We start from the raw sequence: 56,087 nt of genomic DNA on the forward strand, positions 1-56,087 counted from the left end.
GCACCCCAGACCCTTCATCTGGACCAAGACCGCCGACGAGATCCTCGACAAAGTCGCCGCCTACTGCCGACGAATCTCCGACTCAGGTCACTAGGACCTCTCGTCCGGGGCAGGCCGGATCCCGGACGAAGCCCCCTGGATCCACTCCCGCGGTACCGTCGCCCGGATCCGGTCGAGCCACTCCACGCCCATCCGGCGCCCGTCGGGCAGCTCGTCGTCCCGGTCCCAGCGCCAGGTCGTGACGATCGCCAGCACGAGGAGACGGCAGGCACGGAGCAACTCCTCATCGACGCCGGGGTAATGCCCGGCCACCTCCTCGGGCGCATGGGCGAGGTCGAACTCGACCGGCCCGCGGCAACAGGTCTCCAGGTCGATGAACAGCAGTCCGTCCCGCGTGCTGAGCAGGTTGCCCGGATGCGGCTCGCCGTGCAGCAGCTGATCGCTCCGGCCGCGGAGCCCGGCGATGACCTGGGCCGCGCCGCGCAGCACGGAGTTGAGCAACTCCCGGTCCGCATCCGAGAGTTCGGGCGTGCGCTCGCGGTCGGCCAGCAGCCGCCCGGCCTGCGCGATCCGCTCGGTGACGTGCGGCGCCGGCACGTCGAGGGTGCGCATGCCGGCGTGCATGCGGGTAAGCGCGTCGGCGTAGTCGGCCGGGGCGGCCTCCCGGGACGGCACGGATGCGTAGTAGGTCCACAGCGTGACGACGAAGCCGTCCCGCTCGTGGACACGTCGCTCCCCGCGGGGATCGAGTGCGGCCACCGGACACCCGGCCGCGACGAGCCGCTCGGCCAGCCCGACCTCGAACTCCGCGACCTGTTGCGCCACCGGGGCCACCCGCGCCAGGACATCGCACGGCAGCAGCCGCAGGGTGAGCTTGTTCGAGTTCTGCACGACGGTCGCGTCGTCCACCGGCAGACCGAGGGACGACACGACCCACCTGGCCGCGGCCGTCGCCCGCCGCACCTGAGGTGCCTGCATCGTCGTCGGTTCCCCTCACTCGCCGCGAGGTGCCGACCCTATCCTGCGGCCGACGTGCGGGCGCAGCTGTTTTCCGGGGGCCCGGACCCCCGCTGCGGGGCCACCCGCCCCGAGTACCGCGGAAGTTGCAGACACCGCACTCCTACCCCGACGGTTTACTCCCGTCTTCAACCGACCGGCGGACGCGGCCGCCCGGGCCCGCCGCGTACCGTCTCCCCGACTGCACCACACGCGGCGCGGGGGGAGGCGCCGCAGGGGGCCGGCCGGCGGAGCCGCGGCGGCCTCCGGTGGATCCGCGGCAGGCGCGAGAAGGAGCAGCCGTGGAACCCGGCCGGGCGGCTCCCGAGCGGCAGTTGAGGCGGTGGGATCGCGGAACGGGGGACGCGATCCCACCGCAGCCGCCCTCACCCGCACGGGACGTGGGGCCTGCGACGCGTCTCCGCCCTGCCCGCGCTGCGTGCCGGCCGGGGCACCCCGCGCCCACCCTTACGATGATCGGGGCTGATCGTTTCCACAGCCCGAAAGACATCCGTACCACCGGGGGAGCACCATCCACATGCGCAGGGCAAGGACCATCATCGCGATCGCCGCGGCAGCCGGGCTGCTGGCCGCGTGCGGCGGCAGCGGCGACGACGACAAGAAGCCGGCCGCCGACCAGGGAGCAGCCGCGTCGTCCGCGCCGGCCGCCGGCGGTCAGGACAAGGAGAAGGACGACGAGAAGGGGACGGACGGCGGCGACCGGGCCGACAAGACCTACGAAGTGACCCTGGAGGTCGGCGGCAGCGGCAGCACCAGCGTCTACTACGTCCTCGGCACGAACCGCACCGAGCAGGTCTCCCTGCCGTGGAAGAAGTCGGACAGCATCACCCTGAACAGCACCCAGCGCAAGGTCGGCACCATCGTGTCCGTCGTGCCGGGACCGGTCACCCAGTCCGACGGCCGGCTCGCCGCCGCGCCCTGCTCGATCACCGTGGACGGCAAGAAGGTCGTGGACGACCCGGGCGGCGCCGAGGGCAACCACATCTGCCAGTACACCCTGCACTGACCCGCACCGACGGGGGCGAGCGCGCCGCCACCGGTCCGCCGCAGGCGCCGCGCTCGCCGCCGGGCCGTCACGGTGCGTCCCGCCACCGGTCCGCCGGAGGCGCCGCGCCCGCCGCCGGGCCGTCACGGCCCGGCCGTCGCCCCCGTCCCCCGAGGTCTGCACTACCGTGGGCACATGACGCAGCCGCTCGACGTGCTGGTGGTGGGCGCGGGCCCGACGGGACTCGCGCTCGCCGCACAACTGAGGGCCTACGGCGTCGCGTTCAGGATCGTCGACCGGTCCCCCGAGCGGGTCCGGGACTCCCGCGCGCTGGTCGTCCAGCCGCGCACCCTGGAAATGCTGGCCGCTCTGGGGGCGACCGACGCACTCGTGGCCCGGGGCAACCCGGCCATGCGCCTGCGCCTGCACACGCCCGGCCGGGTCGTGGAGCTCCGGCTGTTCGACACCGGGCTGGACGACACCGCGTACCCGTTCCTGCTGTTCCTGTCGCAGGCGGAGACGGAGCGGGTCCTCTCCGACCGGCTGGCCGCGCAGGACGTGACCGTCGAGCGCGGCACCGAACTCCTCGCGCTGGAGGCGACGGGCCCGTCCGTCACCTGCCGGCTGCGGCACGCCGACGGCGCGCGGGAGACCGTCACGGCGCGCTACGTGGCCGGCTGCGACGGCGCCCACAGCACGGTGCGCGAGCAGAGCGGCATCCCCTTCGAGGGGCACGCGTACCCGCAGACGTTCCTGCTCGCCGACCTGGAGGTGGACGGGCTGGAGCCAGGCTCCGTGCACTCGTACATGACGGGGGAGGGCATGGTGTTCTTCTTCCCCCTCGGTTCCCCGGCCGGCTGGCGCCTGCTCGCCGTACGGCCGCCGGACCGCCCCGGCACGGACGTGGACCTGCCGCTGCTCCAGGAGACCGCCGACCGCGGCACCGGCGGGCAGCCCCTGGCGCTGCGGGACCCGGTCTGGATGACGACCTTCCGCCTCCACAACCGCGGCGCCGCCCGCTACCGCTCCGGTCGCTGCTTTCTCGCCGGCGACGCGGCCCACATCCACAGCCCCGCCGGCGGCCAGGGCATGAACACCGGCATCCAGGACGCGCTGAACCTGGGCTGGAAACTCGCCCTCGTCCTGCGGGGAGCGGCGCCCGGGGACCTCCTGGACACCTACGAGGCCGAGCGCGCCCCCGTGGGCCGCGGCGTGCGCGCGCTCACCGACCGCGCGTTCATCGCCGCCACCGGCACCCACCCCGTCCTGCGCTTCGGCCGCACCCGGGTGGCCCCGCTCCTCGCACCGATGCTGCTGCGCCCGCCCGCGGTCCGCCGCCGCCTCTTCCGCACCGTCTCGGAACTGGGCATCCACTACCGGAACAGCCCCGTCTCCACGGCGGGCTCCCCCCCCGCCCAGGGTCGGCCCGGAAGCCGGGGACCGGCTGCCCGACCGCCCCCTGGGACTGCACACGCGCACGGCGGCGCCGGGCTGGCACCTCCTGCTCACCGGCCCGCCCCGCCTCTGGCCCGACGCACGGCTCGCCGCCGCCCTCGACGGCAGGCACGCCCCGCTGTCCGTCCACCACCTCGGCGGCCGCAGCCCATGGCGGGGCGTCTCCCACGCCCTCGTCCGCCCCGACGGTCATGTCGGCTACGTCGCCCGGGGCACCGACCTGACCGGCCTGCTGTCCTACCTCGACCGGTGGGCGCCCACCGGACACGGCTGAGCCGGAGGGAAGCGGCGTACGGAGGGCCTCCGCCCCCGTCGTCCCCCGGTCAAAACCGCTGGCCAGTGGGGGTCCTGCTGTGGCAGGGTCCCGACGCTGACCGACCATGACAGCATCGTGATCACCCCGCTGGACGAGCGCCCGGCGCTGCTCCCCCGCCTCTACGAGATCGCCGACACCTGGCCGGCCTTCATCCCGCACGATCCGGTCGGCGAGGCCCTGCTGGGCCGGGTGGCCGAGGACTTCCTCCACTACTGCGTGGTCGCCACGGACGGCGACCGCGTCGTCGCCCGCGGACTGAGCGTGCCCTTCGACAGCCGCGCCGAAGGCCGGGAGGAGATGCCGGACAAGGGCTGGGACCAGGTGCTCGGGTGGGCGTACCGCGACCGGCACCAGGGCCACCGGCCCACGGCGGTCAGCGCGCTGGAGATCGCGGTGGACACCGCGTACCTCGGCCGTGGCCTGTCCTACCGGGTGCTGGCCGTGCTGCGGGACGCCGTCGGGCGGCAGGGCCACGAGGCGCTGCCGGCCCCGGTCCGCCCGACGGCCAAGCACCTCGAACCGCGCGTCACCATGACCGACTACGTCCGGCGACGGGGCGACGACGGCTTCCCGGCCGATCCCTGGCTTCGCGTGCACGTCAAGGCCGGCGGCAGCATCCAGCGCATCGCTCCGGCGTCGATGACGGTCAGCGGCTCACTGGAGCAGTGGCGGCAATGGACCGGCCTGCCCTTCGACCGCGACGGTGACACCGACGTGCCGGGCGCCCTCGTCCCGGTGCACTGCGACACCGCGCGGGACCGGGCCGACTACGTCGAGCCCAATGTGTGGGTCCGGCACCGGGTCGGCTGAGGCGCGGGCTCCGCCTACCGCTGCCGGGCGGCCCAGTCGGCGATCCGCGTCCCGCCGGGCCGCGCGCCCGGACCGGGCAGCAGGGTGGCCCGCCCGAGCCGGGCACCGAAGTACGGGGCCTCGGGGTCGGCCACGACCCGGCGCGGATCCCCTTCGGCGGCCAGGGAGTCACGGACCAGTTCGTCCAGCTGGAAGGACTCCGGCCCCGTCACCTCCACCACCCCGTCGACGGGCGGGCCGAGGGCCGTACGGCACACGGCGGCGGCCACGTCGTCGGAATGCACGGGGCGGATGCCGACAGGGGCCAGGCGCACGGTGTCTCCGTCGGTCGCGGCGTCCGTGATGCCCTTCATGAACTCGAAGAACTGCGTCGCGTGGACGATGGAGAACGGCATCCCGGACGCCCTGACGAGTTCCTCCTGCGCCTGCTTGGCGCGGAAGTAGCCGCTCTCCTGGAGCCGTTCGGTGCCGACGACGGACAGCACGACGTGGTGGGCGACGCCCGCCTCGGCCCCGGCTCGCAGGAGGTGGGTGGTCGAGGTGCGGAAGAAGCGCATGACGTCGTCGTCGGCGAACGAGGGGGAGTTCGAGACGTCGACGACGACGGACGCGTCCTTGAGGACCTCGGCGAGCCCCTCACCGGTCAGGGTGTCGACACCGGTCTCCGGCGCCGCCGGTACCGCCTCGTGCCCCTGCTCGGCCAGCTTCGTGACCAGCTTCGAGCCGATCAGACCGGTACCGCCGATGACTACGACCTTCATGGTGGGATCCTTTCCGGTTGGTCTTCCGGCGGTGACACGGTGCCGTGGCACCGCCCGGAGGGGTGGCCCCCGGCCGCTTGAGCCGGCCAGGGGTCCGGCGGGCTACTCCACCAGCTTCCCGACGGTCGACACGTCCTCCATGAGCGCGGAGATCTCGTCCGGGATGGGACCGATCTCCTCACGGGTGACGCCCGTCGCCGGGGACCAGACCAGGTTGACCTGGAGCGCGGGGTCGGTCTCCGGGTGGTCGCTGCGGTTGTGGCAGCCGCGCGTCTCCCGGCGTTCCAGGGCCGCCTCCAGCGTGGCCCGCGCGGCGAGGGCGGCGGACCTGAGATCGAAGGCGTGCGCGAGGTCCTGGAAGCCGGCGATGTCGGGATGGACACCGACGTCCTCCATCCGCTTCTCGGTGTCGGCCAGTTCCGCCAGGCCGGCACGCAGCCCGCGCTCGTCGCGCACCACGCCCGCGTGTTCGGTCATGGTGTTGCGCAGCGCCCGCTGCAGCGACCGCACGTTCTCCGGGCCGTCGGCCGAGAGCAGGCGGTCCACCTCGGCCCGGGCCTCGGCCACCGCTGCCGTCGACCGCTTCCGGGTCTCCAGTCCCAGCGCGTACGCCGCGGCGGCCAGACCCGTGACGCGGCCGTGGACGAGCAGCTCGATGAGACTGTTGCCGCCCAGCCGGTTGGCGCCGTGCAGGCCGCTCGCCGCTTCGCCGATGGCGTACAGGCCCCGCACGTCCGTGCTGTGGTCGTCGGGCCGGACCCACACCCCGCCCATCGAGTAGTGCGCCGTGGGCGCTATCTCGACCGGCTCCCGGGTGATGTCCAGCATCTGCAGGTCCAGCAGCGTCTGGTAGACCCGGGGAAGCCTGGTCATGATCGTCTGCCGGGGGAGGTGCGAGACGTCGAGCCAGACGCCGCCGCGGGGTGTGCCGCGGCCCTCCTTGATCTCGGTGTAGGACGCCAGGGCCACCCGGTCCCGCGTGGACAGTTCCATGCGGGCGGGGTCGTAGCGCTTCATGAACCGCTCGCCGAGGGCGTTGCGCAGGATGCCGCCCTCCCCGCGGGCCGCCTCACTGACCAGCGTGCCGGCCGCGTTCTCCGGCTCGATGATCCCGGAGGGGTGGAACTGGACCAGCTCGGGGTCCCGCAGCCGGGCACCGGCCTCCACCGCGAGCCGGAAGGAGTCGCCGGTGTTCTCGTCCCGCCGCGACGACGTGCGCCGCCAGATGCGGGTGTGGCCGCCCGCGGCGAGGATCACGGCGTCCGCGTGGATGACGTAGCGCCGTCCGTCGGTGAGGTCGAAACCGTAGGCGCCGAACACGGCGCCGTCGTGCACCAGAAGCCGGGTGATGTACACGCTGTCGAGCACCGGGATGCCGAGCTGGGTCGCCCGCCGGACCAGCGTGCGCTGGATCTCCAGGCCGGTGTAGTCGCCGGCGAAGGCGGTGCGGCGGAACGTGTGCGCGCCGAAGAAGCGCTGGGAGATGCGGCCGTCGTCCTCCCGGGCGAACTCCATGCCGTAGCGCTCCAGGTCGTCGATGCCCCGGGCCGCCCCGCGGGTGACGATCTCGACGGTGCGCGGATCGGCGAGGAGATAGCTCTCCTTGAGCGTGTCCGCGGCGTGCTGCTGCCAGCTGTCCTCGGGGTCCGTCGTGGCCAGCGCCGCGTTGATGCCCCCGGCGGCCAGGGCCGTGTGCGCGTCCTCCTTGGGGCGTTTGCCGACGGCGAGGACGTCCACTCCCGCCTCGGCGAGTTCGATGGCCGCCCGCAGGCCCGCGCCGCCGGTGCCGATCACCAGGACGAGGGTGGCGAGGCGTTGTTCGTGGATAGCCACGGTGGCTCCGATCTCTTGGGCCGTCACTGAGTACGACCGGTCGGCCGGGGCTTTTGTGACAGAGGCCGGGTCAGGGCACCTCACCGGCGCGATGCGACGAGGGGTGGCGTGGCGGGGGAGCGGGGGCGTCGGGACGGTGCCGTGCCGCCGGCTGCAGGGAGGATTCAGGCCGCGACGGACGCGGCGAAGGGTGCCAGCTTCGCCGGGTTCAGCACCCACATGACCCGGTCGATCCCCTCGGCCGAGACGTCGACCGACAGCAGCGCCACGGCGTCCTCACCGGACCGGACCAGGACGGCCGGCCGGCCGTTGGCCTCGACCCACTGGGTCCGGGTCCGCGGCCAGAATCGCGGGGCGAACGCGACCACGTAGCGGGCGACACGCGTCCGCCCGACGACCGGGATCCGCGACGCGCCGCGTGCGCCCCCGCCGTCGGCGTAGCTGACGACGTCCGCGGCGAGGACGTCCTCCAGGGCACGCAGATCACCGGTGCGCGCCGCGGTGAGGAACACCTCCAGCAGGCGCTGGTGCGCGGACCGGCTGACCCGCTCACGCCGCTCCGCGGCCAGATGCCGGCGGGCCCGGCTGACCAGCTGCCGGGCGTTCGCCTGACTCGTCTCCAGGATCTCCGCGATCCGCCCGTAGGGGTAGTCGAACGCCTCTCGCAGGACATATGCGGCCCGCTCCGTGGGGGTGAGCCGCTCCAGCAGGTGCAGCACGGCCAGTTCGACGGCCTCCGCCCGTTCCGCGCCCAGTTGGGGGTCCGCACTCGTGTCGACGGGCTCGGGCAGCCAGGGCCCCACGTACTTCTCCCGCCGGACCCGTGCGGACCGGGCCGTGTTGAGCGCGAGCCGGGTGGTCATCGTGGTGAGGTAGGCCGCGGGTTCGATCACCTCGGCCCGGTTGCCCTGCTGCCACTTCACCCAGGCTTCCTGCAGGATGTCCTCGGCCTCCGCGGCACTGCCCAGCACCCGGTAGGCGATGCCGAAGAGCTGCGGGCGCGCGGCCACGAAATCACGCGTCGCCTTCTCGAGTGAGTCCGCATCGTCGCTTTTGTGCATCGATGCCCCTTCCGGCCCGCAGTCGTGTTCATGCTACGTCCGGCCTGGACGGGAGGCCGCGCGGGCGCCACCGGCCACCCTGGCGACCGCGCCCCGTGACCGGCGTCGTCCGTCGGTCCGGCCGCCGTCGGCCGGGGCGACCACGCGGGCCGCACGCCGGGCGGGGCGCGCGCCGGGGCCGGCCCTCCTCGGGCTTCAGCCGAACTGGCCGGGACGGTAGCTGCCGGCGGGCTGGCGGTTGATCACGTTGATGCGGTTGTAGGCGTTGATGAGCGCGATGAGCGACAGCAGCGCGATGAGCTGGTCGTCGTCGTAGTGCTTGGCCGCCGTCCGCCAGGCCTCGTCGGTGACACCGCCCGCGGCGTCCGCGATGCGGGTGCCCTGTTCGGACAGTTCGAGCGCGGCCCGCTCCGCCTCGGTGAACACGGTGGCCTCCCGCCAGGCGGCCACCAGGTTGAGCCGCTGCAGGCTCTCGCCCGCGGCGGCCGCGTCCTTGGTGTGCATGTCCGTGCAGAAACCGCAGCCGTTGATCTGGCTGGCGCGGATCTTCACGAGTTCCTGGGTCGCCGGTGGCACACCCGATTCCGAGGCGATCCTCGTCGCCGAGTTGATGTGCCGCAGCACCTTGCCCGCGAGGGGGTTGCCGAAGAAGTTGACGCGCGGTTCCATGACGCTCTCCTGAGGGTGGGGTGGTTCGGGTTCACCCCTGCTGACCGGGCAGGGGGCCGATGTGTGACACCCGTCGGCGGGCGGAGTAGCGGTCCCGGCCCGGACGCACTGTCTCCTTCTGCGTGCCGGGCGGGCGGGCACCCGGCGAGCGTCCGGTCGTCATCGGGGCCAGGGTGGGAAGCATGGCCGGCGAGAGCGTCCTGGTGACCAGCTGCCCGTCCGAGGCGACGGCGCCGGGCCACCGGACCGCCGACAGGGCCATGACCGCCCCGCGGACCTCGCCCGGATCCACACCGCCGCGGCCCTCCACACGCGTCGCGCCGCGGCTCGTCTCCTCACCGGGTGCGTCACGCACCGGCTCCCGGCCCGGTCTTCTGTGCAGAAGGCCGTGACATCCCTTCCCCGTGCACCACGTCGAAAGGAAGAACCGTGAGTGACATCGTTCTCGAACCCGCCGCACAGGAATTCGCCGACGCCACCGCCAAGCCGCCGTTGCTGTACGAGCTGGGCGTCGAGGGGGCCCGCAAACTGCTCGACGACGTACAGGCCCAGCCCGTCCCGAAGCCGGACGTCGACGACCGGTGGATCACCGTCCCCGCACAGGCCGGCGACGTGCAGGTCCGCATCGTCAAGCCGGCCGGGAGCACCGGCACCCTGCCCGTGATCCTCTACGTGCACGGCGGCGGCTGGATCCTCGGCAACGCCGGGACCCACGACCGCCTGGTGTGCGAGCTGGCCGTCGGCACCGGGGCGGCCGTGGTCTTCGTCGAGTACGACCGTTCGCCCGAGGCCAAGTACCCCGTCGCCATCGAGCAGGCGTACGCCACCGCCCAGTGGATCACCACGCGGGGCGCGGAGGAGGGCCTCGACGGCTCCCGCATGGTCGTCGCGGGCGACTCGGTCGGCGGCAACATGAGCGCCGCCCTGACCCACATGGCGAAGCGGCGCGGCGATGTGACCTTCCACCACCAGTCGCTGTACTACCCCGTCACCGACGCGGCCCAGGACACCGGGAGCTACCGCACCTTCGCCAACGGTCCGCACCTGACCGCGAAGGCCATGGAGTGGTTCTGGGACGCCTACACCACCGACCCGGCCGAGCGCGCCGAGATCACCGCCTCCCCGCTGCGGGCAACGCTCGACGACCTGCGGGACCTGCCGCCGGCGTTCGTCGTCGTCGACGAGAACGACGTCCTGCGCGACGAGGGCGAGGCGTACGCGCGCAAGCTGATCCAGGCCGGCGTACCGACCACCCACCTGCGCTACAACGCCACCCTGCACGACTTCATGATGCTGAACCCGGTGCGGGAGACCCAGGCGTCGACCGCCGCGATCGAGCAGGCCGTCCACGTGCTGCGCAAGGCGCTGGGAACCGCCTGACGGACGACGCCCGCCGGGCGTCACCGAACCCTGCGGGCCGGCGCGTCCCCGGATCGACGCGCACAGGGCCGCGCCGGGCCTCCGCTCACGCGTGCCGAAGAACAGCCTCGAAAGGAAAGTCCCATGAATACGCAGAACCCCACCATTGTTCTCGTGCATGGCGCGTTCGCCGATTCCTCCAGCTGGACCGGAGTCGTCGAGAAGCTCCAGTCCCACGACCATCCGGTGATCGCCGCGAGCAATCCGCTGCGCACCCTGGCGGGGGACGCCGCCTACGTGAGGCAGCTGCTCGCCTCCGTGGACGGCCCCGTGGTCCTCGTCGGCCACTCCTACGGCGGGGCGGTCATCAGCAACGCCGCGAAGGGCCAGGACAACGTCAAGGCGCTGGTCTTCGTCGCGGCCTTCCTGCCCGACGAGGGCGAGAGCGCCATGACCCTGGCCGGCAAGTTCCCCGGCAGCACGCTCGGTGAGGCACTCCGTCCGGTGCCGGTCACGAACACGGACGGCAGTCAGGCGGTGGACCTGTACATCGAGAAGAGCAAGTTCCACCAGCAGTTCGTGGCCGACGTGCCCGAGAGCACCGCGTCGGTCATGGCCGCCACCCAGCGGCCCGTGACCGACGCCGCGCTGGGGGGCGCAAGCGCCGCCCCCGCCTGGAGGGACGTCCCGTCATGGGTCCTCGTGGCGACCGAGGACCGCAACATCCCGCAGGAGACGCAGAAGTTCATGGCGGAGCGTGCCCGGGCCACGGTCGCGACCGTCCCCGCCTCGCACGCGGTCAGCGTCTCACAACCCGATGCCGTTGCCCGTCTGATCGAGGAGGCGACGCAGGCCGCGGCCTGAACACCGGCACCCCTGCCCCCGGCACCCGCACCGCGCCCGGCGGTGCGGGTGCCCGCGTCGCCGGCCCGCTCCACCCGGCACGAGCGGGCCGTCCTCTGTGTGCCGGACACCGGCGGTGTCCCGGACCGGAGACGCCCCGGACACGACACGACCAGGGAGCACCACGGATCGCCCCGGACCACCCCGGGCCCACCACGCACTTCCCCACGGACTCTCCAGGGCGCGAGGACGACCGCCGCGGCGGGACGTTGGTCGCAGGTTCACCTCAGAGCCGTCGACCCACTTCTTCCGAGGAGCCGACCGTGGACACGCACCTGGCGGAGACCGAGACCGCATACGACACCCGGACCGGCCACGACACCGGCCTCGCGCCCCGATTCGGACCCGCGCACCCCATCGCCTCCGCGCACCCCGTCGCACCCACGCCCGGAACAGCGACCGGCACCGGCGCGAGCGGCGGCAGGACACCCGGGGCCATCGACGACCTGGCGGACGCGACGTCCCTGTTCCTCAGCGTCCGGCCGTCCCTGTTCAGGATTGCCCACCGCATCGTCGGCGACGCGAGCGAGGCCGAGGACGTGCTCCAGGAGGTGTGGCTGCGCCTGCGGCGGACCGACCGCAGGGCCGTGCACAGCCCCGCGGCCCTGCTCCGGACGATCACGGTCCGGCTGGCGATCAACGCGAGGCAGTCCGCCCGTCGCCGCCGGGAGTACCCCGCCACCCCCTGGCTGCCCGAACCCCCCGGCTCCGAGGCGACACCGGAAGCGGTGGCCGAGCGGCAGGAGGCGGTGCAGCATGCGGTCGCCCTCCTCGTGGAGCGGCTGACTCCGAGGCAGCGTGCCGCGTTCGTCCTCCACGAGGGATTCGGATACCCGCACACCCGGATCGCGGGACTTCTGCACCTCAGCGTCGTCAGCTCACGACAGCACGTGGCCCGTGCGCACCAGCGCCTCGCCGGGGCGCACACGGAACGGACGCGGCGGCCGGCGGACGCCGCCACGCACCGCCGGTTCGTGCGCGCGTTCCTGGCGGCGGCGCAGACCGGGCAGCTCGCGGGCCTGGAGAAGCTGCTCCTCGACGACACCCTCGACGCCACGGCCGACGCCACGGCCGACCGGACCGGTGCCGGCCCGCTCGCCCGGGCGGCATAGCCCGCTGCACCCGCGTCGCAGCCACCCCTGGGCCGGACGGCACCGGGCAGGCCCGGACGGCACCGGGCAGGCCCGGCCTCGCGCCCCCCACGGCCCGCTCAGTGGCTGCGCAGCTCCGACCGCACGGCACCGCGCGCGCCCCGCCGGTAGGCTCGGCGGAGGCACTGGACACGAGACCCTGGGCGCCAGGCACTGTCTTCTGGTCACCGTGCGAGGTGAACGCGATGCTGGGCCGCATACCGGAACGCGGGGTGATGGACCGGCTGGCGGCCGATGTGCGGGCGGGCCGGAGCGCGGCCCTGGTGGTGCGCGGGGAAGCGGGCCTCGGCAAGACCGCACTCCTCGACCACCTGGCCGGCCACGCACTCGGCTGCCGGACCGCGCGCGCCGACGGCAGCGAGGCCGAGATGGAACTCCCCTTCGCCGGACTGCACCAGCTCTGCGGCCCGCTCCTCGCCGGCCGGGACCACCTCGCCGCCCCCCAGTCCGAGGCACTGGACGTCGCCTTCGGCCTCGCCAAGGGCCCGCCGCCGGACGCGTTCCTGCTCGGCCTGGCGATCCTGAACCAACTGGCCGAGGTGGCGCGGGAGAGACCGCTGATCTGCCTGGTGGACGACGTGCAGTGGTTCGACCACGCCTCCGTGCAGGTCCTCGGTTTCGTCGCTCGCCGGCTGCAGGCCGAGTCGGTCGGCCTGGTGTTCGCCGTACGGGAGCCGGACGACGAGCGGACACTCGACGGGCTTCCCGGCCTCCGGCTCGACGGACTGGCCGACGACGACGCCCGCGCCCTGCTGCGGTCGGTGATCCCCGGAGTCCTCGACGAGAACGTCCGCAGCCGGATCCTCGCCGAGGCCCGGGGCAACCCGCTGGCCCTGATGGAGCTGCCCCGCAGCGTCACCGAGGCCGACCTCGCCGGAGGTTTCACCCGGCCCGCCGCACGGCCCGCGGCGAGCCGGATCGAGGAGAGCTTCCGCGTCCGCGTCCAGTCGCTTCCCCCGGCCACGCAACGGCTGCTGCTCGTCGCGGCCGCCGAGCCGAGCGGCGACCTCACCCTGCTGCACCGTGCCGCGGAGCGGCTGGGCCTGTCGATGGACGCGGCGTCGCCCGCCCTGGCCCTGGGCCTGATCGAGTTCGGCGGCCGGTTCCGCTTCCGCCACCCCCTGGTGCGCTCGGCGGCCTACCGTGTCGCGGCGGAGACCGACCGCACCGCCGCCCACCGCGCCCTGGCCGAAGCGACGGACCCGGACCTCGACGCGGACCGCCGGGCCTGGCACCGGGCCCTCGCGACGGTGCTGCCGCAGGAGGACGTCGCCGCCGACCTGGCCCGCTGCGCCGACCGGGCACGGGCCCGGGGCGGGCTCGCCGCCGCGGCGGCCTTCCTCGAACGCGCGATGGAACTCACCTCCGATCCCGCCCTGCGCAGCGCCCGGGCGCTGACCGCCGCCGAGGCGAAGTTCGAGGCGGCGGCGGTGGAGCCCGCGCACCAGCTGGCGCGGGCCGCCGCTGCGGGCCCCCTCGACGCCTTCGGCCGGGCCCGGCTGGCCCGCGTGCACGCCCGGATCGTTTTCGCCCGCAGCCGCACGAGCGAGGCGACGCCGCTCTTCCTGGACGCCGCCCGGCGGCTGGAACCGCTCGACGCGGCGCTGGCCCGGGAGACGTACCTCGAAGCCATGGCGGCCGCCATCTTCGCCGGCCGGCTCGACGGCGGGACCACGGTCCGCGACGCGGCGGAGGTCGCGCGGGCCGTACCCCGCGTCTCCGGCACGGCAAGCCGCACCGACCTCCTCCTGGAGGGCGTGACACAGCGCTTCACCGATGGCTACGCGGCCTCCCTGGGCCCGCTCCGCGAGGCCCTGGACGCCTTCCGTGCCGAGGCGGACAGCGGCGGACCGGGGGAGACCGCGCGGTGGCTGTGGCTGTCCTGCCCGGTGGCCCCCGAACCCATCGCCCCGGAGGTGTGGGACGACGAGGCGTGGCACGACCTGGCCGACAGCGCGGTCCGACTCGCCCGCGGTGCGGGCGCCCTCGCCTCCCTGCCCGTCGCGCTGTCGTACCGCGCGGGCGTGCACCTCCAGGCAGGCGAGTTCGCCGAGGCCGCCGCCCTGATCGAGGAGGCGGACGCCCTGACCGCCGCCACCGGCAACGCCCCGTCGGACTACACGTCCCTGATGCTGACAGCGTGGCGCGACGACGAACAGCGCGCCCTGCACGTCATCGGGCAGGCCGTCCGGACCGCGACCGACCGGGGCGAGGGGCGGGCCCTGGGCCTCGCCCACCACGCGACGGCCCTGCTGTACAACGGCCTGTCCCGCCACGGCGCGGCCCTGGACAGCGCCCGGCGCGCCTGCGCCTACCAGGACCTCGGCTTTTACGGGTGGTATCTCGTCGAGCTGGTGGAGGCCGCGGCACGCTCCGGCGACCGGGACGCGGCAGCCGCGGCCGTGGAACGGCTGGACGGGATGACACAAGCCGCGGGCACCGACTGGGCGCTGGGGCTGCGGGCGCGCTCACGTGCTCTGCTCAGCGACGGCGACACCGCTGAGGAACACCACCGGGAAGCCGTCGAGCGGCTCGGCCGAACACGGTCGAGGGTGGAACTGGCGCGCGCCCACCTCGTGTTCGGCGAGTGGCTGCGACGGGAGAACCGCCGCCGCGACGCCCGGGCCCACCTGCGCACCGCCCACACCATGCTGACCGGCTTCGGCGCGGGCGCGTTCACGGACCGTGCCGCCCGCGAACTGCTGGCCACGGGCGAGAAGGCTGCCGGACGCCGCACGGCACGCGTGGCGCTGACCCCGCAGGAGGCACGGATCGCGGCCCTGGCCCGGGACGGCCTGACCAACCCGGAGATCGGCGCCCAGCTGTTCCTCAGCCCGCACACGGTGGAATGGCATCTGCGCAAGGTGTTCACCAAACTCGGCGTCACCTCCCGCCGTCACCTCCGCACAGCCCTGGCCGCCCACGAGGCCGCAACGCCCGACTGAGCGCCTCCGCCACCCGGTTGTGCCGCCCAGGCCGTGCCGTCCGGGTCACGGACTCACTCGTAGCGCAGGCGCAGCGACTCGCGTTCGGCCTCCTCGAGCTGCTCGACGGTCAGGCCAGGCAGGTCCAGCTGCGCGAGGGTCACCTCGGCGCTGCTCGGCTGGGCGTCGGCCGGCAGCCACTTCTCCGGCTGCCAGGCGTGGGCGCGCATCAGCGACTTCGGGCAGTGCGGGTAGACCTCCTCGACCTCCACCACGATCGCCGTGACCGGCGGTCTGCCGACGGGAGTGAGCCGGGCGAGCAGGTCCTGGCGGGCCGTGACACAGGCACGGCCGTTGACGCGCAGCGTGGTCGGGCGGCCCGGAATGAGGAAGACCAGTCCGACGCGCCCGGTCCGCACCACGTTCTGCAGGGTGTCGAGCCGCCGGTTGCCGGTCGCGTCGGGGATCGCCAGTGTCCGCTCGTCCAGGACCGACACGAATCCGGCCGGGCCGCCTCGCGGCGTCACGTCGGCCCGGCCCTCGGCGTCCGCGCTGCCGATGAACACCAGCGAGGAACACCCGATCAGCGCCCGGGTCTCCTCGGTCAGCCGGTCGAGCTCCTTGCGGAGCGCGTTCGGGTTCGGCTCCGGGTAGAGCTCGCGCAACTGCTCGGCGCCGGTGAGGGCGTCCGCCCGGAGGGACTCGAACAGCGCGCCGCCGGCCTCGGTGTCGATCGTCATACGGCGACCCTAAGGTGCGTGTCACGGGGGCGGCCAGCACCTGGGTGATCCCCGTGCGGAAGGCCACGACCCGGTGGCGTCCGCAGGAAGAGTCGGGAGGCTCGCACACATGGTCTCATTGGTGCAGAACGTGGCGATCGACTGCGCGAACGCCCATGAACTGGCCCGGTTCTGGAGCGAGGTGACCGGCCGCCCGCTGGATCCGGACGACGGGCCTGGCGACCGGGAGGTGCAGGTGCCGCTGGGGGACGGCCCGGTGCTCTACTTCAACGAGGTGCCCGAACCCAGGACGAGCAAGAACCGTGTCCATCTGTGCCTGCGCCCGGAGACCTCGCGGGAGCAGGAGGTGGAACGGCTGCTGGGCCTCGGCGCCACTCTTGTCGCCGATCGCCGGAACCCCGACGGCTCCGGCTGGGCGGTCCTCGCCGATCCCGAGGGCAACGAGTTCTGCGTCCTGCGCAGCGAGTCCGACCGGGCCGCACGGCCGTCCTGAGCCGCCCGCTGCCGTCCGGGGCCGCCAGCGGTCGCGGGCCAGCCACGCCCAGGGCACCCGCGCCGCGTGGCGGGCCTACGCCACGACACCCGCGGAGCGTGCCGCCTCCAGCCAGTCGGGGAACTCCTGCAGCAGGTGGTCGTAGAGCTGGTGGTCCGGGACGGCCTTCGGGGCGCGGCCGGCGTGGAAGAAGCCCGCGTTGTCGACGACGCGCCGGGCCGGAACGGCGAGCGTGTCCAGTCTGCGCAGGAAGGAGAACTCGTTGTCGTCCGGATCGCCGAAGCCGACGAACTGCCAGAACAGGGGTAGCCGCGCGGCCTTGCACACATATCGTTCGGCGGCGAACCGGCTGGTGGGGCCGCCATCGGTCTGGAAGACGACCAGGGCGGGCTGGTCGCTGCCGGACTCCACGTAGTGGTCGATGACCTCGTCCATGGCCCAGTGGTAGTTGGTCCGGCCCATGTGACCGAGGTTCTCGTGCAGTTTGTCGATACGGCCGCGGTGCCCGCCGAGCGCCAGGTCCGTGCTGCCGTCGACGTCGGTGGAGAAGAACACCACCGGCACGGTGCCGTCGTCGTCCAGGTGCGCCGACAGGGACAGGACCTGCTCGGCGAAGTGCTGCATGGTGCCGTCACGGTAGTAGGGCCGCATCGAGCCCGACCGGTCCAGCACGAGGTACACCGCGGCCCGTACGGCTTCCAGGCCGTGGCTGCGCACGCTGGCACCCGCCGCCTTGTACAGACCGACGAGGTCGGGCGCCTTCTCCTGCACCTTGGTGAGGCTGACGGCCGCGCTACCTTCACGATGGTTGCTCGGAATCACGCCTCCATGGTGCGACGCCGAGACGGAAAGGACCCGGCCTTGGCCGTTTCGCAATCTTGCGCAGTGCCCTCCCTCCGGCGCGGTCACCGGGCCGGGAACGGCCGCAGCACCGTCAGGCCCTCCTCCCGGCCCACCTTCATGGCGAAGTCGAACCGGTCCACCTCCAGGCACAGCGCCACGTCGTCCGGGTGGACGCCGCGACGCCGCCCTCGGCGCAGGTCGTCGGCGGCGGGGGACGTCTCCGCGCGGTGGAGGTGAGGGGCGGAGTCGGCACGGTCACCGGCCAGCAACTGGGTCAAGTACGCGGCGCAGGCCAGGTCCTCCTCGGCGCGACCGCCGTCGCCGGTGGCCACCAGCGTCACCGAGCCGGCGCCGGACGCCGACAGGGCCCGGGCCGTCGCGCCGGCCACGACGAAGCCGGCGCACAACGCCAGTTCCGCGTCGGCCACCGCGAGGGCGCCGACCGTCCCCGCGGTCGTCTTCTGGACGACGGTACGGCCGGACAGGTCGGCCTGGCGGATCAGGCCGGGGGAGTTGGTGAGGTCGAAACCGCGGGCCGGAGCCCGGTCCTTCAGGGCGAGCCAGCCGGGATGACGGTCCTTGAGCGCCAGGGCCTCGTCCTCGTCGGCCGCGAGCACGATCCTGGTGGCGCCGAGGTGGAAGGCCCAGGCGGCGGTGGTGAACGCCCGCATCACGTCGATCACGACGACGACCTCTTCCGTGCCGTCCAGGCCGGGAATGCCGGCCACACGCGCGTCCATGACGACCGATGATCGCAGCCTGCGAGAACGCTCCACAAGACGGCCCCCCGGCGGGGGAGAGGCCGGCTGTCCGGCGTGATCGTGGCCTCAGGGCGGGGCTTCCCGGCCGTACCGGGCGGCGAGGGAGAGGGCATGGTCCCGGAGCGCGGCCCGGAGGGAGGCGGGGGCGAGGGCTTCGATGTCGGGGGCGAGCCGCCAGAGCGCCCAGTGGGCGTGCTCTGTGTCCTGGAAGGTGACGTCCAGTCGCAACCAGCCGTCCGCGTCGGGAGGTTGACCGTCCGGTGCGCGGACACCGAGGGCGGTGTCGAGCAGCTCGTCCCTGCGCCCGGGGCTGACACGCACCCGCACGGTGATGTGGTCGCCGCGGTCACGGAAGCCGGCCGCCCGCTCCTTCCACAGGCGGTCGAGGTCGACCTGGTCGGGCCGGTGCGCGGCTTCGGTGAGCGTCTCGGCGGCCCGTATGCGTGCGAGGCGGTAGGTGCGGTCGGCGCCGGACCGGGTGGCCAGCAGGTAACCGCGGTCGCCCACGGTGACCAGGCCGATCGGGTCGACGGTGCGCCACTGCGCCTGCCGGCCGACGGCGGCGTAGTGGATGCGCAGCTTCCGTCCCTCCAGGACCGCGCACCGGACCTCGTGCATCGCCGTGTCGGATATCCGGTCGGTGTCGCGGCGGCGGGCGAGCAGATCGGCCGGCGGGTCCGGAAGGAGACGCCGGGCGGCGTCGGCAGCGGTCGTGCGGTGGGTCTCGGGCAGCGCGTCGAGCACCTTGCGCAGCGCGGAGGCGAGGGCCGGTCCGAGGCCGAAGACGTGGTCCCCGCGCGCCGTGCCGGCGGCCAGGAGGGCGAGGGCTTCGTCGTGGTTGAGGCCGGTGAGCCCGGTGAGTTCGGTACGGAAGTCGTGCAGGAGCTCGAACCCGCCGTGCCGGCCGCGTTCGGCGTACACGGGGACGCCGGCCGTGGACAGTGCCTCGATGTCGCGCAGCACCGTGCGGGTGGACACCTCGAGTTCGCGGGCGAGGGCGCTCGCCGTCATCCGGCCGCGGCGGCGCAGCAGCAGGACCAGGGAGATCAGCCGGTCGGCACGCATGCGGAAACGGTAGCGGCATACATGACCAAGGGTGTCGTGATATCCGGAGAGGCTTGCCCGTGTCACACAGGGACGGCGGATGCGGGCCCCCTCGGGCGCGTGCATTCGCCGTCGTAGCAGAGGAGTTGATACGGGGATGGAACGCTCGACGGTGAATCCGTGGCCGTGGTCGGTGGAGCTGGGCTACAGCCAGGGGCAGTCGGTGCGCGGCCAGGACCGGACGCTGTACTGCTCGGGGCAGGGCGCGATGGGTGAGGACGGCAAGCCCCGTCATCCCGGCGACATGGGAGCGCAGTTGGCCCTGTCCGTCGACAATCTGGAGGCCGTGCTGGAGGAGGCGGGCATGACACTGGCGCATCTGGTGCGCCTCACGGTGTACACCACCGATGTCGACCGGCTCTTCGAGCACTACGGGGTGCTGGCGGCCCGGTTGGGTGCCGCACGGGTGGCACCGGCCACCACGATGCTCGGGGTGACGCGCCTGGCGCTTCCCGAGCTGATGGTGGAACTGGAGGGGACCGCGGTCGCCTGGGACGGCGTCCGGCCGGGGTGAGCCGGACTCGGCCGTGGCAGCCCGCATCGGACGGCTGCCGCGGCCGGGGCGGCGGCCCGCCGCCCGCCGCCCGCGGGGAGGACGGGGTCCCGGCGCAACGGAAAAGGTGTCGCGGGTGCAGGAGTGGATCACTACCCTCGGCGAAGCCGGGGTCCGGTCCAGGACCGCGGACCTCCTGCGGGGACGCACGGAGGGTCGTCGGACTGAGAGTGGGTCGCACTGTGGCGTGTCGTATCAGTGAACTGGTGTTGGGTTGCCGCGATCCCGAGGCGCTCGCCCGCTTCTGGTGCGAGGTGCTGGACTTCGTGATCCTCGACCGGGAGGACGACGGAACGCTGGAGATCGGACCCCGCGAGGGCTTCGGCGGCGCGCAGCCGACGATCATCCTCAGCCGCCGCGACGAACCGGAGAAGGGCAAGTCGCGCCTGCACATCGACGTCAACCCCACCGACCGTGACCAGGACGCGGAGTTGGAGCGTCTGCTGGCGCTGGGCGCGCGCCGGGCCGACATCGGTCAGACCGGCGACGAGCAGTGGCACGTCCTGTCCGACCCGGAGGGCAACGAGTTCTGCCTGCTGAAGGCACGCCTGAAAGCTCTCTGACCCGAGGCTCCGCACCCGGGGACCCGAGGCCGCCCCGGGCCCTGTGACCGGAGGTCCCGGCCGTCGCCGACGGCACGGGCAGGTCAGTTGGCCGGCGCCGGGGGGACGGCCTTGGGCTCGGGTGCCCCGTCCTCACCGAGCCAGCGGGCCAGTTTTCCGCGCCGGCCGATGGCCCGCAGGCGCCGCTCCGCGGCGTCCCGGGTGTCGGGGGTGGTGATGAGCAGCAGTTCGTCGCCCGCCCGCAGCACGGTGTCCCGGTCGGGCACGAGCGATGTGCCGCCGCGGACGATGAGGGTGATGACGGTCGGACGCGGCAGCCTCAGCTCGAACACCGCGACGCCGTGCAGCCGGGAGCCCTCCGGGATGGCGACGGTGAGCAGATCGGCGTCCAGGACGTCGAGGGGCGCCGTCTCCACCTGGATCTCGCGCAGCGCTCCCGCGCGGACCAGGTGCAGGTGCCGGGCGACGGTCGGCAGGGTGGGGCCCTGGATGAGTGTGAACAGGATGACGAGCAGGAACACGATGTTGAGCACGTCCCGGGCCCCGTCGATCCCGGCGACGATGGGGAACGTGGTCAGCACGATGGGCACCGCGCCGCGCAGCCCGGCCCAGGAGATGAACGTCTGCTCGCGCCAGGGGATCGGGAACGGCAGGAGGCAGAGCGCGACGGAGATCGGGCGGGCGACGAACAGCAGCACCGACCCGACGACGAGGGCCGGGACGATCGCGGACGGCAGCTCGCTGGGATCGACCAGCAGGCCGAGCATGACGAACAGGCCGATCTGCGCCAGCCAGCCGACACCCTCGGCGAAGGACCGCGTGGCCGCCCGGTGCGGCAGCTGGGCGTTGCCCAGGACCAGCCCCGACAGGTAGGCGGCGATGATGCCGCTCGCGTTGACCGCGCCGGCCGCGGCGAAGGCGATGACGCCGAAGCCGACCGTGGCCAGCGGGTACAGACCCGTGGCGGGCAGGGCGATGTGGCGCAGCGCGGCCGCCCCCAGCCGGCCGATCAGCACACCGAGCAGGCCGCCGACGGCGAGCTGGTAGAGCAGGTTGAGGCCGAGCAGCCACGGGCTGCTCGGGTCGGTTTCCATGGTGGAGAACACCAGGACCAGGATGATCGTCGGGGCGTCGTTGAAGCCGGACTCGGACTCCACCAGGCCGGTGAGCTTCTGCGGCAGGGGCAGGGCGCGCAGCACGGCGAACACGGCGGCCGCGTCGGTGGAGGAGACGATCGCCGCCAGCAGCAGCGCCAACTGCCACTCCATGCCGAGCAGCCAGTGGGCGCCGGCCGCGGTCACCACGACGGACAGGCCCACGCCCACGGTGGCGAGCACGCCGGCCGGGGCCAGTTGGCGCCGGACGTCCTCCCACCGGGTGCTCAGACCGCCCTCGACGAGGATGAGACCCAGTGCCGCGGTCCCGAGGGCCTGGGCCAGTTGAGCGTTGTCGAACTCCAGACCGGCTCCGTCCTCGCCCGCGATCACCCCGACCGCGAGGAAGAGCAGCAGGCTGGGCAGGCCGATGCGGTGGGCGGTGTGGGCGGCGACGATGCTGACCAGCAGCACGGCACCGCCGACGAGCAGGGCCAGGTACATCTCGGACAGCGTCATGGGGCGTTCCCCGTGCCGTCACCCGCCGTGCGGCGGCCGCAGCGGTCCGGGAACCGGAGGGCAGGACCGCGCGCCCCGGATCTCCCGGGCGGGGGCGGGGACAGCCCGAGGCCCAGCGACCAGGGCCGCACCGGCGCCGAGAGGGAGGACACGGGTCTTGGGCGACGGCCTCCGGCCGCGTCCGGGCGGTACGCCCTCTTCCCCATACGGGGGCGCCGGTCGTCACGGTCGGCGGTGGGGGCCATCTGCTCTCCTCGCGCGGTGGGACAACACAATCACACCAGGGGCGAAGTAGCGTAGACCACGCATAACCGGCTGCGACAGCGTCGGCGGCGAGTCGGCGACCCCCCGTCCCAGGGCGGCTGAACTGCCGGAACAGGCCGACGGACGGCTCCGCCCGGCGCTCCGCCGGGAAGCCGGCCCGGAGAGTCCCCTACCGCCGCGGGGCAGGGGGCGCCCGGACACCGCGGGCCGGCCGGTGGAATGATGACCGGCGACAGGGCGACGGCGGCCCGAGGAAGCCGGTGCGAATCCGGCGCGGTCCCGCCACTGTGATCGGTGAGCGGATCCCCGACAGGCCACTGCCCCGCGAGGGGTGGGAAGGCCGGGATCAGCTACGACCCGAGAGCCAGGAGACTCACGTCGTCGCCTCCTCACAGGACACCGGGGCGGATCTCCCCGGAGAGGGGTGGTTCGGCGTGCCCGAACAGAAGGAAGACGACAGGACGACGGGGGAATCCGTCGGCGGCGTGCCGTGCCGGATCGTCGTGTGCCGGGACTGCTGCTGCGGCACGGCGAAGGTGGCCGGGGACCACGCGGCGCAGACCGCGCGCCTGCGGGCCGAGGCGCCCGTGCGGGTGTCGGACTGCCTGGACGTGTGCGACCAGGCGAACGTCGTCGTGGTGCGGCCCTCCTCCGCGGGGCGTGCCGCCGGAGCCCGGCCGGTGTGGCTGGGGCTGGTCAACGACCCGGCGGCTACCGAGGACATCGCCGCCTGGGTACGGGCCGGCGGCCCGGGCATCGCCCCCCTGCCGGACATCCTGGACCTGTACACGTTCACCCCGCCGCGCCGCCGCACGGCTCCGTGACCGGTGACTGACCCGGGGGCCGGACGCCGCCGAACAGGGCGTCACGTCTGAGGCAGAACGCGCACGACAGCCAAGCCGCCCCCTCGTGACCGGGGGGCGCGCCCGTGAACTGTGTGGTCCGCCACCGCTGACCGCCGGTCCCCAGGTCATCGGCATGGTGGCCGCGCACATGGCAGTCGGTCGCGTGACCCGCGGTCGCGTCCGCGGGGCACGCCTCCGTGCCTGGTCGGCAACCACATGCCCTCCGGGCGGAAGGTGTAGCAGGCAGCCATACCGATGCGTTCCGGTGCGTCCTTAGAGTCGCCCCATCGATGACAGGGCCACGGCGCCGGGTCTTCACGACCCGCGGCGCCCCGGCTGTTCGGGGGGCGGGACGCACCCCTGACGGAGAGGGACCGTATGGGGCTGGACAAGGCCGTCGACAGCGCGGACGAGGCGGTGGCCGACGTCGCGGAAGGCGCGTCGCTCGCGGTCGGCGGGTTCGGGTTGTGCGGCATACCGAGTGCGCTGATCGCCGCGCTGCTGGACAGGGAGGTGGGCGGCTTCGACGTCGTCTCCAACAACTGCGGGGTGGACGACTGGGGGCTCGGACTGCTGTTGCGGGCCGGCCGGATCGCCCGTATGACCAGCTCGTACGTGGGGGAGAACAAGGAGTTCGCCCGCCAGTACCTCAGCGGTGAACTGGAGGTGGAACTGGTGCCGCAGGGGACGCTGGCGGAGCGCCTGCGGGCGGGTGGCGCGGGCATCCCCGGGTTCTACACGCCCGCCGGGGCCGGCACCCAGGTCGGGCAGGGCGGGCTGCCCTGGCGGTACGGACCGGACGGGCAGGTCGCGGTCGCGTCGCCCGCGAAGGAGACCCGGGTCTTCGACGGCCGGGAGCACCTGCTGGAGGAGGGCATCACCACCGACTTCGCCCTCGTGCGGGCAGCCGTCGGGGACCGCCACGGCAACCTGGTGTTCCACTCCTCGGCCCGCAACTTCAACCCGCTCGCCGCGATGGCCGGCCGCGTCACCGTTGCCGAGGTGGAGCACCTGGTGGAGCCGGGCGAACTGGACCCGGACGAGGTGCACCTGCCCGGCATCTTCGTGCAGCGGGTGGTCCGGGTCCTCCCCGACGACCCGGCAGCCGTCCGGCGGATCGAACGGCGCTGCGTGCGCAGCAGCCAGGAAGGCGGTGCCTGACATGGCGCTCACCCGAGAGCAGATGGCGGCCCGGGCCGCACGCGAACTGGTGGACGGGACGTACGTCAACCTCGGCATCGGCCTGCCCACGCTGATCCCGAACCACCTGCCGCCGGGAGTCGAGGTCGTGCTGCAGTCCGAGAACGGCATCCTCGGCGTCGGCCCCTACCCGCGCGAGGACGAGCTCGACACGGACCTGATCAACGCGGGCAAGGAGACGGTCACGGTCCTGCCGGGGGCGTCGTTCTTCGACTCCGCGCTGTCCTTCGGCATGATCCGCGGCGGGCACATCGACGCCGCCGTGCTGGGGGCCATGCAGGTGTCGTCCTCCGGGGACCTGGCGAACTGGATGATCCCGGGGAAGATGGTCAAGGGCATGGGCGGCGCCATGGACCTGGTGCACGGTGCGCGCCGCGTCATCGTCCTGATGGAGCACACGGCCAAGGACGGCAGCCCCAAGCTGGTCGCGCGGTGCGACCTGCCCCTGACCGGAACGGGCGTCGTGCAGCGCGTCATCACCGACCTCGCGGTCGTCGACGTCACCCCGGACGGGTTCGCGCTCGTCGAACTCGCCCCCGGCGTCGGTGTCGACGAGGTGCGGGCGGCCACCGGCGCCGACCTGCTCGTACCCGCCGGACTGGAGACCCCGGCCGGCGTCTGACTAGCAGACAGGCCCCGGCGGCACAACCGGTCCGGGTCCACACCGTCACCGGCCGGATGTGGTGGCGGCTTCCATACCGTTGCGTGTTGAACGACCCCTACGGTGCCGGACACCGGGCCGCTCCGACCGACCCACGCCCGAGGAGCGGCCCGGCATCCCCAGCACCGAGGAGCCGCCATGCCCACACCCTTCAGCGGAGCGGACGCCCCACCGTCCTCCCGCCCGACCCCACCCCCTACCGGCCCGTCACCGCGGCCGCACCGCACCTGGCGGGAGCGACTGCCCCGTCTCGTGGCCGTCGTCGTCCTGGCCCTCGCGGCCGCCCTGACCGGACCGGCCCCCACGGCCCAGGCCGCGGTCGGACTGACCAAGGTCACCTCGTTCGGCGCCAATCCGGGGGCGCTGAACATGTACGTCTACCGGCCCGCCTCCCTGCCGGCCGATCCGGCGGTCGTGTTCGCCCTGCACGGCTGCGGCCAGAACGCCCAGCTGTACGCCGACAACTCCGGCCTGCCCGAGATCGCCGACCGGCACGGCTTCCTCGTGGTGTTCGCCGAGACCACGAGCGCGAACAACGGCAGCAAGTGCTTCAACTTCTTCCAGCCCGCGGACAACCGCCGGGGCCAGGGCGAAGCCGCGTCCATCCGGCAGATGGCCGCCCACACCGTCTCCGCCTACGGCGCCGACCCCGACCGGACCTACGTCACCGGCCTGTCCGCCGGCGGCGCCATGACATCGGTCGTGCTCGCCACCTACCCGGACGTCTTCCGGGCCGGCGCGGTCGTCGCCGGACTGCCCTACGGGTGCGCCGACGACACCATGGGCGCCTTCACCTGCATGAACCCCGGCGTCGACCGGACCCCCGCCCAGTGGGCCCAGCGGGTCCGTGACGCGTACCCCTCGTGGTCCGGCCCCTGGCCGCGGGTGGCCGTATGGCACGGCGACCGGGACACCACGGTCGTGCCGCGCAACGCCCAGGAGATCCGCGACCAGTGGACGGCGCTCCACGGGCTGTCCACAACGCCGACCCGCACGTCCACCATCGGCCCCAACTCCACCCGGCACGAGGAACACGTGGCGGCCGACGGCACCGTGGCCGTCGAGGTGAACCTCGTCCCGGGCATGGCACACGCCACCCCCGTCGATCCGGGCACCGGACCGGAGCAGTGCGGCAGCACGGGCACCGCCCACTTCGCGAAGTCGATCTGCTCCAGCCACTGGATCGCCCGGTTCTTCGGCCTGGACGGCTCCGACCCCGAGCCCGAAGGGCTGCCCGCCCCCACCGGACTGGCCACCACCGGCGTCACCGACACGACGATCGGCCTGACCTGGGATCCGGTGGAAGGTGCCGCCGACTACACCGTCTACCGCGACGGCGCCCCGGTCGCCACGGTGGACGCCACGTCCCACACCGACACCGGCCTCACCGCGGGCGCATCCCACACGTACGCGGTCGCCGCCCGGGACGCCGACGGCACGCCGGGCCGCCGGTCCGCCCCGCTCACCGCACGTACCACCGGTGCGGCCGCGGCCTGCTGGACGGCCAGCAACTACGCCCACGTCCAGGCGGGCCGCGCCACGACCCGCGGCGGCTACACCTACGCCAAGGGCTCCGACCAGAACATGGGCCTGTACAACATCTTCGTGACCCACACCCTCAAGGAATCACCCGCGGGCCACTTCACCGTCGCCGACGGCACCTGCCCCTGACCCACCACGGTCACGGCCGCACGGGGACCGCCCCCGCGGCCGTGACCGGCCGTCCCGCCCCTCGCGACGGAGGAGTGGCCCAGGGCCGACAGGGCACGCGTCCCGCAGCACGCGGCGGAGAGGCCCGGCCCTCCCATGTCTCACCCGCCGCGCGGCCCGCCCGGCCCGGATCGGCCGGTCGCGGCGGGGCCCGGTCAGCCAGGAGGCCCCGCGCATTGTCTGCGACGATGGCGGTATGGACGTGCGCCGCAGGAATCATGTCAAGGTGACCGGGCGGGCCGGTGGACCGGTCGTGGTGCTGGCGCACGGCTTCGGATGCGACCAGAACATGTGGCGGCTCGTCGTCCCGCTGCTGGAGCCGGACTTCACCGTGGTCCTCTTCGACCACGTGGGGGCCGGGAACTCCGACCTCTCGCAGTGGAACCGGGAGCGCTACGCGTCCATGGAGGGCTACGCGGACGACGTGCTGACGCTCTGCCGCGAACTGGACCTCGGCCCGGTCGTCTTCGTGGGCCACTCGGTCAGCGCCATGATGGGAGTGCTGGCCGCCGCACGGCAGCCCGAGGCGTTCGCCGGACTGGTGCTGCTGGCCCCGTCGCCCAGTTTCATCGACGACCCGGCCACCGGCTACCGGGGCGGATTCAGCGCCGAGGACATCGACGAACTGCTGGAATCGCTCGATGCGAACTACCTCGGCTGGTCGGGCACCATGGCCCCGGTGATCATGGGCAACCCGGACCGTCCCGAGCTGGGCGAGGAGCTGACCGACAGCTTCTGCCGCACCGACCCGGAGATCGCGCGGCTCTTCGCCCGGGTGACGTTCCTGTCCGACAACCGGGAGGACCTCGCCGCGGTCGAGGTGCCCACGCTGGTGGCCCAGAGCTCCCACGACGCGATCGCCCCGCCCGAGGTCGGCGCGTTCGTCCACGCCCGGATTGCCGGAAGCCGGCTGGTCACCCTGAACGCGACGGGGCACTGCCCGCAGCTCGCCGCCCCGGAGGAGACCGCCGCCGCGATCGCCGCGTTCGCCGGAACCACCGCATGACGCCGCACCCCGGCGAGCAGGCGGAGGGCGGCGACGGCCCCGGACGTGAGGGAGAACCGGCCGGCGGTCCCGCCCCGTTCTCCCGTCTGCTGGAGGACACCGCCGAGGACCTGTACGAGAACGCGCCGTGCGGCTATCTGTCCACCACGCTCGACGGCCTGATCGTCAAGGTGAACACCACCTTGCTGGACTGGCTCGGCCACGCACGCGACGACCTGGTGCAACGCCGGCACTTCTCCGACCTGCTCACCGTCGGCGGCCGCCTCTACCACGAGACCCACTTCGCCCCGCTGCTGCGCATGCAGGGCGAGGTCAACGGCATCGCCCTGGAGCTCAGGGCCGCCGACGGCACCCGCCTGCCCGTCATGGTCACCTCGACGGTGAGGACCGACAGCGACGGGCAGCCCCGGCTGATCCGCACCACCCTCCTTGACGCCCGCCAACGCCGCGCCTACGAGACCGAGTTGCTGCGCGCCCGCCAGGAGGCCGACCGGGAACGCGACCGCCTCCAGCGGCTCGCCACCACCCTGCAGGCCACCCTGCTGCCCCCGACACTGGTGGACGTGCCCGGCCTGGACGTCTCGGCGTACTACCACATCGCGTCCATCGACGAGGTCGGCGGCGACTTCTACGACCTCTTCCCGCTGGCCGCCGGCACCTGGGGACTGTTCCTCGGGGACGTGTGCGGCAAGGGCGCCGCCGCCGCGTCCGTCACCTCCCTGGCCCGCTACACCCTACGGGCCGCCGCGGTCTACGACGCCGACCCGGCCGCCGTGCTCGCCAACCTGAACACGGTCCTCACCCACCAGAACCACGACGACGACCCGCGCTTCTGCACCGTCGTCTACGGCCGCCTCACCCCGGACCCCGACGCGGGCGGCTTCCGCATCACCCTGGCCAGCGGCGGCCACCCGCCCGCCCTGCTGATGCGCGCGGACGGCACCGCCGACTACCTGCCCACCCCGGGCGGGCAGCTCGTCGGGGTGCTGGAGGACGCCCGCATCGCCACCACCACCGTCTCCCTCGCCCCCGGCGACACGCTGCTGCTGTACACCGACGGCCTCACCGAGGCCCACACCGACGTCACCACGGGCGGCAGGGAACGCTACGGGGACGAAGCCCTCCTCGACTTCGGCCGCGCGCTGGCCCCGACGACCGCCCCCGACACGATCGCCGCGGTCCGTGACCTCCTCGACGCCTTCGGCGCCGGCGTCGACGACGACACCGCCGTCCTGGCCGTCCACGCGCCCCACACCGGCTGACCAGGACCTTTCGGGCTCCAGGGACGCCCTTGCCCGCCCGGGCCGCACGCCACGTCACCCGGTCCACCCGAACACGTCCACGCCCGTCACGCCGTAACCCGCCCGGCGGCAAACGCATCCAGGCCCGTGGTCCTGGGCAAGCGGAAGGGAAGGGAGGGACTGGGAGGTGCCGGTGGCGGAGAGTGACGGTCTGGGCCTGGACGAGGTCCTGCGGGCGGCGGAGGACGCCGCCCCGGTGGAATCGGTCGACGTGGTGGCGCAGAACCTCGAGAAGCGCTTCTCGGCGACCGACGTCTCGTTGTGGCTCGTCGACATGCTCGGGCAGGAGGCCGTACGGCTGCCGAGAGCCGGCACGTGCGGGGAGGCACGCGGCGAGGCGGAGCGGCTGCGGCTGGCGGGCAGCGTCTACGACCAGGTGCTGCGCTCGCAACGCCTGTACGACGAGCCGGACGGGGAGGGCGGCCGGCGGCTGGTGGCCCCGGTGACGAACCGGGGTGACTGCGTGGGCCTGCTGGAAATGGTGGTGCCGTGCGCCGACGAGGCGATCCGGGTGGCCGTGTCCCGTGCCGCCCACGCGCTCGCCTACGTCGTGGTCACCGACCGCCGCTTCACCGACCTCTACCACTGGGGCCGACGCACCGGCACGATGAGCCTGGCCGCCGAGATCCAGCACCAGCTGCTGCCGACGGCACCGTGCTGCGAGGGCGCCCACTTCACTTTGGCCGGCGGCCTGGTCCCGGCCGACGACATCGGCGGCGACACCTACGACTACGCCCTCGACCAGGACGTCCTCCACCTGTCGATCACCGACGCGATGGGCCACGACACGGCCTCGGCCCTGCTGGCCACGCTCACCGTCAACGCCCTGCGCGGCGCCCGCCGGGCGGGCCGCGGCATCGTGGACCAGGCGTACGCCGCGCACCGCGCGATCACCGACCACGGGCACGGGATGACCACCGGCCAGCTGCTGCGGGTCCAGCTGGACACCGGCGTCGGCCAGCTGGTCAACGCCGGCCACCCCTGGCCGCTGCGGCTGCGGGACGGCCGCGTGGAGCAGCTGACCCTCAAGGTCAACATGCCGTTCGGGGTGCCCGCCCCCGTCACCTACCAGGCGCAGCGGCTGCTCCTGGAGCCCGGCGACCGCCTGGTCCTGATCACCGACGGCATGCACGACCGCGCCGCCTCCGCCGTCGACCTGCCCTCCCTGATCCACGACACCCGCGGCGAACATCCCCGTGCAGTGGTCCGGGCCCTGACCCGGGCGGTCCACGACGTGTGCGAGGGGATGCTGCCCGACGACGCCACCACCCTCGTACTGGACTGGCACGGCAGCCGCTCGGGGCAGCGCAGGACGAGGAACGGCTCCAACGCGGACGGCAGGTGAACCGGCCGAGAACCGGGCCCGGCGGGGGAGGCGTGTCTCCGGCGGGCCGGGGTAACCGCCCGACGTCGGGAAGGGCTGCGGCACCTGGGGAGGTCGACGCAGCCCTTCCCTCCCGGACGCCGGGCACGGAGGCGTCGTGATCACGCCCCGACGACCCCGGGCGGGTCACGAGCGATGAGTTCCCGCGTCCGGACCGGTCCTCCCTGGTATGACACGCATCACCGCCGACATCTCGGTCTCCCTGGACGGCTTCGTCACCGGTCCCGACCCCGGCCCCCGCAACGGCCTGGGCACCGGCGGTGAGGCCCTGCACACCTGGGCGTTCTCCGACGCCCCCGACGACCGCCGGATCGTGCGCGAGGCGACCGCCCGCTCGGGCGCCGTCGTCCTCGGCCGCCGCCTCTTCGACCTGGTCGACGGACCGGACGGCTGGAACGACGAAGTCGGGTACGGCGCCCGTGAGGCCACCAAGCCCGCGTTCGTCGTCGTGACCACCGCACCACCGGAGTCGGTGCGGCTGTCCGGCCTCGACTGGACCTTCGTCACCACCGGCCTGGCCGACGCCGTCGCCACCGCCCGCGGGCGGGCCGAAGCCGCGTCGTCGGCCGCGGGCCGGGATCTCGACGTCGTCCTCATGGGCGGCGGCGCCACCGTCCGCTCGGCCCTCGACGCCGGACTGGTCGACGAACTGACCCTGCACCTCGCGCCCGTGGTGCTCGGCGGCGGAACACCCCTGTTCGCCGGCGGCACCCCCCGCACCCTGGTGCAACGGACGGTGGTCGCCACCTCGACCGCCACACACCTGACGTACGACGTCGGCCGCTGACCGTCGCCGCGCGTGCCCGCGCCGGCCACCGTCCTCCGCCGCAACCACGGCCGTCCGTCCGCGACTTGGACGCACGGACATCCGGGGCTCGGGACAACTCGCCGGAGGGCGTGCGAGTTCCCGCGGTTCCGCACGGCCGGCGGTGCGGGATGCGAGGATGTCGTCCGTGACCGGATCGTCTTCGCCGCCCGTTGCCGAGGCCACGTCCCGCCCCTCCGGTCCGGGGCCACGCACCGCCGCCGCACTCGTGTTCGGCTCGTCGGCCGCGGTCCTGGTCGTCGAGGTCGTCTCCCTGCGGCTGCTCGCCCCCTACCTCGGCCTCACGCTCGAGACCAGCACCATGGTGATCGGCATCGCCCTCACCGCGATCGCCGTCGGCTCCTGGCTCGGCGGCCGCCTCGCGGACCGGGTCGAGCCGCCGCGGCTCCTCGGCCCGGCACTCGGACTGTCGGGTGCGGTCGTCGCACTGACCCCCGCCGTGCTGCGGACCACCGCCGAGTGGGCACCCGCACTGCTCCTCCTCGTGGCGGCGCTGACCATCCTCGTTCCCGGCGCGCTGCTGTCCGCCGTCACCCCGATCGTGACCAAGATGCGCCTGACCAGCCTCGCCGAGACCGGAACGGTCGTCGGCCGGCTGTCCGGAGTGAGCACCGTCGGGGCCATCGCCGGCACGGTCCTCACGGGATTCGTCCTCGTGTCGAGGCTGCCGGTCAGTGCGATCCTGATCGGTCTGGGAACCGCGCTGCTGGTGGCCTCGGCGCTGGTCCAGTGGCGACGGCGCGGCTGGAGCGGCATCCCCGCCCTGGCACTGGTGGTCGTCGCCGGCGGACTCGCCACCCTGGTCGCGCCCGGCGGCTGCGACGTGGAGACCCGCTACCACTGCGCGCGGGTCGTCACCGACCCCGACCGGGCCGGCGGCCGCACCCTCGTCCTCGACGGGCTGCGGCACTCCTACGTCGACCTCGACGACCCGACCGTCCTCGAATTCACCTACGTACGGGCCATCGCCTCGGTCACCGACGCGGCCTTCCCCGAGAGCGACCCACTGACGGCCCACCACATCGGCGGTGGCGGGCTCACCCTTCCCCGCTACCTCGCGGCCACCCGCCCCGGCACGCGCAGCCTCGTCTCCGAGATCGACGGCGGCGTCGTCCGCATCGACCGCGACCGGCTCGGACTGCGCCCACGGTCCGGCATCGAGGTGCGCACCGAGGACGGCCGGCTCGGCCTGCGGCGCCTGGCCACCGACAGCCGCGACCTCGTCGTCGGCGACGCCTTCGCGGGCGTCAGCGTCCCCTGGCACCTGACCACGGCGGAGGCGATGGCCGACGTGCGGCGGGTGCTCGACGACGACGGCCTCTACATCGCCAACCTCATCGACCACGGCGAGCTGGCCTTCGCCCGCGCCCAGGCGGCGACCCTCACCGACACCTTCGGACACGTCGCCCTTCTCGGCGAACCCGCCGACATCGGCCGTGCCCCGACGACCGGCCCGGTGGGCGGCAACCTCGTCCTCGTCGCCTCCGACCGGGCCGTCGACCTGAGCGCGGTCCAGCGGGCGCTGGACGCCCGGCAGACCGGCTGGACCCACGTCGCCGGTGCCGACCTCACCTCCTGGATCGGTGACGCCCCCCGGCTCACCGACGACCACGCCCCCGTCGACCAGCTCCTCCAGCCGTACGGCACCTCGGGCAGCCGCTGACCGCAGGCGGCGCCCCCCACGTGCCCCGCCCACGCGCGGTTCCCGCCCCGGCCCTCCCACGCGCTCCGCACCGCACGCCTGGAGGCCGCGACGGCCGGGTCACACGGATTGCGCCCCGTTTCCACGGGCAGGAGCGCTGGGTGACCAAACCAGCTTCGGAAGTGAGGCGGACCCGGTGGACCCTGCTGCCCACGGCGCGGACAGGAGGCCGCCGGCCGGCAGCCCGATGGCTGTGTCCGTCCTGTTCGAGGCGGGAGCGGAGATCGGGGAAGCCCGGGACATCGCCCGCGACTTCCTGCGGTCCGTCCAGGCCACGCGGGGTGTCCCGGTGTCGGCACAGGCCATCGGCCTGGTCCAGCTGGTGGTGAGCGAGCTGGTGACCAACGCCCGCAAGTACGCGCCCGGCGCCTGCCTGCTGGACCTGGTGTTCCGGGACGGGGCCGTCCAGGTCGGCGTGTGGGACAGCAGCACCACCCTGCCGTCGGTGCGCGGACGCGACCCCCACCGGGTCGGCCGGCACGGCCTGGAACTCGTACGGGCCGTCTGCCGGACCTTCCACGTACACCGGGAGGGGACGGGCAAGCGGATCACCGCCCTCGTCCGGCTCGCCGACGACCCCGGCACCGCGCACCCGGCGCCGCCGCGGCCGGGTCCTTGATCCACGGCCCGCGCGGACCGGGACGACACCCCGCCCGCGCGCCCGCCGTCCGCGCCGCGCGGTGCCCCCGCACCACGGCCCGGCCGGACGACTAAACTGCCCCGGAAGTCCCCCGTCCCAGCGCGCCGACCGCCAGGAGTCTCCCGTGCCCCGCCGCTTCCTCCCGTGAGCCAGGAACTCCGCATGGCGACCAACCGCACGGCCAAGAGCGTGGCCACCCAGCCCGTGCTCGTCCTGCGGGACGAACGTGACGAGCTGGCCGTGCACGGCCAGCTCGTCACGGAAGGCCATCGACGCCTGCGTGCGACCGCCGTGGACGAGGTCGGTCGTTGATCTGGTCACCGGTCTGGTTGGTCGTGGCGAAGTCCAGTACCGACTCACCGATGAGCTGCTCCCCGGACGAGGGGCCCTTGTTGCGCAGCATCTCGGTGAACGCGAACACGTCGTCGACGGTGGACACCGCGCCGACTTAGGGCATCTCGGCGTCCTCGCGGTCGATGACGTCGTTGAGGCACTCGATGTCCTCCGGCTTGAGCCAGGAGTCGTTGGCGACGATGACCTTCAGCGGCACGGCCCGCTCACGCCATTCGGCGGGCATCCCGAACCTGGTGTGCGTCATGCCGAGCGGCTCGAAGCGTGCCGGGGCGGAGCCGGACCACCCCTGATCCGGGAGCCGGGCGCATCCGCTGCAGGCGCGGCGTCCCGGAAGCGGCCCTCGGCCGGCCGCGTAGGCTCGGGTGCTGAGACGGCGCAGGTGCGGGACGAGAGGCTGATGCGGTGTCCGACGTGACGGTGGCCGAGGTGATGACCCAGCTCGCCGAACTGGAGGATCCGAAGGTCCGCGAGGTGAACGCGCGGCACGGTGACGACCACGGGGTGAATCTCGGCAGGCTGCGTGCGCTCGCAAAGCAGCTGAGGACGCAGCACGCCCTGGCCTGCCGGCTGTGGGGGACGGGCGACGGCGCGGCACGGCTGCTCGCGCTCCTGATCTGCCGGCCCAAAGCGTTCGAGACCGCGGAACTGGACGCCATGGTCCGCGAGGCACGCGCCCCGAAGGTGCACGACTGGCTCGTGAACTACGTGGTCAGGAAGCACCCGCACGCCGAGGACCTCCGCCCCGCCTGGCTCGCCGACCCGGATCCGGTCGTCGCGAGCGCCGGCTGGGCGCTGACCACCCACCGGGTGGCGAAGCAGCCGGAGGGCCTCGACCTGGCGGGCCTGCTCGACGTCATCGAGGCGGAGATGAAGGACGCCCCGGACCGCCTGCAGTGGGCGATGAACCACTGCCTGGCCCAGATCGGCATCGAGCACGCGGAGCACCGCGCCCGCGCGGTCGACATCGGTGAGCGCCTCCAGGTGCTCAAGGACTACCCGACGTCGCCGGGCTGCACGTCCCCGTTCGCCCCCGTCTGGATCACCGAAATGGTGCGGCGGCAGCAGGACGGGAGCTGATCAGCGGCCGGGTTGCCGGGCTTCCGTGTGGCTGCCTGCCGGGCTTCGGCGCGGTGGGCTCGCCGGGCTTCCGCGCGACCGCGTCCTCGGCTTGCGCGCGGGCCAGTCCCTCGCTTCCGGACGGCCGCGTCCCCGGCTGCTTCCGGACGGCCGCGCGCGTCCCCGGCTTCCGGCAGCGGGGTCTCCGGCCTTCGCGCAGCCGTGCCCCCGGCCGTCCGCAAGGCCGGCGTGGGTAGGCGCGGGTGGGATCACCCGGCCTCCGCCCGGCCGGTCAGTCGGCGCTGTGGGCTGTCGGCACCCGCTCTGCTCCCGCAGTGGCCGATGCGCCCGACGCGGTGATCACCTCGGAGCGGCGGCCGTCCCGGTTCATCAGGCCGCCCGTGACGGCGAGGCCCAGCCCGGCCACCGCGAGGGCGGCGCCGACCAGGGCGGGGGAGGTCCAGCCCCATCCCGCCGACAGGGCCAGACCGCCGAGCCAGGCACCGCCCGCGTTGGCCAGGTTGAACGCGGAGTGGTTGGAGGCGGCCGCCATCGTCGGGGCCTCCTTCGCCTTGGCCATGAGGAGCATCTGCACGGGCGTGGTGATGAAGGACCCGAGCGCCCCGATGAAGGTGATGGTCACCAGGGCGGGCCAGGTGCTGTGCACGGTGAAGGAGAACGTCACCAGGGCCGCCGCGAGCAGGGCGAGCCCCGCGTACAGTGTCGGGCGCAGGGCGCGGTCCGTCAGCGGCCCCGCGACCAGCGTGCCGAGCGTCATGCCGACGCCGTAGAGCGCGAGCACCAGGGTCGTCGACGCCTCGGAGAGGCCCGTCACGTTGGTCAGGATGGGCACCAGGTAGCTGTAGACGGCGAAGAACCCGCCGAAGCCCACCACGGCGACGGCCAGACCGATCGCCACGTGCCGGTTCCCCATCGCCCGCAGCTCCTGCCGGGCGCCGGACTGCGCCCCGCGCGGCTGGTGCGGGACGAACCGGGCCAGCGCGGCGAGCGCGACGAGGCCGATGACGGCGATCGCGAGGAAGGCGGTCCGCCAGCCCAGCTGCTGGCCCAGGGCCGTGCCGGCGGGGACCCCGACGATGTTCGCGACGGTGAGCCCGAGGAACATCCTCGACACGGCGCGCGCCGCCCGGTCGGGGGCGACCAGCCGGGCCGCCACCACGGCGCCCACGCCGAACAGCGCCCCGTGCGGCAGCCCCGTGAGGAAGCGCGCGCCGAACAGCAGGCCGTAGGTCGGGGCGAGCGCGGACGCGACGTTGCCGACCACGAACAGGCCGGACAGGAGCAGGAGCAGCCGCTTGTGCGGCACGCGCGCACCGATGCCCGTCAGCACGGGCGCGCCGATGACGACACCGAGCGCGTAGGCCGAGACGAGGTTGCCGGCCTCAGGCACGGAGACACCGACCCCGTCGGCGATCTGGGGCAGCAGCCCCATGGTGGCGAACTCGGTCGTGCCGAGGCCGAAGGCGACGACGGCCAGAGCCAGCAGAGCCAGTGGCATGGTGCAGAGAAACCTTTCGCGAACAGCAACGGGCCGGATGTCGAGGGAGAGGACGGCCCGAAGCCGTCCCCGGCTCTCGTGGCCGGTCGCGCTGAGCACCATTGCCCGGCGCCCCCCTGGGCACAGCAGACCTCATGGGCAGGGCCGGCCCACGAAGAGGGGAAGCAAGGAGAGCCGGCCGGACATTCCAAGATCGGGCCCATCGGGGCGGTGAGCTGCGTCACCGTCCCGCGCGCAGCCCGCCCCCGGGGCCGTCCGCTCCCGCCACCGAGCCCGCTGACCGGACGCCGCGTGCGGACACCGCCAGTCTGGCACGCCGGGGCCGGGGGAGGACGCACCGGGGCCACGCACGGGATCCACGCGCGGATGCCGGGGCGAGCGCCGGGTCGGGACCGGGGCTCCGTCCTCGCCGGACCGGCGGCGCGTTCGTCGGCGGCGAAGCCGGTGGTGATCCCCGTGCCGCACCTGCGAGGGTGTGCCGATGAACACGACACCGGACGGACGGCCGATCCCGCCCCCGCACGCCGACGAACGCACCATGCTGGAGACATGGTTGGACTTCCACCGCGCGACCCTCGCCCTGAAATGCTCGGGCCTGAAGGACGACCAACTGCGGCGCCCGGCGGCAGCACCCTCCTCGATGACGCTGCTCGGCCTGGTGCAGCACATGGCCGAGGTGGAACGCAACTGGTTCCAGAGGGTGTTCGCGGGCCTGACCCTCCCGCCCGTCCACGGGGAGAGCAACCCCGACGGCTTCGCCGTGCACCCGGACCGCGGACTCGACGAGGCGACCGCGACCTGGCGCGCGGAGATCGCCCGGGGCCGTGAGCTGACGGCCGACGCGTCGCTGGACGACTCCGGGCGCCTGTCCGGGCCGGAAGCCGGCCACGTCGGTGACCAGGGGGTGTCCCTGCGCTGGATCATGATCCACATGATCGAGGAGTACGCCCGGCACAACGGTCATGCGGACCTCATCCGCGAGCAGGTCGACGGAGTCACCGGCGCATGAGCCAGGGCTGCGCGGACGCCAGGACCGCGCAGCACCCGGCCGCCCCTCCGGCGCCGCCGCCGGAACGCTCCCGCCGAACGCCGAACGCCGAACGCCGAACGCCGAACGCCGAACGCCGAACGCCGCCCCCCAGCTCACGGCTTTACGGCGGCCCCCTCACATGATCAGCTTTGCCTGTCATGAACAGGAAGCCTCGGTGAGGCTACGGGGGACGGGACGGCGCACTCATGGGCAGTGCCACGGAAACAGCGACCGGGCAGTGCCCGGAGTGCGGGGCCGGGCTTCGCGAACACCGCCTGTTCGTCACCTGGTGCGCGGCATGTGACTGGAACGTGGATCCCGCCCTGCCGGACCCCGAGCCGGGCCGGCTGGAGAGGACGCGGCGCACCCTGGCGCGTCGGCACGGCGAGAGGCTGCTCGCCGAAGTGACGGCCGGCGGGACGCTGAGGCCCGGACGGGACACCCCCGCCCTCGCCCTCTGCGTCCACGGCGTGACCTTCGCCCTGCTGGCAGGCGGCATCTGGTGCGTCGTGACCGGATGGGGCGGCTCCCTGATGGTGGTGGGCCTGTTCCTCCTGGCGCTCGCCTGGCCGCTCCGGCCGCGGCCGGGCGGGTTGCCCGACGACGCGCTCCTGCTGTGCCGCGCGGACGCGCCCGAGCTCTACGCACTCGTGGACGACGTCGCCCGCGTGGCCGGCACCCGGAGCGTGGACGTGATCGCGGTGGACGCCGAGGTCAACGCGTCCGTGACGTCGTACGGCCCGCGCGGCCGTCGGCTGCTGACCCTGGGGCTGCCCCTGTGGGAGGTCCTCACCCCCCAGGAGCGGATCGCGCTGCTGGGCCACGAACTGGGCCACTTCAGCAACGGGGACACCCGGCACGGGCTGGTCGTCGGGACCGCCTACCGTTCCCTGACCACGTGGTCCTACTACTTCACCCCGGAGGAGGACCCGACCCCGAACGAATGGGTCGCCAACTGGTTCTACCTCGTGCCGTACTCGCTCACCCAGGGCGTGCTGATGCTGCTCGACCAGTTCACGCTGCGCGCCACCCAGCGTGCGGAGTACCTCGCCGACTCCGTGGCCGCCCGCGCCGGTTCCACCGAAGCCGCCGTGGGACTCATGGACCGGCTTCTCGTCGCGGAGTCGGCCGAGGGCGCGATACGCAGCACGGTCAACAGGATCCGGTCCGCGGGCCGCGGCACCCGGGGGGCAGCGGACCGTGCGGACGAGCTGTGGGAGCAGCTCGCCGCATACGTGCGGGCGATCCCGGAGCACGAGTACGAACGCCGGCGGCGGGCCGGCCGGCTGAGGGGACACAGCATCGACTCCACCCACCCGCCGACCCATCTGCGCCGTCAGCGCCTGCTCACCGTCGAGCCGGACCGGGCGGGCGTGCTGGCCTACGCGGGCAGGGAACGCCGGGTCGCCGCCGAACTCGCCGACGTGCGTGCCGAGGTGGCCCGGAGGATCATCCGGGACGGGTTCGACGCCACGGCGAACGCGGCGATGATGACGGCGACACGGACGTAGTGGTACCGGCTCCAGCGGCCCAGCTGCTCCTCCCAGTCGGCGGGCCGGTTCTCGGGGGTCCAGTTCTTGTTCCGGTTGTTGATCGGGACGAGCAGCAGGACCGACATCAGCACGCTGAGGAGCAGCAGCCCGGCGGCGGCGACCACGAGCCGGGTGCCGGGCCGGTCCCGTGCGGCGACGGCCCAGACCGCGCTGAGGGCGAGCGAGCCCCCGTACCAGAAGGGCATCAGGGCACCGAGCAGCCGGCCTCCGTGGGCGTGGCCCTGCTGGCGGCTGTCCCCGGGGAGCGCGTCGAGGATGCGGCTCATGATGACGGCGACGGAGAACTCCACCCCCACCATCAGGCCGACGATCACGGTGGTGACGACCTGGAGCGTGCTGAGCATGACGGACCTCCGCCATGCTCTGACCCCCGCCCCCCACGCGGTCGGGTCGACGGCGACGGAGCCGGGGGCGACGAGCTGAGCCTTCGCCGGGTCGCGTCCGTGACCGTCCGGGACGGTCAGCCCGTGAAGGACTCGGGCCCGAAGCGGCCCCACGCCAGGAAGAAGGCGAGGGCGAGGTAGACCACGTCGCCCGTGATCGTCGCTGTCTCGCCGCGCCGGAGGCGCATGGTCAGCGCGCAGACGAACAACAGCACCAGTCCGGTCGCGGCGAGCGGCACCACGACCGGCGCGATGTCGAGCACGGCGGGCAGGACCAGGCCCGCCGCGGCGAGGAACTCGACAGCACCGATGGCCTTGAGGGCGCCGGGGCTGAAGTCCTCGACCCAGCGGGTGGCCGCGCCGCCCGCGGCGGCGAGCCGCTCCTTGGGCACGAACATCTTGGCGCTGCCGATCAGGCAGACGGTGGCCATCAGACCGGCCACGATCCAGAGTGCGAGGTTCATCATCGGCTCCTTCAACGGCGAGGGGGACTGCTCTCGACTGCTCTCCCCGGGACGAGACAGCACCCCGCGCCTGTGACATCACCCCCCGCCGGTTACCTCGCCCCTCCCGCCCGTGACGTCTTCCCCCCTCGCCCGTGACGCCCCACCGCGCCCATGACGTCCCCCCCGGTTCGAGCGGCGGGCGGTGCGGAGCACGCACGCGGTCCGTGACGTGTCACAGGACGCAGGGCTGTCTCGTCCCAGGGGTTGGAGCCACCGACGAACCGAGGGAGAACACGATGGACGCGCGACTGGACTACTTCGCCGACCCGACCGCCGCCAAGGCCCTCCGGCACCTCATGACGGCCGGCCGCACGGTCCAGGAGTCGTCCCTGCCGGCCACGACGCAGCAGCTCGTGGCCCTGCGGGTGAGCCAGATCAATGGCTGTGCCGTCTGCGTCGACATGCACACCAAAGAGGCCGCCGCGGCCGGCGAGACAGCGGTGCGCATGCACCTGGTGGCCGTGTGGCGGGAGGCCGGGGTCTTCACCGAGGCCGAGCGTGCCGCGCTGGAACTGGCGGAGCAGGGGACCAGGGTCGCGGACGCCGGTGAGGGGGTGAGCGACGACGTCTGGACGCGTGCCGCGATCCACTACGACCAGGAGCAGCTCACCGCCCTGGTGTTCCTGGTCGCGTTCATGAACACGGCGAACCGGCTGAACATCATCGCCCGGCAGCCGGCGGGCGACTACGTGGTCGGACAGTCCCACTGACCCGAGCCGAGCGGACCGGACGGCGACGCCCGGCCGGGGCACGGTCGGTCACGCACCCGGGAACGCATCTCTGCGTTGCGCGGCCCGCCGACGAGGCGAACGATCGTCGGAACGTGCCCGGACCGGCCGCAGCGCCCCGGTGCACCATCTTGAGGAGGACGAGGCATGAACAAGGCCGAGGAGTTCGAGGAGCTGCGGCCCCTGCTGTTCTCGATCGCCTACCGGATTCTGGGCAGCGTGAGTGAGGCCGAGGACGCGGTGCAGGAGACCTGGCTGCGCTTCGACGGCTCGACGACCCGTCCCACGTCGGTCAAGGGGTTCCTGTCCGCCACGGTCACCCGGATCGCGATCGACGTGCTGCGCTCCGCCCGGGTGCGGCGGGAGACCTACGTGGGCACGTGGCTGCCCGAGCCGCTGCTGAGCGACCCGTACCAGGATCCGGCCCGTTCGGCCGAACTGGCCGACTCGGTGTCGATGGCGGCATTGCTCCTGCTGGAGCGGCTGACCCCGCTGGAACGCTCGGTGTTCGTGCTGCGGGAGGTGTTCGGCTTCGGTTTCGACGACATCGCCGCCACGGTGGGGCGTTCCCAGGCCGCGTGCCGGCAGCTGCTGGTACGGGCGCGCCGGCACATGGAGGCCGGGCGGCCCCGGTTCGAGGCGGACCGTGAGGAGCGGCAGGAGCTGGCGAGGCGGTTCTTCGACGCCCTGCGCGAAGGGGACGTGGCCGGCCTGCGGGATCTCCTCGCCGCCGACGTGCAGTTGGTCGGGGACGGCGGCGGCAAGGCTCCGCAGCTGGCCAGGGCGGTCGTCGGCGCGGAGAACGTGGCCCGGCTGCTCGCGTCCGTCTTCCCGCTGCTGGCCCGGATCGAGGTGACGTGCGAGCCGCACGAGGTCAACGGCCAGCCCGGCGCGATCTTCCGCGACCGGGACGGCAAGGTCCTCCACACCCTGGCCCTCGACGTGCTCGACGGGCAGATCCAGACCATCCGCTCGGTGATCAACCCCGACAAGCTCGGCCACCTCGGACCGGTCGCGGACGCCTGGGCCATCGACGACGAGGTGAAACGGGCCCGCCGGCAGATGGGGTGACCCCCGCCGCCGGCGGACACGGGCCGGCGGCCCGGCCGGCACCTCGCACGGCCCCTCGCCGCTGCACTGTCCCCGGCGTTCAGGCCGAGGTGGTGGTGACGGCGGAGTCCCAGCGGAACGCGTCGGGGTCGGTGAAGTTCCCGGCGTGGCCGTGGAGGGTGATGCGGTGCGAACCGGTGCCCTCCTCGGACACGCCGGCGAGTTTGGCGAGACCACGGCGCTTGTAGAGGGCAAGACTGACCGCGTCGGCGTCCTGCGGGGCGAACTCGGCGTACTTCCCGCCGAAGCTCTTGGCGGCTTTGAGGCCCTGCTCGGTGTAGAACTGCTTGCTCGCCTTGACGTCCTGGACACCGAGGAGCAGGACGACGTTGTCGATCGTGCGGGTGGCGGGGCCGGTGTCCTTCTTGGTGCTCGTGACGATCTGCCAGATCGTGCCGTCGGGTGCCTGCACGATGCCGCCGTATCCCCACAGGGACTTCGCGGGCGGCTTCAGCTGCGTTGCCCCGGCCTGCAGGGCCGTTTCGGTGAAGCTGTCCACGTCGGCCGGCCGGGGGACGTCGAGCGACAGGGTGAAGCCGCGGAACCCGGAGGTGGGCTCGGTCGAGGCACGCAGCCGCACCTGCGGCCCCAGGCCGAAGGCGGCGGTGTAGAAGCGGCGGGCGGCGTCGGGATCGTCCACCTCGAGGGTGACGTGTGCGAGGGAGTTCATGACGATCACGCTAGTCGCGGGCCCGGCGGATCGGCTTCTTGATTCCTGCTCGGTATGTCCCGCCCACCGCGCGTCGTGGACGCGGACTGCTTACCCGCGCACGGACATTCGATCCCATCCTGCTTCGGCGCGTCCGCGCATCCCTTACGGAGCCGTGACGTACGGGCGCGGCCGCGGCGTCCCGAGCCGGTACGGGCCTAACGTGGCCGCATGCGCGTACTGGTCACCGGCGGTGCCGGCTTCATCGGGTCCCAGGTCGTCGCCGCCCTTGCGGGTGGCGGACACGAACCGCTCGTGTTCGACGTGCGGGCGGACCCCGCCGCCGACGTGCGGGACCCGGCAGCCGTCGGACGCGCCCTGTCCGGCGTGGACGCCGTCTGCCACCAGGCCGCGATGGTCGGACTCGGTCAGGGCGTCGCCGACGCGGCGGAGTACGTCTCGCGCAACGATCTCGGCACCGCCGTGCTGCTCACCGCCATGGCGGAGGCCGGCGTCGGGCGCCTCGTGCTCGCCGGGTCCATGGTCGTCTACGGCGAAGGACGCTACGCGTGCCCGCGGCACGGGACCGTACGGCCCGGACCACGGGCCGTCACCGATCTCGACGCGGGCCGGTTCGAGCCGGCCTGCCCGGAGTGCGGGCAGGGCCTGCGCCCCGGCCTGGTCGGCGAGGACGCCCCGGCCGACCCCCGCAACGTGTACGCCGCGACCAAACTGGCCCAGGAACACCTGGCCGCCGCCTGGGCCCGCTGCACCGGCGGGTCGGCGGTGTCGCTGCGCTACCACAACGTGTACGGCCCCGGGATGCCCCGTGACACCCCGTACGCCGGTGTCGCCTCCTTCTTCCGCTCCGCCCTCGCCCGGGGTGAAGCACCCCGCGTCTTCGAGGACGGGCGGCAGCTGAGGGACTTCGTGCACGTCCGGGACGTGGCGGCGGCCAACGCGGTGGCGCTTGAGGCGGAGGCCGCGCCGGGCGCCCTCACGGCGTACAACACCGGCAGCGGTGAACCGCACACCGTCGGCGAGCTGGCACAGGCGCTGGCCGCCGCGTACGGCGGACCGGACCCGGTCGTCACCGGCGAGTACCGGCTCGGGGACGTCCGGCACATCACCGCGGACTCCTCGCGGCTGCGGTCCGCGCTGGGATGGAAGCCGGCGACCGGCTTCGCGGAGGGCATGGCGGAGTTCGCGCGGGCCGGCATGCGCGGGGCGTAGGGTCCGCCGTGGACCGGTGGTGCTGCCCGCGATCAGGAAGCGGCGGCGGGCAGCACCACCTCGAAGCGACACCCGCCGGGCGTGTTGCGCACGGTGGCCCGGCCCTGGTGGGCCTCCACGATCCCCCGGACGATGGCGAGGCCCAGGCCCGCACCCGCCGGGGGCGTCCGGGCGTGCGTACCGCGCCAGCCGGTGTCGAAGACGCGCGGCAGGTCCTCCTCCGGGATGCCGCCGCAGCCGTCCGTCACCGACAGCACCACCCCTTCCGCGGACCGCTCCGCGGTGACGGCGACCGTGCCGTCGGCCGGGGTGCGGCGGATGGCGTTGATCAGCAGGTTGCCCAGCACGCGGCTCATCTCCCTGCCGTCCACCTCCACCGGGACGGGCTCGACCCGGTCGCCCACCAGCCGCACCCCGTGCTCCCGGGCGAGCGGGTCGGCTCCCGCCAGCGCGTCACCGACCAGGTCGTACAGGGAGATCCGGGTCGGCGTCAGCGGCAGGGTGCCGGCGTGGATGCGGGACAGCTCGAAGAGGTCGCCGACCATGCCGTCCAGACGCTCCACCTCGGTGCGCATCTGCTTCAGGTAGCGGTCGGGGTCCGCGGCCACGCCGTCCTCCAGGGCCTCCGCCATGGCGCGCAGCCCGGCCAGGGGAGTGCGCAGGTCGTGCGAGATCCACGCGACGAGTTCACGCCGGGACGTCTCCAACGCGGCCTCCCGCGCACGGGATTCGGCCAGCCTCCCGCTCGTCGCCGTCAACTCACGGCTCAGGTACTCCAGTTCGGCCGTCGCCGGACCGTCGGGCGCGGTGAAGGCGGCGCCGTCGCCGAACGCGCGTGCGGCCACGGCGAGTTCACGGCTGCGGGCGACGACCCAGCGGCCCAGGAGCAGCGCGGTGAGCAGGGACACGACGGCAGCCATGGCCACGACGGTCGTGACCACGGTCAGATCGTGCGGCGACAGGAACATCGCCCGGGCCACCGCGAGCGTGCCCGCGAGCATGGCGACGACCCCGACCGCCGCGACCACCGCGAGCGAGGCGGTCAGCGAGCGGCGCCGGATCAGCCGCAGCAGACCGGCACCGGCCAGGCCCGTGGCGGCGGCACCGGCGAAGGCGTACACGGCGATGAGGAGGGTGTCACGCACGGTCAGTCCTCCTCGCCCGTCGGGTCGAAGCGGTAGCCGACCCCCCACACGGTCCGGATCAGGCGGGGCCGGGCCGGATCGTCCTCCACCTTGCCGCGCAGACGGCGCACATGGACGGTGACGGTCGACAGGTCACCGAAGTCCCAGCCCCACACCTCCCGCATCAGATCCTCCCGGGCGAAGGCCCGTCCCGGGTGGCGCAGGAAGAAGGACAGCAGGTCGAACTCCCGGAGCGTGAGGGCGAGTCCGGCGCCGTTCTTCGTGGCCCGGCGGGCCGCCGGGTCCACGGTCAGCCCGGCCGCCGCCAGATGGCGCCCCGCGGCGGCGGGCCTGCTGCGGCGCAGCACCGACTCCACGCGCAGCACCAGCTCGCGCGGGCTGAAAGGCTTGGTGACGTAGTCGTCGGCACCGACCTCGAGACCCAGGATGCGGTCCTCCTCGTCCCCGCGGGCGGTGAGCATGATGACCGGCACGGGGTCGTGCCCGCGGATCCGCCGGCACACCTCCAGGCCGTCCATGCCGGGCAGCATGAGATCGAGCACGACCAGGTCCGGCCGGTGCGTCCCCGCGCGGGCGAGGGCCGCAGGCCCGTCGCCGGCCCGGTCGACGACGTAACCGGCGCGATCCAGGTACCCGGCGACGACCTCGGCGACGGTCGGATCGTCGTCCACGACCAGAATGCGGGACGCCCCGTCGGCGGCCCGCCCCGCCGGGGACTCGTACGGCTGCTGCTCCATGCCCCCAGCCTGGCACCGCGCCGCCACGGGTGCGCCCCCGATCACCGCCCCCACGTCGGACGTCTGCGTTTCGTAAGAAGCAGAAGTCCGATATGCACCCTTCGTGTTCGTAGGGTGAGACCGTGACGACGACTCCTTCCGAAGACGTCGACGTGGTGCTTCCCTGCCTGAACGAGGCCGCGGCCCTTCCCTGGGTGCTCGAACGCATCCCACCGGGCTGGCGCGCCCTCGTCGTCGACAACGGCTCCACCGACGGTTCCCCCGAGGTCGCCCGCGCATACGGGGCGACCGTCGTGCACGAGCCCCGCCGGGGCTTCGGCGCCGCCTGCCACGCCGGGCTGACCGCCGCCACCGCCGACGTGGTGTGCTTCTGCGACGGCGACGCCTCCCTCGACCCCGCGCTCCTCATCCCCTTCGTCCGCGAGATCCGCGACGGCGAGGCCGACCTGGTGCTCGGACGGCGGCGCCCGCGCGGCCGCCGCGCCTGGCCCGCCCACGCCCGCGCCGGCAACCTGGTGCTCGCGCGGATACTGCGCCGCCGCACCGGACTGCGCCTGCACGACCTCGGCCCCCTGCGCGCCGCCCGCCGCGAACCCCTCCTCGCCCTCGGCCTCACCGACCGCCGCAGCGGCTATCCGCTCCAGATGGTCGTCCGCGCGGCCGACGCCGGCTGGCGGATCACCGAACACGACGTGCCGTACCTGCCGCGCACCGGAGCCTCGAAGGTGACGGGCACCTGGCGCGGCACCTGGCAGGCCGTCCGCGACATGAGCCGCGTCCTGGGCGAACCGCCCGCGCCCGAAGGAGGAACCCTCCGTTGACCACACTCCTCGTCATCGCCAAGGAACCGCGCCCGGGCCGCGTCAAGACCAGGCTCACCCCACCGTTCACCCCCGGCCAGGCGGCCCGGCTGGCCGAGGCGGCCCTCACCGACACCCTGCACGCCGTGGCCGCCGCGCCCGCCCTCCGGCGCGTCCTCGTCCTCGACGGCAGCCCCGGCCCCTGGCTGCCACCCGGCTTCGACGTCGTCCCGCAGGGCACGGGCGGCCTGGACGAGCGGCTGGCGGACGCCTTCGCCCGCTGCGACGGACCGGCCCTGCTCATCGGCATGGACACCCCGCAGGTGACGCCGGAACTCCTCGCCGTGGACTTCACCGACTGCGACGCCCACTTCGGCCCCGCCGAGGACGGCGGCTTCTGGGCCCTCGGCCTGGCACGCCCCGACCCGGCCCTGCTGCGCGGAGTCCCCATGTCGACGGCGACGACGGGAGCGGCGCAACGGGGCCGGCTCCTCACCGCCGGCCTGCGGGTGCGCGACCTGCCGACCCTGCGCGACGTCGACACCGCCGCCGACGCCCACGCCGTCGCCGCCCTCGCCCCGCACGGTCGCTTCGCGGCCCAACTGGCCCGATGCACAGCGACGGCCGGCGCACCGGACGCCCTCCCGGCCCCCGCGGCGGGCCCCCCACCGCCCCCGCCACCGGGCCGGCAACCGGACTCCCCGCCCACCTCACCGACCCCGCCCCGCCACGGACGTCCGGGCCCCCGTCCGCCCGGCCGGCCCGACTCCCCGCCGGCCGCGCGGCCCGTCACCGGACCGACCCCGCCCCCGGCCGCCCCCCGATGAGCACACCCCCCACCACCGCCCTCGCCTGGGCCACCGCCGACCCCTACACCGCCGCCCTGCGCGCCGGGCGCGGCCCGCTGTTCCTGCGCCGCGCCGACGGCTGGCTGCTGCCGCTGGACGTCGAACGCTGGTGCGCCCGCGCCGACGCCGTCGACCGGGACGCCCTGGACCGCTGCGAGGGAACCGTCCTCGACGTGGGGTGCGGACCCGGACGGCTGGTGGCCGAACTCGCCCTGCGGGGACGGGTGTCCCTCGGCATCGACGTCAGCCGGGCAGCCGTCGACCACACCCAGCGGCTCGGCGGCCGGGCCCTGCGGCGCTCGGTCTTCGAACCGCTGCCGGGCGAGGGCCGCTGGGGCACCGTCCTCCTCATGGACGGCAACATCGGCATCGGGGGCGACCCACGCGCCCTCCTCGACCGGGCCGCCGCGCTCCTGCGGCCCGGCGGCCTGCTCATCGCCGAGACCGCCCCGATGGACGTCGACGAACGCGCCCACGTGCAGGTCGTCGGCCTCACCGACGCCCGCGGGACCCACGCCCTGTTCCCCTGGGCACGCCTCGGCACCCGCGCCCTGCACCACTACGCACAGGACTGGCAACGCGCCGGTCAGTGGACGGCCGGCGGGCGCTGCTTCGCCGCCCTGCGCAGCCGCAGCACCCGCAGCGCCAGCAGCAGCCCCGAACCGCCGAAGAGGACAGCGGTGATCAGCAGCCAGCGGGTCAGGAACACGTCCGCCGACAGCCCGGTGCCCAACCGGTAACGCCGCTCCACCGACCCGCTGATCAGCGGGAACCACACCAGCAGGAGCAGCCCGGAGAGAGCCGCCGGCACCCGCACGTACGACACCCACCCGCACGGCGCCGACGGCACCCCCGTCCGGCGCCGGATCGCACCCACCCCCCGGACGAGCGCCCGGTCCACGGCCGCGTAGAAGGGCAGCAGCACCAGGTCGTGCAGCAACGCCACCCCGACGAACCACAACGCCACGCCCCACCAGTCGTCCGCGAGCAGCCGCACACCCGCGTACCCGGCGAGCGCGAACGAACAGGCGAGCAGCACGATCTGCACCGGGCTGCCGACCGGAATGCGGGAAAACCGGCGCAGCATCACAGGTCTCCGAACGTCAGGCGGGCCACCCACTTGGTGTTGAGCACACCGGGCGCGGCGGGCACGATGACCCGCGCCGGATGTCCGTGGTCGGCGGACAGCTCCTCGCCGTTGACGTACAGGGCGAGCAGGGAACGCGGGTCCGCCACCTGGTTGGAGCGCAGGGCCGCCCTCCGGAAGGCGCCACGGCGCTGCAGGGACTCGACGAACACGTCCGGCGGGTCGTCGTCGTACCCGACGAGCGCCGCGAGATCACGCAGCCGCACACCCCGCCACCACTGGTCCGACGTCGACCACCCCTCCACACACGCGATGGGCAACGCCGCACTGTGCAACGGCAGTTGCAGCACATCGTCCCGGCTGAGGCGGACGGTGCCGGTGCGCCCCGTCACGACGAGCCGCCACACGTCCGCGCCCGTCTCCGCCGCGTCGATCCCCGCGTACGCGGCCGTCTTGTTGATCTGGAACCCGTTCGGGCCGCTGCCCGGATCACCACCGCCGTGCGGCGCGAGGAGTGCGGTACGCCGCAGACCGTCGGAGTTCTGCCCCACCGTGGTGGCGAACAGCAGCAGTGACCCGCCCCCGACGAACCACAGGGCACCCCGCCGGGACACCGTCGGCTCGGCGGGTCGCGGAGACACCAGCGTGACCCCCTCCTCGCACATCCCCCGCTCCTCACGCATCCCCCGCACCCCGCGCAACGCCGCAGGCAGCTTCAGCAGCACATGGACGACGAACGCGGCGAAGAACACCCATGCCCCGTAGAAGTGCAGCGGATAGAACGAGCCGGAAAACACGTACTCGAGCTGGACGTTGAGCACGCCCGTCACGAACTCGAACAGCGCACCGCCCACCAGGAGCAGCAGCGAGATCCGCTCCAGGGCATGCGCCAGCGAGCGGGCCGGCGGCAGCGCGAACAGCCTCGGCACCACGGACCACAGCTTGGCGAGCAGCACGGGAATCAGGACGATGCCCAGGGTGACGTGCACCCCCTGATTGAGCCGGTACAGCCAGTGCGGGTCCGTCGGCCAGGCGAAGAGGTAGAAGCCGAGGAGCCCCTTGTCCGGCGTCTTGTCGTTCACCGGCGACAGATCGGGGTTGTAGGCGGCGTACGAGGCCAGGCCCGTCACGAACAGCACCGTGATGCCGACGAGCAGGACGAGGCCCAGCACGGACGTGAACCAGGGGCCGCGCAGAGGACTGCGCCAGAAACCGGGCGAGGAGGGGAGCCGCGGGGCGTCGGGGTCGCGCATGTCCCGACCGTAGACCGCGTCCGCCCCGCGAAGGGGTGCGCGACTCATGACGAAACGCTGACACCGGGCCCGGACGGCGCCCCGTGACGGGCCGCGCGGCCTAGCGTTCCGACGTGATCCGCACCCCGCCCCTCACCGAGCCCGCCGCCGGGCGCTCGGGACTGTCCCGCAGCGCGCGCCGTGACCTGTACGCCGTCGGCGCCGCCGTGCTGCTCGTGACGGCGGCCGCGCTGGCCGGCCACCACATCCAGCGGACCAGCCGGACCCTGTTCGTCCACTGGCCCCCGCTGCTGGCGTCCTGGCACCCCCACCTCGGCCCCGGCACCCCGGCCGCCGTCCTGGTGGCCCTCGCCACCGTGGCGTACGGCCCCACCCTGGCCGCCCGCCTCTCCTGGCGGGCCCTCCTTCCGGCCACGTGGGGGGCGGCCCTGGCGTGGTCCTTCTCCCTCGCCCTGATCGACGGCTGGCACCGGGGCATCGCCGGCCGGCTCACCACCCGCCACGAGTACCTCCGGGCCGTCGACCGCTTCCACGACATCCCGGCCGCCCTGCAAGGCTTCACGCAGCACATCCTGCTCGACGCCCCCGACAACTGGCCCGCCCACGTCGCCGGCCACCCGCCCGGCGCCACCCTCACCTTCGTCCTCCTCGACCGCATCGGCCTGGGGGGCGGGGCCTGGGCCGGCCTGTGGTGCATCACCGTCGGTGCGACGGCCTGCGCCGCCGTCCTGGTCACCGTCCGCGCCCTCACGGACGAGAGCCTCGCGCGCAGGGCGGCCCCCTTCCTCGCCCTCGCCCCGGCCGCCGTCTGGATGGGCACCTCGGCCGACGCCTACTTCGCGGCCGTCGCGGCGTGGGCGGTGGCGCTGCTCGCCCTGGCCGTCACCCGACGGTCCCCGTGGTGGGCGGGAGCGTCCGGACTGCTGTTCGGCCTGACCTGCTTCCTCTCCTACGGCCTCACCCTCGTCGCCCTGATCGCGGCCGCCGTCCTGATGCTCGGCCGCCACGGCATCCGCGAGCGCCCCGCCCTGCTCCTTCCCCTGCTCGCCGGCCTGGCCGTGATCCCGGCGGCGTTCACGCTCGCCGGGTTCAACTGGTGGGAGGCCTACCACCTGCTCGTCACCCGCTACCACCAGGGCGCCGGCGGCATCCGTCCCTACGGCTACTGGGTATGGGCCAACCTCGCCTGCACGGCCCTCGCCGTGGGCCCGGCAACGGTGGCGGGCCTGCGCCGCACCGGCACGGTCCTCCTCCGACGCCGGCACCGCGACCGCGACGACACCGGTAAGGGCTGCCGCACCGCGGATTCGTCGGCCGGCTCCCGCCCGCGCCGTGCGGATGCGTCGGCCGGCTCCCGCCCGCGCCGTGCGGATGCGTCGGCCGGCTCCCGCCCCCGCCGTGCGGATGCGTCGGCCGGCTCCCGCCCCCGCCGTGCGGATGCGTCGGCCGATGTCCGCCTCGCAGTGATCGTGACCGCGGCGCTCCTCGCCCTGCTGATCGCCGACCTGTCCGGTATGAGCAAGGCGGAAACGGAACGCATTTGGCTCCCCTTCACCCTGTGGCTCCTCCCGGCCTGCGCCTTCCTCACCCTGCCCGAACCCCGCCCAGCTCCGGGCCGGACCCGGGCCTTCTCCACCCGCGCCTGGCTCGGCGCCCAGGCCCTGCTCGCCCTGCTCATCAACCACCTGCTGTTCACGGGCTGGTGACGGCGTCCGGCCGCGCTGCCGATGGCAGCCTCCGGGCTGTCGGCCGACGCGGCCCGGAGAGTCCGTCCGTACTGCGGCCGTCCCTTTCCGGTCGTGACCGATCCGGCGCCGTTGACCGTCCGCGACCCGCGTGCGAGCGTGCCCGCGGTCCGCCCGACCGGGGCGGATGCGACACAGGGGAGGACACACGATGACCACGATCGGACGCAGAGGCTCATTACGCACCCGTGCCGCGCTGACCACCGTCGCCGTCACGGCAGCCGCCGGACTGCTGGCCGGTGTCGCCGGCGCCGGGGCCGCGCAGGCGCAGCCGGCCGCCGTCGAACGCGCGGCGGTGGAGCGTGCCGCACCGGCCGCCGCCGAGGCCGACCCCACGCCCGAGGAGCAGCAGCGGCTGCGGGAGATAGCGGGTGCCATCTGGACGCCGCAGCTCGCGGCGGGCTGGAACATGAACAGCGAGGTCGAGGCGGTCCTCTCGACCGCGACGGGCGAGATCCTCACGTGCTCGGAGGCGTTCGCACTGGTGCCGCGCCCGCCGGCGTTCCTCCCCGGACCGAGCTACCTGCGCCAGTACTGGAAGCAGATCCGGGACTACTTCCTGGTGGTCAAGGAGAACCGGACCTACCGCGTGTGCGTCGTCGCCACGGCGGCGAACTACCGCTCGGCGATCGAGATGGCCTCCATGGGCATCTGACCCGCCCGGCCCGGGGGCCCGGTCTCACCCAGCCCCCGGGCCGTACGGGGCCGGGCCACGGACCCGGACCGGTGCCTCCGGCCGGGGCGGCGGGAATCGCCCGATCAGCGGCAGTCCCCCAGTGACAACGAACGCCTCGCAGCGGTGGGAACCCCTCCGCCTGCGGACCCTCTACGAGTACGTCCAACGGCACACGGAAGGGAAGCACGGCATGAGCGGGACGCGGTCCGACGGCTGACGAAGTAACACATCCGTGAGGTACGCCAGGCAGGGGCACCCCGTACCCTGCGTCTCGGCACACCATCGTCGCCGTGAACAACCGCCCCCGGTCCTCCCGTTGGACCGCGCCTCCACAGGAGCCAGCAACCCTTGGACGCCAATACCTCCGCTCCGGTGCCCCCGCCCGGATGTCCCGCTCACGGGCGGATACCCCTGTACGGGCCGGACTTCGCCGCCGACCCCCAGGCGTACTACACCTACCTGCGGCACCACGGCCCCGTCGCGCCCGTCGAACTCGCCCCGGGGGTCGACGCGACGCTCGTCACCGACTACGCCACGGCCCTGCACCTGCTCCAGGACAACGCCGCCTTCCGCAAGGACGCGCGCCACTGGCGGGACTTCAACGAAGGGCTGATCGCGCCCGACAGCCCCGTCGTCCCGCTGCTCGCCCACCGCCCCAACGCCATGTTCAGCGACGGCGCCGAACACCTGCGGCTGCGCCAGGCCATCACCGACGCCATGGCCCGGGTGGACAGCCGCCGACTGGCCGGCAGCACCGAACAGATCTCGGACTACCTCATCTCCCAGTTCGCCACCCGCGGTTCGGCCGACCTGATGGCCGACTACGCCAAGCAGCTGCCGCTGTTCGTCTTCAACGAACTCTTCGGCTGCCCGGCGGAGGTCGGCGACCGGGTGCTGTTCGGCATCTCCGCGATGTTCGACGGCGTAAACGCCGAGAAGGCCGCCGAAGTGCTGTTCGGCGCCGTGGGGGAACTCGTGGCGCTCAAGCGCCGCCAACCCGGCGACGACGTCACCTCGTGGCTGATGCAGCACGAGGCCCGGCTGACCGACGAGGAGATGGTGCACCAGCTCGCGCTGCTGCTGGGGGCGGGCGCCGACCCGCTGCGCAACCTGATCGGCAACACCGTGCACCGCATCCTCACCCACGACGAGTACGCCCACCAGGGGGGACTCATCGACGAGGCGATGGACGACACCCTGTGGGAGAACCCGCCGGTGCCCAACTTCGCCCCGCACTACCCGGCCACGGACATGGAACTGGCCGGGCACGAACTCCGCGCGGGCGACCTGGTCATGGTCAGCTTCGCCGCCGCCAACAACAGCCCTGCGCTGACGGCGGCACGCCAGTCCGGCAGAGGCAACCGCTCACACCTGTCGTGGAGCGCGGGCCCGCACGGCTGCCCCTCGAAGGACCCGGCCCGGCACATCACGGTGACCGCCGTCGAGAACCTCCTCAACAAGATCCCCGACATCGCCCTCGCCGTCCCCGAGCACAGCCTGACGTGGCGCCCCGGCCCCTTCACCCGCGGCCTCACCGCCCTCCCGGCCCGCTTCACCGCACTGCCGGCCCCCACCCGGGCACACGCCCCGCACCCGGCCGCCACGGACGCGGGCGCCACGCAGCCCGACGCGGAACGCCACCCCAAGGGAGCCGGCCGGTGGAGCCAGTTCCTGAAGTGGCTCAAGGGCTGAGCACCGCACCGCTCCGCCGGCACCAGATGCCCGCGTAGAGGGGCGCTCAGCCGGACCGTCCCCGCATCGTCCCCGCCCCTGGCGGCGGCCACCCACCCTCCGGGCCGGGTGGCCGCCTTCCGCCACCGCCGAGGGGCGCGCCCTGGCACTGGACCCGCTGGCCCGGGCCGCCGTCGGGCCGGCGGACGCACCGCACGGCCCTTGCCGGGAATCGGCTCACGTTGTGCTGGGCGGGCCGGCGGACGCACCGCACGGCCCGCCGGGAATCGGCTCACGTTGTGCTGGGCGCCTCGGCGAGGGACAGACTGTTCCCGTCCGGATCCGTCACGACGACATGACGCACGCCGTTGCCGTAGGTCTCGACCGGTTCGTGGCCGATCCCGTGCGCGGCGAGCCGGGCCAGGATGTCGTCGAGATCGTGCACACCGAGCGTGATTCTGGCCCCGCCCACGCGCCCGGTGTGCGCGTCCCGGTCGTCGACGACGACCCACGCGTTCTCACCGGCCTGCCACAGATGCTCCTCGCCGATGATCTCGTCCGCCGGACGCCCGAAGAACACCCCGAACCATTCCAGTGCCTTGCTCCGGTCCCGCACGCACATGACGCAGTACAGATCCACCCGGGATCACTCCTCACAGTCGTTCGACAGACGGACCACTCCCGTGATCGAAACTCATCGGACAGGAAGGTGAGGACGGGCACCGTCGGAGCAATGCCGCAGTCCCGCCCAGGGGGTCGCGACGCCGCGGAATCCGTGCTGTGCTGGAAGGAGCAGCAGCAGGAGAACGCGCCGATGCGTCACAGCCGGATCCCCACCGTCGAATCCGCCCGGCCGCCCGCGCCGACCGGAGCGGGCGGAGGCCTGCTGCCGACCCGGGAACTCGCCACCGCCTGGCTGCTGATCGTTCTGATCGCGGTGCCCGCCTGGGTGCTGACGATCGGGCAGGCCCGGGACATGGGGGTCGGCCCCGGCACCATGGGCACGGCCCTGCCGCTGTTCCTGCTGCTGTGGGTGACGATGATGGCCGCCATGATGCTGCCGTCCATGGCGCCGGTCGCCGTCACCTGGGTACGTGGGATCGGCCGCCGGTCCTCCGGCTGGACGCGGACCGCGCGCACCACCGAGTTCGTCGGCGGATACCTGCTGGTGTGGACCGCCTTCGGCCTGCTCGCCTACGCGGCTCTGGCCCTCACCGGCAGTCTGGTGGAGGACCACCCGGCCGCAGGGCGCTGGATCGGCGCCGCGGCCTTCCTCCTCGCGGGCCTCTACCAGCTCGGTCCGCTCAAGAACGTCTGTCTGCGGCACTGCCGCGACCCGATGGGCCACCTGGTGCGCTACGCCGGGTTCCGCCGGCCCGCCCGTGACCTTCGCGTAGGCCTGCATCACGGCGCCTACTGCGTCGGTTGCTGCCTGGGCCTGATGGTCGTCCTGGTGCCCCTCGGCGTGATGAACGTGGCAGCGATGGCGGGGCTGGCCGTGGTGATCTTCATCGAGAAACTGTGGTCCCGCGGTCCGCTGCTCGCCCGGGCCGTGGGCGTCGTGTTCCTCGTCCTGGCCGTGCTCGCGCTGTCCCAGGACTGGCTGCTGCCGGGACTGCAGGAGACGATGCCGATGACGGACGACATGTGAGGTGACGGACGACAGGTGAGACGGACGGGCACCGTGTGACACGGCGCCCGCGTCCTCAGCCGTCGGGGCCGCTCCACTCGAACGGGAAGTGTTTGCTCGACTTCCCCGAGCGTTCCCAGGAGAAGCCGAACGCGTCGGCACGGTCGCTGGTGGCCCGCCCCCAGGTGGCGACCTGGCCCGGTCCGACCTCCGCACCCGGGGCGTTGAGCACTTGCACCCGCGCGCCGTCCGGCGTCGTCGGGCCGGTGAGCGCCTCGGCGGCGGCCGTGACCCGGCCGGGCACCTCCGCCCGCCACGTGGCGAGGTCCTCGTCGATCTCGACGTGGACGGGGGCGAAATCCATGCCGCGCATCTCCGGATGGAACATCTCCCCGAACTGCGCCGGCCACCCGCCCGCCTCACCGCCGAAAATGGCTCCGAGCGCGGCACGCTGCTGCTCGTCGGCCCGTTCGTCGAGGAACACCGCGGCGTACGGATCGGTGTGGGTACCGGCCCAGGGATTGCCGGTGAAGGAGCCGAGCATCAGCACGTTCAGATCATCGAGCCGCACGTCGCCGAAGCTGCCTTCCCGGATGTGCCAGACCAGCACGCCCTCGCAGTCACCGTAGGTCGGGGGCTGGGCGAACGTGCAGGGGCACGGTATGGCGCACTTGCACACGTCGAACCAGTCGCCGGTCAGATGCCAGCGGGTATCGGTGGTGACGTCATCGCTCATCTCGCTTCCCTCCTGCCGAGCCCCCAAGGGCTCACTCGGAGTGGCGAGACCGCGCGCCTTCGAGCCCGCGCCCGACACGACGAGGCGGCCTCCCCTCCAGCTTGCACCCCCGCCACCCCACGAGGGAACCCCCACCGACCAGCGATTCGGCCGGCGCGCAGGTCACACGACCCAGGCGGGGCGGC

53 protein-coding genes, 2 pseudogenes and 1 riboswitch are annotated in these 56,087 nt (G+C 73.6%); of the genes and pseudogenes, 34 read left to right on the plus strand and 21 right to left on the minus strand.

Annotated elements, in window-relative coordinates:
• Positions 1-90: 90 nt before the first annotated feature.
• Positions 91-978 (minus strand): phosphotransferase enzyme family protein, encoded by an 888-nt coding sequence (locus tag ACIRPP_RS30920; RefSeq protein ID WP_403649765.1) that lies wholly within the window; start codon positions 976-978, stop codon positions 91-93.
• Positions 979-1,534: 556 nt separating this feature from the next.
• Here ACIRPP_RS30920 and ACIRPP_RS30925 point away from each other — a divergent pair.
• The 3 genes from ACIRPP_RS30925 (at position 1,535) to ACIRPP_RS30935 (ending at position 4,583) form a co-directional block, all read left to right on the plus strand.
• Positions 1,535-2,023: a hypothetical protein gene (locus ACIRPP_RS30925; RefSeq protein WP_403649767.1), complete on the plus strand. Its 489-nt coding sequence runs from the start codon at positions 1,535-1,537 to the stop codon at positions 2,021-2,023.
• 174 nt (positions 2,024-2,197) lie between these two features.
• Positions 2,198-3,841, plus strand: a complete 1,644-nt coding sequence (locus tag ACIRPP_RS30930; protein ID WP_403649769.1) for an FAD-dependent monooxygenase — start codon at positions 2,198-2,200, stop codon at positions 3,839-3,841.
• Between the two features lie 7 nt (positions 3,842-3,848).
• Entirely contained in the window at positions 3,849-4,583 is a 735-nt protein-coding gene (locus ACIRPP_RS30935) for an N-acetyltransferase (protein ID WP_403649772.1), read from the plus strand.
• Positions 4,584-4,597: 14 nt separating this feature from the next.
• Here ACIRPP_RS30935 and ACIRPP_RS30940 read toward each other — a convergent pair whose 3' ends face one another.
• The 5 genes from ACIRPP_RS30940 to ACIRPP_RS30960 form a co-directional block, all read right to left on the minus strand.
• Complete coding sequence (locus tag ACIRPP_RS30940) at positions 4,598-5,344, minus strand: SDR family oxidoreductase (protein ID WP_403649775.1); 747 nt, start codon at positions 5,342-5,344, stop codon at positions 4,598-4,600.
• A 102-nt stretch (positions 5,345-5,446) separates the two neighbouring features.
• Positions 5,447-7,177, minus strand: a complete 1,731-nt coding sequence (locus ACIRPP_RS30945; RefSeq protein WP_403649778.1) for an FAD-dependent oxidoreductase — start codon at positions 7,175-7,177, stop codon at positions 5,447-5,449.
• Between the two features lie 164 nt (positions 7,178-7,341).
• A complete protein-coding gene (locus ACIRPP_RS30950; RefSeq protein WP_403649780.1) occupies positions 7,342-8,238 on the minus strand; it encodes an RNA polymerase sigma-70 factor in 897 nt (298 codons plus the stop codon).
• A gap of 195 nt (positions 8,239-8,433) precedes the next feature.
• Entirely contained in the window at positions 8,434-8,907 is a 474-nt protein-coding gene (locus ACIRPP_RS30955) for a carboxymuconolactone decarboxylase family protein (RefSeq protein ID WP_403649782.1), read from the minus strand.
• A gap of 31 nt (positions 8,908-8,938) precedes the next feature.
• Positions 8,939-9,262: a hypothetical protein gene (locus tag ACIRPP_RS30960; RefSeq protein WP_403649785.1), complete on the minus strand. Its 324-nt coding sequence runs from the start codon at positions 9,260-9,262 to the stop codon at positions 8,939-8,941.
• A gap of 74 nt (positions 9,263-9,336) precedes the next feature.
• Between ACIRPP_RS30960 and ACIRPP_RS30965 the strand changes: the two genes are divergently transcribed.
• The 4 genes from ACIRPP_RS30965 (at position 9,337) to ACIRPP_RS30980 (ending at position 15,265) form a co-directional block, all read left to right on the plus strand.
• A complete protein-coding gene (locus tag ACIRPP_RS30965) occupies positions 9,337-10,287 on the plus strand; it encodes an alpha/beta hydrolase (RefSeq protein ID WP_403649788.1) in 951 nt (316 codons plus the stop codon).
• A 123-nt stretch (positions 10,288-10,410) separates the two neighbouring features.
• The gene (locus tag ACIRPP_RS30970; RefSeq protein WP_403649791.1) at positions 10,411-11,130 is read left to right on the plus strand and encodes an alpha/beta fold hydrolase; all 720 of its coding nucleotides are present in this window, start codon (positions 10,411-10,413) and stop codon (positions 11,128-11,130) included.
• Positions 11,131-11,432: 302 nt separating this feature from the next.
• A complete protein-coding gene (locus tag ACIRPP_RS30975; RefSeq protein WP_403649794.1) occupies positions 11,433-12,281 on the plus strand; it encodes a sigma-70 family RNA polymerase sigma factor in 849 nt (282 codons plus the stop codon).
• A 224-nt stretch (positions 12,282-12,505) separates the two neighbouring features.
• On the plus strand, positions 12,506-15,265 hold the full coding sequence (locus ACIRPP_RS30980) for an AAA family ATPase (RefSeq protein WP_403649797.1): 2,760 nt from the start codon (positions 12,506-12,508) through the stop codon (positions 15,263-15,265).
• A gap of 53 nt (positions 15,266-15,318) precedes the next feature.
• On the opposite strand, the gene ACIRPP_RS30985 is transcribed toward ACIRPP_RS30980, so the two are convergent.
• A complete protein-coding gene (locus ACIRPP_RS30985) occupies positions 15,319-15,984 on the minus strand; it encodes an MSMEG_1061 family FMN-dependent PPOX-type flavoprotein (RefSeq protein ID WP_403649800.1) in 666 nt (221 codons plus the stop codon).
• Positions 15,985-16,093: 109 nt separating this feature from the next.
• Here ACIRPP_RS30985 and ACIRPP_RS30990 point away from each other — a divergent pair, with 109 nt between their 5' ends.
• A complete protein-coding gene (locus tag ACIRPP_RS30990) occupies positions 16,094-16,477 on the plus strand; it encodes a VOC family protein (RefSeq protein ID WP_403649803.1) in 384 nt (127 codons plus the stop codon).
• Positions 16,478-16,552: 75 nt separating this feature from the next.
• Here ACIRPP_RS30990 and ACIRPP_RS30995 read toward each other — a convergent pair whose 3' ends face one another.
• From ACIRPP_RS30995 to ACIRPP_RS31005, 3 genes are all read right to left on the minus strand, one after another.
• Positions 16,553-17,299, minus strand: coding sequence for a vWA domain-containing protein (locus ACIRPP_RS30995; RefSeq protein WP_403649806.1), 747 nt, complete (start codon positions 17,297-17,299; stop codon positions 16,553-16,555).
• 83 nt (positions 17,300-17,382) lie between these two features.
• A complete protein-coding gene (locus tag ACIRPP_RS31000) occupies positions 17,383-18,060 on the minus strand; it encodes a 2-phosphosulfolactate phosphatase (RefSeq protein WP_403649808.1) in 678 nt (225 codons plus the stop codon).
• Between the two features lie 87 nt (positions 18,061-18,147).
• A complete protein-coding gene (locus ACIRPP_RS31005; protein ID WP_403649811.1) occupies positions 18,148-19,146 on the minus strand; it encodes a helix-turn-helix transcriptional regulator in 999 nt (332 codons plus the stop codon).
• Positions 19,147-19,282: 136 nt separating this feature from the next.
• Between ACIRPP_RS31005 and ACIRPP_RS31010 the strand changes: the two genes are divergently transcribed.
• Positions 19,283-19,699 carry a RidA family protein gene (locus ACIRPP_RS31010; protein WP_403649814.1) on the plus strand — a complete coding sequence of 139 codons (417 nt, stop codon included), beginning with the start codon at positions 19,283-19,285 and terminating at the stop codon, positions 19,697-19,699.
• Between the two features lie 221 nt (positions 19,700-19,920).
• Positions 19,921-20,301 (plus strand): VOC family protein, encoded by a 381-nt coding sequence (locus ACIRPP_RS31015; RefSeq protein ID WP_403649817.1) that lies wholly within the window; start codon positions 19,921-19,923, stop codon positions 20,299-20,301.
• A gap of 83 nt (positions 20,302-20,384) precedes the next feature.
• On the opposite strand, the gene ACIRPP_RS31020 is transcribed toward ACIRPP_RS31015, so the two are convergent.
• On the minus strand, positions 20,385-21,914 hold the full coding sequence (locus ACIRPP_RS31020) for a potassium/proton antiporter (protein ID WP_403649820.1): 1,530 nt from the start codon (positions 21,912-21,914) through the stop codon (positions 20,385-20,387).
• Positions 21,915-22,428: 514 nt separating this feature from the next.
• A riboswitch (cobalamin riboswitch) is annotated at positions 22,429-22,553 on the plus strand.
• A 110-nt stretch (positions 22,554-22,663) separates the two neighbouring features.
• On the opposite strand from ACIRPP_RS31020, the gene ACIRPP_RS31025 reads away from it, so the two are divergent.
• The 11 genes from ACIRPP_RS31025 to ACIRPP_RS31075 all read left to right on the plus strand — a co-directional run bounded on the left by ACIRPP_RS31025 (position 22,664) and on the right by ACIRPP_RS31075 (position 33,765).
• On the plus strand, positions 22,664-23,002 hold the full coding sequence (locus ACIRPP_RS31025; protein WP_403649908.1) for a (2Fe-2S) ferredoxin domain-containing protein: 339 nt from the start codon (positions 22,664-22,666) through the stop codon (positions 23,000-23,002).
• 399 nt (positions 23,003-23,401) lie between these two features.
• Positions 23,402-24,184: a CoA transferase subunit A gene (locus ACIRPP_RS31030; RefSeq protein WP_403649823.1), complete on the plus strand. Its 783-nt coding sequence runs from the start codon at positions 23,402-23,404 to the stop codon at positions 24,182-24,184.
• Between the two features lies 1 nt (position 24,185).
• On the plus strand, positions 24,186-24,845 hold the full coding sequence (locus ACIRPP_RS31035; RefSeq protein ID WP_403649826.1) for a CoA transferase subunit B: 660 nt from the start codon (positions 24,186-24,188) through the stop codon (positions 24,843-24,845).
• Between the two features lie 177 nt (positions 24,846-25,022).
• On the plus strand, positions 25,023-26,555 hold the full coding sequence (locus ACIRPP_RS31040) for a PHB depolymerase family esterase (RefSeq protein WP_403649828.1): 1,533 nt from the start codon (positions 25,023-25,025) through the stop codon (positions 26,553-26,555).
• A 235-nt stretch (positions 26,556-26,790) separates the two neighbouring features.
• Positions 26,791-27,600 carry an alpha/beta fold hydrolase gene (locus ACIRPP_RS31045; RefSeq protein WP_403649831.1) on the plus strand — a complete coding sequence of 270 codons (810 nt, stop codon included), beginning with the start codon at positions 26,791-26,793 and terminating at the stop codon, positions 27,598-27,600.
• Positions 27,597-28,862, plus strand: coding sequence for a PP2C family protein-serine/threonine phosphatase (locus ACIRPP_RS31050; RefSeq protein ID WP_403649834.1), 1,266 nt, complete (start codon positions 27,597-27,599; stop codon positions 28,860-28,862). Before ACIRPP_RS31045 ends, ACIRPP_RS31050 begins: the two co-directional genes overlap by 4 nt.
• Positions 28,863-29,034: 172 nt before the next feature.
• The gene (locus ACIRPP_RS31055; protein WP_403649836.1) at positions 29,035-30,246 is read left to right on the plus strand and encodes a PP2C family protein-serine/threonine phosphatase; all 1,212 of its coding nucleotides are present in this window, start codon (positions 29,035-29,037) and stop codon (positions 30,244-30,246) included.
• Between the two features lie 208 nt (positions 30,247-30,454).
• The gene (locus ACIRPP_RS31060; protein ID WP_403649838.1) at positions 30,455-31,072 is read left to right on the plus strand and encodes a dihydrofolate reductase family protein; all 618 of its coding nucleotides are present in this window, start codon (positions 30,455-30,457) and stop codon (positions 31,070-31,072) included.
• A gap of 166 nt (positions 31,073-31,238) precedes the next feature.
• The gene (locus ACIRPP_RS31065) at positions 31,239-32,774 is read left to right on the plus strand and encodes a fused MFS/spermidine synthase (RefSeq protein ID WP_403649841.1); all 1,536 of its coding nucleotides are present in this window, start codon (positions 31,239-31,241) and stop codon (positions 32,772-32,774) included.
• Positions 32,775-33,000: 226 nt separating this feature from the next.
• Positions 33,001-33,432 (plus strand): ATP-binding protein, encoded by a 432-nt coding sequence (locus ACIRPP_RS31070; protein WP_403649844.1) that lies wholly within the window; start codon positions 33,001-33,003, stop codon positions 33,430-33,432.
• Between the two features lie 183 nt (positions 33,433-33,615).
• On the plus strand, positions 33,616-33,765 hold the full coding sequence (locus ACIRPP_RS31075) for a hypothetical protein (RefSeq protein WP_403649847.1): 150 nt from the start codon (positions 33,616-33,618) through the stop codon (positions 33,763-33,765).
• A 136-nt stretch (positions 33,766-33,901) separates the two neighbouring features.
• On the opposite strand, the gene ACIRPP_RS31080 is transcribed toward ACIRPP_RS31075, so the two are convergent.
• Entirely contained in the window at positions 33,902-34,051 is a 150-nt protein-coding gene (locus ACIRPP_RS31080) for a hypothetical protein (protein ID WP_403649850.1), read from the minus strand.
• Positions 34,052-34,236: 185 nt separating this feature from the next.
• On the opposite strand from ACIRPP_RS31080, the gene ACIRPP_RS31085 reads away from it, so the two are divergent.
• Entirely contained in the window at positions 34,237-34,884 is a 648-nt protein-coding gene (locus ACIRPP_RS31085; RefSeq protein ID WP_403649911.1) for a DNA alkylation repair protein, read from the plus strand.
• A gap of 271 nt (positions 34,885-35,155) precedes the next feature.
• On the opposite strand, the gene ACIRPP_RS31090 is transcribed toward ACIRPP_RS31085, so the two are convergent.
• Complete coding sequence (locus tag ACIRPP_RS31090) at positions 35,156-36,382, minus strand: MFS transporter (RefSeq protein WP_403649852.1); 1,227 nt, start codon at positions 36,380-36,382, stop codon at positions 35,156-35,158.
• Positions 36,383-36,863: 481 nt separating this feature from the next.
• Here ACIRPP_RS31090 and ACIRPP_RS31095 point away from each other — a divergent pair, with 481 nt between their 5' ends.
• Entirely contained in the window at positions 36,864-37,391 is a 528-nt protein-coding gene (locus tag ACIRPP_RS31095) for a DinB family protein (protein WP_403649855.1), read from the plus strand.
• A 554-nt stretch (positions 37,392-37,945) separates the two neighbouring features.
• Positions 37,946-38,749 (plus strand): annotated as a pseudogene (locus ACIRPP_RS31100) (M48 family metallopeptidase); the annotation flags it as partial.
• 44 nt (positions 38,750-38,793) lie between these two features.
• On the opposite strand, the gene ACIRPP_RS31105 reads toward ACIRPP_RS31100, so the two are convergent.
• Both ACIRPP_RS31105 and ACIRPP_RS31110 read right to left on the minus strand, forming a co-directional pair.
• Positions 38,794-39,309, minus strand: coding sequence for an anthrone oxygenase family protein (locus ACIRPP_RS31105; RefSeq protein ID WP_403649858.1), 516 nt, complete (start codon positions 39,307-39,309; stop codon positions 38,794-38,796).
• 116 nt (positions 39,310-39,425) lie between these two features.
• Positions 39,426-39,812, minus strand: a complete 387-nt coding sequence (locus ACIRPP_RS31110) for a DoxX family protein (protein ID WP_403649860.1) — start codon at positions 39,810-39,812, stop codon at positions 39,426-39,428.
• 278 nt (positions 39,813-40,090) lie between these two features.
• On the opposite strand from ACIRPP_RS31110, the gene ACIRPP_RS31115 reads away from it, so the two are divergent.
• Both ACIRPP_RS31115 and ACIRPP_RS31120 read left to right on the plus strand, forming a co-directional pair.
• Positions 40,091-40,564 carry a carboxymuconolactone decarboxylase family protein gene (locus tag ACIRPP_RS31115; RefSeq protein WP_403649863.1) on the plus strand — a complete coding sequence of 158 codons (474 nt, stop codon included), beginning with the start codon at positions 40,091-40,093 and terminating at the stop codon, positions 40,562-40,564.
• A 165-nt stretch (positions 40,565-40,729) separates the two neighbouring features.
• On the plus strand, positions 40,730-41,653 hold the full coding sequence (locus ACIRPP_RS31120; RefSeq protein WP_403649866.1) for an RNA polymerase sigma-70 factor: 924 nt from the start codon (positions 40,730-40,732) through the stop codon (positions 41,651-41,653).
• A 79-nt stretch (positions 41,654-41,732) separates the two neighbouring features.
• Here the strand turns inward: ACIRPP_RS31120 and ACIRPP_RS31125 are convergent, their stop codons facing one another.
• Positions 41,733-42,362, minus strand: coding sequence for a glyoxalase (locus ACIRPP_RS31125; RefSeq protein WP_403649868.1), 630 nt, complete (start codon positions 42,360-42,362; stop codon positions 41,733-41,735).
• Between the two features lie 210 nt (positions 42,363-42,572).
• On the opposite strand from ACIRPP_RS31125, the gene ACIRPP_RS31130 reads away from it, so the two are divergent.
• Positions 42,573-43,574 (plus strand): NAD-dependent epimerase/dehydratase family protein, encoded by a 1,002-nt coding sequence (locus ACIRPP_RS31130; protein WP_403649870.1) that lies wholly within the window; start codon positions 42,573-42,575, stop codon positions 43,572-43,574.
• 32 nt (positions 43,575-43,606) lie between these two features.
• On the opposite strand, the gene ACIRPP_RS31135 is transcribed toward ACIRPP_RS31130, so the two are convergent.
• Together ACIRPP_RS31135 and ACIRPP_RS31140 are read right to left on the minus strand one after the other, a co-directional pair.
• Positions 43,607-44,719: a sensor histidine kinase gene (locus ACIRPP_RS31135; protein ID WP_403649873.1), complete on the minus strand. Its 1,113-nt coding sequence runs from the start codon at positions 44,717-44,719 to the stop codon at positions 43,607-43,609.
• A 2-nt stretch (positions 44,720-44,721) separates the two neighbouring features.
• On the minus strand, positions 44,722-45,456 hold the full coding sequence (locus tag ACIRPP_RS31140; RefSeq protein ID WP_403649875.1) for a response regulator transcription factor: 735 nt from the start codon (positions 45,454-45,456) through the stop codon (positions 44,722-44,724).
• Positions 45,457-45,578: 122 nt separating this feature from the next.
• On the opposite strand from ACIRPP_RS31140, the gene ACIRPP_RS31145 reads away from it, so the two are divergent.
• From ACIRPP_RS31145 to ACIRPP_RS31155, 3 genes and pseudogenes are all read left to right on the plus strand, one after another.
• Complete coding sequence (locus tag ACIRPP_RS31145) at positions 45,579-46,277, plus strand: glycosyltransferase family 2 protein (protein WP_403649878.1); 699 nt, start codon at positions 45,579-45,581, stop codon at positions 46,275-46,277.
• Positions 46,274-46,882, plus strand: a pseudogene (locus ACIRPP_RS31150) (DUF2064 domain-containing protein); the annotation flags it as partial. The gene ACIRPP_RS31145 and the pseudogene ACIRPP_RS31150, both read left to right, overlap by 4 nt.
• Positions 46,883-47,079: 197 nt before the next feature.
• Positions 47,080-47,844 carry a class I SAM-dependent methyltransferase gene (locus ACIRPP_RS31155; protein WP_403649881.1) on the plus strand — a complete coding sequence of 255 codons (765 nt, stop codon included), beginning with the start codon at positions 47,080-47,082 and terminating at the stop codon, positions 47,842-47,844.
• A gap of 346 nt (positions 47,845-48,190) precedes the next feature.
• Here the strand turns inward: ACIRPP_RS31155 and ACIRPP_RS31160 are convergent, their stop codons facing one another.
• On the minus strand, positions 48,191-49,444 hold the full coding sequence (locus ACIRPP_RS31160; protein ID WP_403649884.1) for a molybdopterin-dependent oxidoreductase: 1,254 nt from the start codon (positions 49,442-49,444) through the stop codon (positions 48,191-48,193).
• Between the two features lie 161 nt (positions 49,445-49,605).
• Between ACIRPP_RS31160 and ACIRPP_RS31165 the strand changes: the two genes are divergently transcribed.
• The 3 genes from ACIRPP_RS31165 to ACIRPP_RS31175 all read left to right on the plus strand — a co-directional run bounded on the left by ACIRPP_RS31165 (position 49,606) and on the right by ACIRPP_RS31175 (position 53,557).
• Entirely contained in the window at positions 49,606-51,150 is a 1,545-nt protein-coding gene (locus ACIRPP_RS31165) for a hypothetical protein (protein ID WP_403649914.1), read from the plus strand.
• 190 nt (positions 51,151-51,340) lie between these two features.
• Positions 51,341-51,844 carry a hypothetical protein gene (locus ACIRPP_RS31170; protein WP_403649887.1) on the plus strand — a complete coding sequence of 168 codons (504 nt, stop codon included), beginning with the start codon at positions 51,341-51,343 and terminating at the stop codon, positions 51,842-51,844.
• A 369-nt stretch (positions 51,845-52,213) separates the two neighbouring features.
• Positions 52,214-53,557, plus strand: a complete 1,344-nt coding sequence (locus ACIRPP_RS31175) for a cytochrome P450 (protein WP_403649890.1) — start codon at positions 52,214-52,216, stop codon at positions 53,555-53,557.
• Positions 53,558-53,828: 271 nt separating this feature from the next.
• Here the strand turns inward: ACIRPP_RS31175 and ACIRPP_RS31180 are convergent, their stop codons facing one another.
• Entirely contained in the window at positions 53,829-54,176 is a 348-nt protein-coding gene (locus tag ACIRPP_RS31180) for a VOC family protein (protein WP_403649893.1), read from the minus strand.
• A 174-nt stretch (positions 54,177-54,350) separates the two neighbouring features.
• On the opposite strand from ACIRPP_RS31180, the gene ACIRPP_RS31185 reads away from it, so the two are divergent.
• Positions 54,351-55,187 (plus strand): DUF2182 domain-containing protein, encoded by an 837-nt coding sequence (locus tag ACIRPP_RS31185; RefSeq protein WP_403649917.1) that lies wholly within the window; start codon positions 54,351-54,353, stop codon positions 55,185-55,187.
• 55 nt (positions 55,188-55,242) lie between these two features.
• Here the strand turns inward: ACIRPP_RS31185 and ACIRPP_RS31190 are convergent, their stop codons facing one another.
• Entirely contained in the window at positions 55,243-55,902 is a 660-nt protein-coding gene (locus tag ACIRPP_RS31190; RefSeq protein WP_403649896.1) for a DUF1326 domain-containing protein, read from the minus strand.
• Positions 55,903-56,087: the final 185 nt, after the last annotated feature.

The organism is Streptomyces sp. NPDC101219 (assembly GCF_044767675.1).
GTDB lineage: Bacteria > Actinomycetota > Actinomycetes > Streptomycetales > Streptomycetaceae > Streptomyces.

Excerpts from the sequence above, each read along its gene's own strand:
- ACIRPP_RS31105 (WP_403649858.1), bottom strand. The coding sequence starts at position 39,309 with ATGCTCAGCACGCTCCAGGTCGTCACCACCGTGATCGTCGGCCTGATG.
- ACIRPP_RS31040 (WP_403649828.1), top strand. The coding sequence starts at position 25,023 with ATGCCCACACCCTTCAGCGGAGCGGACGCCCCACCGTCCTCCCGCCCG.
- ACIRPP_RS31130 (WP_403649870.1), top strand. The coding sequence starts at position 42,573 with ATGCGCGTACTGGTCACCGGCGGTGCCGGCTTCATCGGGTCCCAGGTC.
- ACIRPP_RS31000 (WP_403649808.1), bottom strand. The coding sequence starts at position 18,060 with ATGGACGCGCGTGTGGCCGGCATTCCCGGCCTGGACGGCACGGAAGAG.
- ACIRPP_RS31080 (WP_403649850.1), bottom strand. The coding sequence starts at position 34,051 with ATGACGCACACCAGGTTCGGGATGCCCGCCGAATGGCGTGAGCGGGCC.
- ACIRPP_RS31190 (WP_403649896.1), bottom strand. The coding sequence starts at position 55,902 with ATGAGCGATGACGTCACCACCGATACCCGCTGGCATCTGACCGGCGAC.
- ACIRPP_RS31125 (WP_403649868.1), bottom strand. The coding sequence starts at position 42,362 with ATGAACTCCCTCGCACACGTCACCCTCGAGGTGGACGATCCCGACGCC.
- ACIRPP_RS31185 (WP_403649917.1), top strand. The coding sequence starts at position 54,351 with ATGCGTCACAGCCGGATCCCCACCGTCGAATCCGCCCGGCCGCCCGCG.
- ACIRPP_RS31035 (WP_403649826.1), top strand. The coding sequence starts at position 24,186 with ATGGCGCTCACCCGAGAGCAGATGGCGGCCCGGGCCGCACGCGAACTG.
- ACIRPP_RS30990 (WP_403649803.1), top strand. The coding sequence starts at position 16,094 with ATGGTCTCATTGGTGCAGAACGTGGCGATCGACTGCGCGAACGCCCAT.
- ACIRPP_RS30985 (WP_403649800.1), bottom strand. The coding sequence starts at position 15,984 with ATGACGATCGACACCGAGGCCGGCGGCGCGCTGTTCGAGTCCCTCCGG.
- ACIRPP_RS30930 (WP_403649769.1), top strand. The coding sequence starts at position 2,198 with ATGACGCAGCCGCTCGACGTGCTGGTGGTGGGCGCGGGCCCGACGGGA.
- ACIRPP_RS31115 (WP_403649863.1), top strand. The coding sequence starts at position 40,091 with ATGGACGCGCGACTGGACTACTTCGCCGACCCGACCGCCGCCAAGGCC.
- ACIRPP_RS31160 (WP_403649884.1), bottom strand. The coding sequence starts at position 49,444 with ATGCGCGACCCCGACGCCCCGCGGCTCCCCTCCTCGCCCGGTTTCTGG.
- ACIRPP_RS31110 (WP_403649860.1), bottom strand. The coding sequence starts at position 39,812 with ATGAACCTCGCACTCTGGATCGTGGCCGGTCTGATGGCCACCGTCTGC.
- ACIRPP_RS30925 (WP_403649767.1), top strand. The coding sequence starts at position 1,535 with ATGCGCAGGGCAAGGACCATCATCGCGATCGCCGCGGCAGCCGGGCTG.
- ACIRPP_RS31090 (WP_403649852.1), bottom strand. The coding sequence starts at position 36,382 with ATGCCACTGGCTCTGCTGGCTCTGGCCGTCGTCGCCTTCGGCCTCGGC.
- ACIRPP_RS31170 (WP_403649887.1), top strand. The coding sequence starts at position 51,341 with ATGACCACGATCGGACGCAGAGGCTCATTACGCACCCGTGCCGCGCTG.
- ACIRPP_RS31010 (WP_403649814.1), top strand. The coding sequence starts at position 19,283 with ATGGAACGCTCGACGGTGAATCCGTGGCCGTGGTCGGTGGAGCTGGGC.
- ACIRPP_RS30970 (WP_403649791.1), top strand. The coding sequence starts at position 10,411 with ATGAATACGCAGAACCCCACCATTGTTCTCGTGCATGGCGCGTTCGCC.
- ACIRPP_RS31005 (WP_403649811.1), bottom strand. The coding sequence starts at position 19,146 with ATGCGTGCCGACCGGCTGATCTCCCTGGTCCTGCTGCTGCGCCGCCGC.
- ACIRPP_RS30940 (WP_403649775.1), bottom strand. The coding sequence starts at position 5,344 with ATGAAGGTCGTAGTCATCGGCGGTACCGGTCTGATCGGCTCGAAGCTG.
- ACIRPP_RS31155 (WP_403649881.1), top strand. The coding sequence starts at position 47,080 with ATGAGCACACCCCCCACCACCGCCCTCGCCTGGGCCACCGCCGACCCC.
- ACIRPP_RS31045 (WP_403649831.1), top strand. The coding sequence starts at position 26,791 with ATGGACGTGCGCCGCAGGAATCATGTCAAGGTGACCGGGCGGGCCGGT.
- ACIRPP_RS31085 (WP_403649911.1), top strand. The coding sequence starts at position 34,237 with ATGACCCAGCTCGCCGAACTGGAGGATCCGAAGGTCCGCGAGGTGAAC.
- ACIRPP_RS31070 (WP_403649844.1), top strand. The coding sequence starts at position 33,001 with ATGGCTGTGTCCGTCCTGTTCGAGGCGGGAGCGGAGATCGGGGAAGCC.
- ACIRPP_RS30950 (WP_403649780.1), bottom strand. The coding sequence starts at position 8,238 with ATGCACAAAAGCGACGATGCGGACTCACTCGAGAAGGCGACGCGTGAT.
- ACIRPP_RS31140 (WP_403649875.1), bottom strand. The coding sequence starts at position 45,456 with ATGGAGCAGCAGCCGTACGAGTCCCCGGCGGGGCGGGCCGCCGACGGG.
- ACIRPP_RS31030 (WP_403649823.1), top strand. The coding sequence starts at position 23,402 with ATGGGGCTGGACAAGGCCGTCGACAGCGCGGACGAGGCGGTGGCCGAC.
- ACIRPP_RS31020 (WP_403649820.1), bottom strand. The coding sequence starts at position 21,914 with ATGACGCTGTCCGAGATGTACCTGGCCCTGCTCGTCGGCGGTGCCGTG.
- ACIRPP_RS30955 (WP_403649782.1), bottom strand. The coding sequence starts at position 8,907 with ATGGAACCGCGCGTCAACTTCTTCGGCAACCCCCTCGCGGGCAAGGTG.
- ACIRPP_RS31050 (WP_403649834.1), top strand. The coding sequence starts at position 27,597 with ATGACGCCGCACCCCGGCGAGCAGGCGGAGGGCGGCGACGGCCCCGGA.
- ACIRPP_RS31095 (WP_403649855.1), top strand. The coding sequence starts at position 36,864 with ATGAACACGACACCGGACGGACGGCCGATCCCGCCCCCGCACGCCGAC.
- ACIRPP_RS31060 (WP_403649838.1), top strand. The coding sequence starts at position 30,455 with ATGACACGCATCACCGCCGACATCTCGGTCTCCCTGGACGGCTTCGTC.
- ACIRPP_RS31120 (WP_403649866.1), top strand. The coding sequence starts at position 40,730 with ATGAACAAGGCCGAGGAGTTCGAGGAGCTGCGGCCCCTGCTGTTCTCG.
- ACIRPP_RS30920 (WP_403649765.1), bottom strand. The coding sequence starts at position 978 with ATGCAGGCACCTCAGGTGCGGCGGGCGACGGCCGCGGCCAGGTGGGTC.
- ACIRPP_RS30980 (WP_403649797.1), top strand. The coding sequence starts at position 12,506 with ATGCTGGGCCGCATACCGGAACGCGGGGTGATGGACCGGCTGGCGGCC.
- ACIRPP_RS31075 (WP_403649847.1), top strand. The coding sequence starts at position 33,616 with ATGGCGACCAACCGCACGGCCAAGAGCGTGGCCACCCAGCCCGTGCTC.